53 protein-coding genes, 1 pseudogene and 1 riboswitch (2 of these 55 running past the window's edge) are annotated in these 57,671 nt (G+C 43.2%); of the genes and pseudogenes, 23 read left to right on the top strand and 31 right to left on the bottom strand.

From position 1 onward, the window contains the following. The 10 genes and pseudogenes from yegS to AACW75_RS10925 all read right to left on the bottom strand — a co-directional run. Nucleotides 1-226, bottom strand: a pseudogene (gene yegS, locus AACW75_RS10880) (lipid kinase YegS) (it extends 678 nt beyond the left edge of the window). A 19-nt stretch (nt 227-245) separates the two neighbouring features. Continuing rightward, a complete protein-coding gene (locus AACW75_RS10885; RefSeq protein ID WP_017073963.1) occupies nt 246-1,151 on the bottom strand; it encodes a LysR family transcriptional regulator in 906 nt (301 codons plus the stop codon). A gap of 164 nt (nt 1,152-1,315) precedes the next feature. Next, the gene (locus tag AACW75_RS10890; protein ID WP_145568734.1) at nt 1,316-2,683 is read right to left on the bottom strand and encodes a BatD family protein; all 1,368 of its coding nucleotides are present in this window, start codon (nt 2,681-2,683) and stop codon (nt 1,316-1,318) included. Beyond that, nucleotides 2,680-4,404, bottom strand: a complete 1,725-nt coding sequence (locus tag AACW75_RS10895; RefSeq protein ID WP_145565481.1) for a VWA domain-containing protein — start codon at nt 4,402-4,404, stop codon at nt 2,680-2,682. The genes AACW75_RS10890 and AACW75_RS10895 overlap by 4 nt, the downstream gene beginning before the upstream one ends. Beyond that, nucleotides 4,397-5,476, bottom strand: coding sequence for a vWA domain-containing protein (locus tag AACW75_RS10900; protein ID WP_145568732.1), 1,080 nt, complete (start codon nt 5,474-5,476; stop codon nt 4,397-4,399). The genes AACW75_RS10895 and AACW75_RS10900 overlap by 8 nt, the downstream gene beginning before the upstream one ends. Then, nucleotides 5,469-6,008 (bottom strand): DUF4381 domain-containing protein, encoded by a 540-nt coding sequence (locus tag AACW75_RS10905; protein WP_145568730.1) that lies wholly within the window; start codon nt 6,006-6,008, stop codon nt 5,469-5,471. The genes AACW75_RS10900 and AACW75_RS10905 overlap by 8 nt, the downstream gene beginning before the upstream one ends. Then, entirely contained in the window at nt 6,009-6,971 is a 963-nt protein-coding gene (locus AACW75_RS10910) for a DUF58 domain-containing protein (protein WP_017073968.1), read from the bottom strand. It abuts the gene before it with no gap. A 12-nt stretch (nt 6,972-6,983) separates the two neighbouring features. Beyond that, nucleotides 6,984-7,967, bottom strand: coding sequence for an AAA family ATPase (locus AACW75_RS10915; RefSeq protein ID WP_065100989.1), 984 nt, complete (start codon nt 7,965-7,967; stop codon nt 6,984-6,986). Between the two features lie 128 nt (nt 7,968-8,095). Next, a complete protein-coding gene (locus tag AACW75_RS10920; RefSeq protein WP_145568728.1) occupies nt 8,096-10,534 on the bottom strand; it encodes a tetratricopeptide repeat protein in 2,439 nt (812 codons plus the stop codon). A 193-nt stretch (nt 10,535-10,727) separates the two neighbouring features. Further along, a complete protein-coding gene (locus AACW75_RS10925; protein ID WP_029224912.1) occupies nt 10,728-12,275 on the bottom strand; it encodes an arylsulfatase in 1,548 nt (515 codons plus the stop codon). 347 nt (nt 12,276-12,622) lie between these two features. Here AACW75_RS10925 and AACW75_RS10930 point away from each other — a divergent pair, with 347 nt between their 5' ends. From AACW75_RS10930 to AACW75_RS10950, 5 genes are all read left to right on the top strand, one after another. After that, on the top strand, nt 12,623-14,185 hold the full coding sequence (locus AACW75_RS10930; RefSeq protein WP_145568726.1) for an arylsulfatase: 1,563 nt from the start codon (nt 12,623-12,625) through the stop codon (nt 14,183-14,185). Between the two features lie 416 nt (nt 14,186-14,601). Then, the gene (locus AACW75_RS10935; RefSeq protein WP_145568724.1) at nt 14,602-15,696 is read left to right on the top strand and encodes a cytochrome-c peroxidase; all 1,095 of its coding nucleotides are present in this window, start codon (nt 14,602-14,604) and stop codon (nt 15,694-15,696) included. Next, a complete protein-coding gene (locus tag AACW75_RS10940; protein WP_145568722.1) occupies nt 15,689-18,142 on the top strand; it encodes a hybrid sensor histidine kinase/response regulator in 2,454 nt (817 codons plus the stop codon). The genes AACW75_RS10935 and AACW75_RS10940 overlap by 8 nt, the downstream gene beginning before the upstream one ends. Nucleotides 18,143-18,150: 8 nt before the next feature. Beyond that, entirely contained in the window at nt 18,151-18,579 is a 429-nt protein-coding gene (locus AACW75_RS10945; protein WP_135456861.1) for a hypothetical protein, read from the top strand. A 107-nt stretch (nt 18,580-18,686) separates the two neighbouring features. After that, entirely contained in the window at nt 18,687-19,352 is a 666-nt protein-coding gene (locus AACW75_RS10950) for a DUF2057 family protein (protein WP_135456859.1), read from the top strand. Nucleotides 19,353-19,465: 113 nt separating this feature from the next. Here AACW75_RS10950 and AACW75_RS10955 read toward each other — a convergent pair whose 3' ends face one another. The 5 genes from AACW75_RS10955 to AACW75_RS10975 form a co-directional block, all read right to left on the bottom strand. Beyond that, complete coding sequence (locus tag AACW75_RS10955; RefSeq protein ID WP_017073978.1) at nt 19,466-19,609, bottom strand: hypothetical protein; 144 nt, start codon at nt 19,607-19,609, stop codon at nt 19,466-19,468. 153 nt (nt 19,610-19,762) lie between these two features. After that, nucleotides 19,763-20,482: a Crp/Fnr family transcriptional regulator gene (locus AACW75_RS10960; RefSeq protein ID WP_135456857.1), complete on the bottom strand. Its 720-nt coding sequence runs from the start codon at nt 20,480-20,482 to the stop codon at nt 19,763-19,765. A gap of 384 nt (nt 20,483-20,866) precedes the next feature. Next, nucleotides 20,867-21,880 (bottom strand): adenosine deaminase, encoded by a 1,014-nt coding sequence (locus AACW75_RS10965; protein WP_145568721.1) that lies wholly within the window; start codon nt 21,878-21,880, stop codon nt 20,867-20,869. An 89-nt stretch (nt 21,881-21,969) separates the two neighbouring features. After that, a riboswitch (purine riboswitch) is annotated at nt 21,970-22,069 on the bottom strand. Nucleotides 22,070-22,152: 83 nt separating this feature from the next. Beyond that, nucleotides 22,153-22,593 carry a GNAT family N-acetyltransferase gene (locus AACW75_RS10970; protein ID WP_145568719.1) on the bottom strand — a complete coding sequence of 147 codons (441 nt, stop codon included), beginning with the start codon at nt 22,591-22,593 and terminating at the stop codon, nt 22,153-22,155. Between the two features lie 152 nt (nt 22,594-22,745). Beyond that, on the bottom strand, nt 22,746-23,729 hold the full coding sequence (locus tag AACW75_RS10975; protein ID WP_145568717.1) for a DUF2860 family protein: 984 nt from the start codon (nt 23,727-23,729) through the stop codon (nt 22,746-22,748). A 202-nt stretch (nt 23,730-23,931) separates the two neighbouring features. Here AACW75_RS10975 and AACW75_RS10980 point away from each other — a divergent pair, with 202 nt between their 5' ends. Next, entirely contained in the window at nt 23,932-24,429 is a 498-nt protein-coding gene (locus AACW75_RS10980) for a fasciclin domain-containing protein (protein WP_135456849.1), read from the top strand. A gap of 129 nt (nt 24,430-24,558) precedes the next feature. Here the strand turns inward: AACW75_RS10980 and AACW75_RS10985 are convergent, their stop codons facing one another. The 7 genes from AACW75_RS10985 to AACW75_RS11015 all read right to left on the bottom strand — a co-directional run bounded on the left by AACW75_RS10985 (nt 24,559) and on the right by AACW75_RS11015 (nt 28,734). Continuing rightward, a complete protein-coding gene (locus AACW75_RS10985) occupies nt 24,559-24,858 on the bottom strand; it encodes a hypothetical protein (RefSeq protein ID WP_017073984.1) in 300 nt (99 codons plus the stop codon). A gap of 130 nt (nt 24,859-24,988) precedes the next feature. Continuing rightward, the gene (locus tag AACW75_RS10990; RefSeq protein ID WP_017073985.1) at nt 24,989-25,246 is read right to left on the bottom strand and encodes a hypothetical protein; all 258 of its coding nucleotides are present in this window, start codon (nt 25,244-25,246) and stop codon (nt 24,989-24,991) included. A gap of 161 nt (nt 25,247-25,407) precedes the next feature. Beyond that, nucleotides 25,408-25,875 carry a GNAT family N-acetyltransferase gene (locus tag AACW75_RS10995; protein ID WP_145568715.1) on the bottom strand — a complete coding sequence of 156 codons (468 nt, stop codon included), beginning with the start codon at nt 25,873-25,875 and terminating at the stop codon, nt 25,408-25,410. Nucleotides 25,876-25,975: 100 nt separating this feature from the next. Then, a complete protein-coding gene (locus AACW75_RS11000; protein WP_145568713.1) occupies nt 25,976-26,290 on the bottom strand; it encodes a cupin domain-containing protein in 315 nt (104 codons plus the stop codon). Nucleotides 26,291-26,380: 90 nt separating this feature from the next. After that, nucleotides 26,381-26,884: a YgjV family protein gene (locus AACW75_RS11005; protein ID WP_017073988.1), complete on the bottom strand. Its 504-nt coding sequence runs from the start codon at nt 26,882-26,884 to the stop codon at nt 26,381-26,383. A 120-nt stretch (nt 26,885-27,004) separates the two neighbouring features. Beyond that, nucleotides 27,005-27,805: a PhzF family phenazine biosynthesis protein gene (locus AACW75_RS11010; protein ID WP_102551774.1), complete on the bottom strand. Its 801-nt coding sequence runs from the start codon at nt 27,803-27,805 to the stop codon at nt 27,005-27,007. 278 nt (nt 27,806-28,083) lie between these two features. After that, complete coding sequence (locus AACW75_RS11015) at nt 28,084-28,734, bottom strand: LysE family translocator (protein WP_017073990.1); 651 nt, start codon at nt 28,732-28,734, stop codon at nt 28,084-28,086. Nucleotides 28,735-29,094: 360 nt separating this feature from the next. Here AACW75_RS11015 and AACW75_RS11020 point away from each other — a divergent pair, with 360 nt between their 5' ends. Both AACW75_RS11020 and AACW75_RS11025 read left to right on the top strand, forming a co-directional pair. Beyond that, complete coding sequence (locus tag AACW75_RS11020) at nt 29,095-30,126, top strand: ABC transporter substrate-binding protein (RefSeq protein ID WP_145568711.1); 1,032 nt, start codon at nt 29,095-29,097, stop codon at nt 30,124-30,126. A 3-nt stretch (nt 30,127-30,129) separates the two neighbouring features. Further along, nucleotides 30,130-32,562, top strand: coding sequence for a putative bifunctional diguanylate cyclase/phosphodiesterase (locus tag AACW75_RS11025; protein WP_135456839.1), 2,433 nt, complete (start codon nt 30,130-30,132; stop codon nt 32,560-32,562). Nucleotides 32,563-32,981: 419 nt separating this feature from the next. Here the strand turns inward: AACW75_RS11025 and AACW75_RS11030 are convergent, their stop codons facing one another. Both AACW75_RS11030 and AACW75_RS11035 read right to left on the bottom strand, forming a co-directional pair. After that, nucleotides 32,982-34,007, bottom strand: a complete 1,026-nt coding sequence (locus AACW75_RS11030) for a diguanylate cyclase domain-containing protein (RefSeq protein WP_135456837.1) — start codon at nt 34,005-34,007, stop codon at nt 32,982-32,984. A gap of 10 nt (nt 34,008-34,017) precedes the next feature. After that, nucleotides 34,018-34,473 carry a hypothetical protein gene (locus tag AACW75_RS11035; RefSeq protein WP_145568708.1) on the bottom strand — a complete coding sequence of 152 codons (456 nt, stop codon included), beginning with the start codon at nt 34,471-34,473 and terminating at the stop codon, nt 34,018-34,020. A 507-nt stretch (nt 34,474-34,980) separates the two neighbouring features. Between AACW75_RS11035 and AACW75_RS11040 the strand changes: the two genes are divergently transcribed. The 6 genes from AACW75_RS11040 to AACW75_RS11065 all read left to right on the top strand — a co-directional run bounded on the left by AACW75_RS11040 (nt 34,981) and on the right by AACW75_RS11065 (nt 40,458). After that, nucleotides 34,981-35,373: a c-type cytochrome gene (locus AACW75_RS11040; RefSeq protein WP_145568706.1), complete on the top strand. Its 393-nt coding sequence runs from the start codon at nt 34,981-34,983 to the stop codon at nt 35,371-35,373. 67 nt (nt 35,374-35,440) lie between these two features. Continuing rightward, nucleotides 35,441-36,865, top strand: coding sequence for a cytochrome-c oxidase, cbb3-type subunit I (gene ccoN / locus AACW75_RS11045; protein WP_145568705.1), 1,425 nt, complete (start codon nt 35,441-35,443; stop codon nt 36,863-36,865). Continuing rightward, the gene (locus AACW75_RS11050) at nt 36,866-37,480 is read left to right on the top strand and encodes a cbb3-type cytochrome c oxidase subunit II (protein WP_054546987.1); all 615 of its coding nucleotides are present in this window, start codon (nt 36,866-36,868) and stop codon (nt 37,478-37,480) included. Continuing rightward, nucleotides 37,477-39,633 carry a cytochrome c gene (locus AACW75_RS11055; RefSeq protein WP_145568703.1) on the top strand — a complete coding sequence of 719 codons (2,157 nt, stop codon included), beginning with the start codon at nt 37,477-37,479 and terminating at the stop codon, nt 39,631-39,633. Before AACW75_RS11050 ends, AACW75_RS11055 begins: the two co-directional genes overlap by 4 nt. Before the next feature lie 207 nt (nt 39,634-39,840). Beyond that, nucleotides 39,841-40,068 (top strand): PAS factor family protein, encoded by a 228-nt coding sequence (locus tag AACW75_RS11060; protein WP_004730426.1) that lies wholly within the window; start codon nt 39,841-39,843, stop codon nt 40,066-40,068. Nucleotides 40,069-40,275: 207 nt separating this feature from the next. Continuing rightward, the gene (locus tag AACW75_RS11065; protein ID WP_017073999.1) at nt 40,276-40,458 is read left to right on the top strand and encodes a hypothetical protein; all 183 of its coding nucleotides are present in this window, start codon (nt 40,276-40,278) and stop codon (nt 40,456-40,458) included. Between the two features lie 249 nt (nt 40,459-40,707). Here the strand turns inward: AACW75_RS11065 and AACW75_RS11070 are convergent, their stop codons facing one another. From AACW75_RS11070 to AACW75_RS11100, 7 genes are all read right to left on the bottom strand, one after another. Next, nucleotides 40,708-42,000, bottom strand: a complete 1,293-nt coding sequence (locus AACW75_RS11070) for an alpha/beta fold hydrolase (RefSeq protein WP_145568701.1) — start codon at nt 41,998-42,000, stop codon at nt 40,708-40,710. A 396-nt stretch (nt 42,001-42,396) separates the two neighbouring features. Then, a complete protein-coding gene (locus AACW75_RS11075; protein ID WP_145568700.1) occupies nt 42,397-43,134 on the bottom strand; it encodes a DUF3726 domain-containing protein in 738 nt (245 codons plus the stop codon). Further along, entirely contained in the window at nt 43,131-44,933 is a 1,803-nt protein-coding gene (locus AACW75_RS11080; protein ID WP_145568698.1) for a hypothetical protein, read from the bottom strand. Before AACW75_RS11080 ends, AACW75_RS11075 begins: the two co-directional genes overlap by 4 nt. A 212-nt stretch (nt 44,934-45,145) precedes the next feature. After that, nucleotides 45,146-46,753 (bottom strand): BCCT family transporter, encoded by a 1,608-nt coding sequence (locus tag AACW75_RS11085; protein WP_017074003.1) that lies wholly within the window; start codon nt 46,751-46,753, stop codon nt 45,146-45,148. 185 nt (nt 46,754-46,938) lie between these two features. Next, nucleotides 46,939-47,934: a membrane dipeptidase gene (locus tag AACW75_RS11090; RefSeq protein WP_029224917.1), complete on the bottom strand. Its 996-nt coding sequence runs from the start codon at nt 47,932-47,934 to the stop codon at nt 46,939-46,941. A gap of 258 nt (nt 47,935-48,192) precedes the next feature. Beyond that, nucleotides 48,193-49,653 (bottom strand): aldehyde dehydrogenase family protein, encoded by a 1,461-nt coding sequence (locus tag AACW75_RS11095; RefSeq protein WP_029224918.1) that lies wholly within the window; start codon nt 49,651-49,653, stop codon nt 48,193-48,195. A gap of 199 nt (nt 49,654-49,852) precedes the next feature. After that, the gene (locus AACW75_RS11100; RefSeq protein ID WP_004730412.1) at nt 49,853-50,251 is read right to left on the bottom strand and encodes a RidA family protein; all 399 of its coding nucleotides are present in this window, start codon (nt 50,249-50,251) and stop codon (nt 49,853-49,855) included. A 157-nt stretch (nt 50,252-50,408) separates the two neighbouring features. Here AACW75_RS11100 and AACW75_RS11105 point away from each other — a divergent pair, with 157 nt between their 5' ends. From AACW75_RS11105 to atpD, 9 genes are all read left to right on the top strand, one after another. Continuing rightward, complete coding sequence (locus AACW75_RS11105; RefSeq protein ID WP_017074007.1) at nt 50,409-51,290, top strand: LysR family transcriptional regulator; 882 nt, start codon at nt 50,409-50,411, stop codon at nt 51,288-51,290. Between the two features lie 842 nt (nt 51,291-52,132). Continuing rightward, the gene (locus AACW75_RS11110; protein ID WP_135456817.1) at nt 52,133-52,534 is read left to right on the top strand and encodes an ATP synthase subunit I; all 402 of its coding nucleotides are present in this window, start codon (nt 52,133-52,135) and stop codon (nt 52,532-52,534) included. A gap of 1 nt (nt 52,535) precedes the next feature. After that, nucleotides 52,536-53,306 carry a F0F1 ATP synthase subunit A gene (gene atpB / locus AACW75_RS11115; RefSeq protein WP_145568696.1) on the top strand — a complete coding sequence of 257 codons (771 nt, stop codon included), beginning with the start codon at nt 52,536-52,538 and terminating at the stop codon, nt 53,304-53,306. Nucleotides 53,307-53,352: 46 nt separating this feature from the next. Beyond that, the gene (gene atpE, locus AACW75_RS11120) at nt 53,353-53,589 is read left to right on the top strand and encodes a F0F1 ATP synthase subunit C (RefSeq protein WP_004730405.1); all 237 of its coding nucleotides are present in this window, start codon (nt 53,353-53,355) and stop codon (nt 53,587-53,589) included. Nucleotides 53,590-53,643: 54 nt separating this feature from the next. Further along, the gene (locus AACW75_RS11125) at nt 53,644-54,114 is read left to right on the top strand and encodes a F0F1 ATP synthase subunit B (RefSeq protein WP_145568694.1); all 471 of its coding nucleotides are present in this window, start codon (nt 53,644-53,646) and stop codon (nt 54,112-54,114) included. Between the two features lie 11 nt (nt 54,115-54,125). Beyond that, complete coding sequence (locus tag AACW75_RS11130) at nt 54,126-54,677, top strand: F0F1 ATP synthase subunit delta (RefSeq protein ID WP_135456816.1); 552 nt, start codon at nt 54,126-54,128, stop codon at nt 54,675-54,677. A gap of 9 nt (nt 54,678-54,686) precedes the next feature. Next, the gene (gene atpA / locus AACW75_RS11135; protein WP_145568692.1) at nt 54,687-56,228 is read left to right on the top strand and encodes a F0F1 ATP synthase subunit alpha; all 1,542 of its coding nucleotides are present in this window, start codon (nt 54,687-54,689) and stop codon (nt 56,226-56,228) included. 47 nt (nt 56,229-56,275) lie between these two features. Next, nucleotides 56,276-57,145: a F0F1 ATP synthase subunit gamma gene (gene atpG, locus AACW75_RS11140; RefSeq protein ID WP_145568690.1), complete on the top strand. Its 870-nt coding sequence runs from the start codon at nt 56,276-56,278 to the stop codon at nt 57,143-57,145. 44 nt (nt 57,146-57,189) lie between these two features. Next, nucleotides 57,190-57,671: the 5' portion of a F0F1 ATP synthase subunit beta gene (atpD, locus tag AACW75_RS11145; RefSeq protein WP_145568688.1), read on the top strand. It continues 904 nt past the right edge of the window; only the first 482 of its 1,386 coding nucleotides appear in the window; it begins with the start codon at nt 57,190-57,192; its stop codon lies off the right edge, out of view.

Raw genomic sequence — 57,671 nt, forward strand, 5'->3', positions numbered from 1 at the left:
GGTTGAGCGCGTTAACCGCTTCATTAATCGTCCCATCACCACCAGCAATAATCAGTCGTTTTACACCATCGCATATCGCTTCACTTACAAGGCGAAACATATCCGAAGACTCCCAAGTAACTCTAACTTGCAAGTCGATATCTTCCTCTCTAGCAGCAAAGACCGCTTGTCTTAGCTCCGGAATATTGGCTTTCTTTCCATTTAAAATCGCACGAACGCTTTCCATGTCTATATTCCCTATTGTGCTAGCTTGATATCTCTTTCGCAGCCGCTTTGATCTTACCTCTTAACCATTTATGGTTAGGTTCATTGGTTCTACTCGGATGCCAGATCATACACATATCTAGATCATCGATATGGAACGGCAGAGGCAATGTTTTTACCTTGTATTTATCAGCAAAACAACGAACTGACGACATAGGCAGCATACCGATGTAATCTGAGCTCTCTATGACAGGAAGCATTTCAACTACACCCGCAGCACGGTAAACCACTCTTCGCTTCTCTAGGTCACTAAAATGCTCTGAGCTTAAAAGGCTTTTACGAGCGTGCCAACGAGATACAACCACATGGTCCAAAGATAAGAATTGTTCCATATCGATCGTATCACCTATTGTTGGGTGATCAGCACGACACACGACAACGAGCTCTTCTGTCGAAATCACCTCATGCTTCAGCATAGTTCTTCCTTTTGGCGTCATATCGACAATCACATCGTGCCTTTGTAACCTTAAATCGGACTCGTAGTCTTCGGTAAACAATGGATGAATTTCTAACGCGATACCAGGCGCAACCTGGCTAATTAACTGCATAACTCTTGGCATCATTTCGTAGCTTGCCGCAGAAACGCAGGCAACAGAAAAAATACGATTTGATGTTTTAGGGTCAAAGTCTCTCGAAGCCGACAGAGTAGAAGTGAAATTTTTTAAAGCTGCAGCCATTGCTGGATAAATATCAATAGCAAATGTCGTCGGTTCAACACCTGAAGTCGTTCGGTGAAACAGTGGCTCATCATAAATATCACGCAGCCTAGCGAGCGCTTTGCTTACCGCTGGTTGGCTGATGTCCATACGATTCGCAGCCCTAGACAAGTTCTGCTCTTCATAAATAGCGACAAAAATAGGAATTAAATTTAGTTCAGTACTTTTCATACAGTTCCATAGTAAAGAAGCAGGTTCCCCATATTAGAGAACCTGCCGATTATGTTCGATGCGAATTGCTAAAAGTTGTGCGTAATGCCGCGATTAGCCCACAATTTTTATAGATATTTCAATTTGACGGATTTCATCGCATACATGCACTTCTCATCGTAAAGCTACTCAGTTCTATCTTTTAAGTCTGGCAATGCTTTAGGAATTTTCAAGCGGCTAATAATCGTACGAGAAGCGCCTGATTTTGATTTTCCAGATGATAGGTTTCGTAACCCTAGCCATAAACGCGTAAAGACGGCTTGATCTTTACACCCTTGCTGGAGCGCTTCGCTATCTTCCACCCATCGTTTTTGTCCATTCAATTTACCAAGTTGCGCTTTACTCAGCTCGAGTTGGGCGGTTTCACTACGTAGTTGACGATAGACAAAAGTTCTTAATGCAGGCCAATTTCTTTGCTTAAGTAAACGACGCAATACCAGCCAATCTGGCGTTGGGTGGTTTCGGTAATAACGCTTAGTCGCGAAGATTAAACAAATAAGTGCTACCAAGCCAATAACGGAAAAAACAATGACATGCATGTAGGCCTTGAAGAAAGATTTAAGCGTGTGTCGCGCTTTGAAAGCCTGACCTTCAATAATAACACTTTCAAGGCGCTGATTCTTACTGTCCCACCACTGGAATGAGAATTCAGGCAAGGTAAACTCACCACCTTGTTGAATCACATAAACCGTTTCTTCAATACGACTTGAACGGTAATCACCTCGCTCTTGTGTATCATCTAAACGGTTAGGCTGCGGATACGCTTGATATTGCTGAGTGGCTTCATTAGTCAGTACATTTGGTAACAACACAGATAGGCTGTCTTTCGCCTTTATTGTCACGGTACGAGTAATGGCATCGCCAACTTTTAAGTCTTCGCTTGAACGCTGCCATTGCTGTTCAACATCCACGTCTGTCGCTGAAAACCAAGGCGATTCATCGTTCAATAAGCCAGAAGGTAATGATGCTTCAAACTTAATTGGCTGCGTGTACAGCGTGCCACCAACGTTTGATCCATCAGGAGCGGAAACTTGAACACGAACAGGTAACCTCGGAATCACAAATTTACCCGATGTCATCGGATAGAGCGTCACTTCCCAACGTTGACGTGACCATGTAGTACCATTAACTCGTTCCGTGTAGTTCGTCGCGAGTTGGTTCCGCTGCTTAGCAATCACGTTAGGGATTTCGATACTGCCGATTCGAGTCCCGCCCGTTAACCAGCGAGGCGTGGCAACCTCAATGTTCAAAATCACTTGCTCATTAACACTCACTTTAGCTGGCGTTATCTTGTCGCCCGATTTAGGTTTCTCTCCTATCCAAGCGACCAATTCAACGTCACCACTCTTTTGTAGATCATAGATATCGGTTGCACAAGCAAGACTAGGTAAAACACAACTCAACACAAGAGTAATCGACAGTAACCACGTACGGGCTCTGAATCGCACGCTCTTTGATTGAATGGCTTCAAGAGCTAAATCATATCGACTCATTGTGTTTGCTCCTGTTTTAACGCCTGTTCCTGTTTCGGCGTCTGTTCGATCGAAGGTGCTGGTTCTCGTAGTTGAATTTGGAATTTAGATTTTAAGAAAAACTTAGGGTCGGCTTCTACTCGTTTTAACCACTTGTCTGCCAGCTCTTGACTACCCAAAATTTCGTTAGCGTTAAGTGTTTCCTTAAGCATTAGTTCTGCGACCGTTTCTTCTTCCGCACCATCGCCAGTGCGCGGCTGGTCGTCATCTAACTCTAACGACTCCTCTGGGCCATCTGTAGTGCCTGATTGGCTTTCGCTGGTGCGATTGACCTCTTCGACAATACTGCCTATTACCGCTAAGTTATGCTCAACGTCAGGCCTTAGTTCTGGTGAAAGGTCTGGTTTTTCACTCAATGCTTTCAACAAATCTCGTGCGGCAAGGTATTCACGTTGACGAGCTAAAGCACTCGCAGCGTTATACAAACCAAAATCGGTTTTCGTTTGTAAGAACGCACTATGAGCTAATTTAAAATCACGAGCATAATAATAGGCAACACCTTTTCTCATTGGCTCTTTAAAGTGCTTGGCAGCTTCAAGGTATTCTTGTTGGTTCAACAAACGCTGCCCCTGTTGGTCTGGAGTGAGCCATAAATCCCACCACCATTGAGCCGTTTTGTCCCAAGCAGTCACGGACTCTTCAACTACCGGCTTGTCAGCCGTTAAACTGACCGTTTTCGCCAAAGTGTCTGGTGAATACATGCTGCTTGTGATCATCAAACCAACGACACACCACTGCACCAACCACCCTTTTCTGAACCACAACAACATGATGATCGCCATTGGAATGAGCAGACCATAACCCATGTCTTTCCAAGGCATCGAAGATTCACCATTAAGTTGCATGTTTCTCTCAACAGCCCGGTTTAGTTGTTGGATATCGGAGTCATCAACGGTTACCTCAATCACTCGACCACCCGTCTTGCTCGCCAAATTACGCAATGAATCTAGGTCTACTGGGTTATCGCTCACCACATTACTGTTTCCTGCAGCTAGGATGAGCAACTGATACGGGTTGTCGTTAAAGAAGGTTTCGAAAGCTTTAATAGTACTTGGGTTGACACCATCTGATACCAACAACACTGACGAGCCTAACTCACCAGACAATTGCTGATTAATAAGTGGCAGCGCTTCTTCTGCTGACTTACCAGAAATAGGCATGATATCAGGCGTTATTGCCGCAAGAAACGGTTCAAACACCTTGCTATCTTGAGTTACGGGCATCGCGACGTGCGCACTGCCTGCATAAACAACCAAACCTGTGTTACCACCTTTGCGAGCTGCGAGTAAGTCTCTAATTTTCTGCTTAGATCGTTCCAAGCGACTCGGAGGTAAATCTTTGGCAAGCATGGATTCACTGTTATCAAGTACCACTAACATTGAAGCTTTATCTTCACCGAAAGGCGAAGCTTCACGTTGCCATGTTGGCCCAGAACAAATAATGATGGCGACCGTCACAATGACCATCAATAGCTTCAATGGTAATTGCTTACGCCAACCGGTTTCCCCAATGGTCAACGCATCACGTAAGTGATCAGGTAGAATGTCTTTCCACGTTGGCTTAGTTTCTTCTCTCCAACGAATCCATAATAGGAAGAACATCGGTATAAAGGCCAATAACCACAATGGCCGAATAAAATGAAATTGGGTAAAGAACTGCTGTAGCATGAGAGAATCAGGCATCGTCCTCTCCTTTCAAAGTTCTAGTTGAAGAAGCCAAAAGCGATCTTCGACGTATCGTCGCCAAGCTGAACGCGGTCAAATACATCACAACAACCATCGCCATCAAATAATGATGTAGACCTTGCTTAGGACGATAAGTGGTACTTTCATATAGCTGAGGCTCTAGCTCACCAATCTGAGCGTAAGCTTTGGTCAGTTCATCACGGTTAAGTGCTTCAAAAGCCTCACCACCGGACTCTTGAGCCACGCGCTTAATCGTTTCCATATCCAGAGCCACTTCACCGACCGTTTGCGGATCACCCATAGCGATAACGTGTATACGAACACCTTTAGCTTTAGCAACTTTCGCAGCATCAATCGGCTCTACAAAACTTCCCGTATCATTGCCATCGGTTAACACAATCACGACCTTCTCTTTCGCGTTGGTATCGACGCTTGAGTCTTGAACCGCAGTATTCTGCTTCTCGCTTTGTTCAAACACCTTAATTGCCAAACCAATTGCATCACCTAAATGAGTACTTTGACCCGCCATCGCAACATCGGTTTGGTTGAGTAGCTCAAGCCATACCTCTTGGTCAGCCGTAAATGGGGTTTGTACAAACGCTGCATCACCAAACAGAATCAAACCGAGTCTGTCGCCTTTTCTGGTTGTCGCAAAATCAGCCAGCACTTCTTTGGTCGCATCTAAGCGAGAGATCTTATCCCCTTGTTTAGACGTGAAATCTTCTTCTGCCATTGAACCCGATAAATCGACAACTACCATCACGTCGCGGCCCAATTGTTCACGAACTTGTGGCTCCCCGAGAATGGTTGGTTTAGCTAACGCACAGACCACCAATACCCAAGTAATAATGAGCGTGGTTCGTTGCCACCAACTAGGGGATAACTGACTTGCCCCTTCAGATGGCGCTTCACCAATCGCCTCAACCAACTCTCGGAAGAATGGCACTTTAATAGCCATTTGCTTGGTGCGATAAGCTGGCACGGCAAAGTAGACCAACAAAGGTAAAGGTAATGCGATAAACCACAGTGGATGCACGAATTCAAAGCTGGCGGATAAAATATCAAACATTATCTTGTCCTCCAGTCGTCATTTGTATCTCCAGCTTATGAAGTTTTAACCATGTCATTGCGGTTTGAATTACCTCTAAACGCTGCTCAAAGGTTAAACGCACGTTTGGGTCTATCAGGCTTTGCATCCATAATCCCGAAACTTCATCAGCAAAAAAAGCACTGCTTGTATCGGTGTTAGCGCCAACTGGCAGATAAGCATTCAATCGATTCACATAGGCTTGACCGAACAATTTTGCATTGCTGCTGTCTAGGTAGCGAAGTACCACTTTGAGCACTTTAAATGTTCGCTCGGTAGAATTTTTGTCTCTCGCGTCCAATAAAATCAGTTCATTGAGTGCTTCTTTTCGATAACGGTTATTCCACCACTTTAACGCTATGCGATAAGCCAGATAAAAAGCGACCAATAATAAGGCCACACCAAGGATCTTCCAACCGATGGTTTGAGGAACCCAACTCACGCTTTCAGGAATGGTTACATCATGTAATTCACGAAGAATATAAGTACTAGGAGCAGTATGTTCAACAGCCATTTAGCGTCCTCCCACTAGCTTTTGAAGCTGCGATATGTGAGCGCCAGATGTATCTAGTTCGATATAAGGGAGACTTTTCATCGCCATTAATTTGGCCAGTGATTGCTTTTGGAGTGCTGCTTTTTGGGATAGGCTTTCACTCGCTAGATTAACCTTAGATTGGCTATCTAGGTTGAGTTGAAAGTGACCATCACCCACCACCCAATTTGCGCTAGCAAGGTCTTGAGGCAGTGATTGTTCTAATGGATCGGTCACCATAATGGCTAAGATGTCGTTGTGTTGCTGAAGTTGTTTCAGCCGATCAAGGTGCTGTTCTTGGCAGTCTCGCCAGTCACTAATAAATATTAGAGTCGACTGCTTTAGTCTCATTCTCTTGATCAGTTCAATCCATTGACTAAACCCAACACCATCATTGTCACTGACACTCACCCCTAAGCTTTGATTGGCTTTTGCTAGGTGCTTGAGCTGCGCCAGTAAATCAGACTGAGAACGCTGTGCTTTGCTGTGAAATAGCTTTTGGTGTGAAGCTAAAACAAAGCCGACACGGTCGCCGTCTTTAAGCACTCGCCATCCACACAATGCCGCCACTTCGGCAGCCACAACAGATTTCATGGTATTTTGAGAAGCGAAAAACATCGAACTGCGCTGATCAACACAGATCATCACATTTCGGTCTTTCTCTTCGGTGTAACTACGAACATGCGGCTTGCCTGTTCGCATTGTCACTTTCCAATCAAGGTTGCGGATATCATCACCCAATTGATAATGACGCAGTTCCTCGAAATTCAAACCTCGACCGCGAAACAAAGAATTATGTCGGCCTGACAATACGCTGCCTGCCTTTAAATGAGGTAACAGAGAAAACGACTCCGCTTGAGCCTGTATTCGCACTAGCCTGGAATAGTCACAATACAGTCGTGGATCAAGGCCTTGCGATTCGGGAGCTTGTGTTGGCTTCGCCATAACGCCCCCTAGTTATCCGATCTCAACATTATCAAGCAGCTCTTCAACTACTCGTTGATGGTTCACACCATCAGCCAATGCGTCATAAGATAGCGAAAATCGATGGCCTAATACGGTCGGTAGCATTGCTCGCACATCGTCTAACGTGACGTGGTCACGCCCTTGTAGCCACGCATAAGCGCGTGCACATTTATCCAAGGAGATTGACGCTCGTGGGCTTGAACCTATCTCAATCCATTTAGACAAGTTTGATTCTGGGTAACGCTCTGGCTTACGAGTCGCCATCACCAAGGCCACAATGTAGTTTTCGACTAAATCAGAAACCGCAATATCAGGAAGTTGGCGACGAGCTTCAAGTACCAATTCAGGTTCAATATGCTGTGGGGTGACTAATTCTGAACTGGTCTCGCTGCCCAACTCTTCGCTGCGCACCAGTCGAATAATGTCACGCTCCGCTTCGTCTTCTGGGTAGTCGACCGTCACTTTCATAATGAAACGGTCCATTTGCGCCTCAGGCAGTGGATACGTGCCTTCTTGTTCAACAGGGTTTTGAGTCGCTAACACCATGAACAAGTCTGGAAGGATATGAGTTTGACCACCTACGGTTATCGTGCCTTCCGCCATCGCTTCAAGCAGAGCCGCTTGCACCTTCGCAGGGGCACGGTTCACTTCATCGGCCAGAACAATGCTATTGAAAATAGGCCCCGGTTGGAAATGCAGTTGAGGCTTACCATCCAGCTCTTGATACACTTCAGTACCCGTAACATCTGATGGCAAGAGATCGGGCGTAAACTGAATACGGCCAAAGCTTGTATTCAGTAAATTCGCCAACGACTTCACCGAGCGCGTTTTCGCAGTACCAGGGAGCCCTTCTAGAAGCACATGGCCATTGGTCAATAACCCTATCACCAGAGCCCGAACGACGTGGCTCTGACCGATAACACTTTTCTCTGTCTGTTCAATCAGTTGGTTTATTGCTTGTTGCGCATGGTTCATAGGTCTTCCCTTAATTCAATCTGGCTGTGAACATCCTACTCATAAGCCCCATAACTATTAGTTATAAGCACCATAAATTATAAGCGCATAGCCACGTCAATGTTGGCGCTTTATTTCAGCTTAGCTTTCTACTGACTAATTGCTTTCAATTGGTTAATGGCTTCCGGTGGTGCCACCTTACTCAATGATGAAATACATTGCTCAAATGCTTTTGGTACACCCGGTTTCTGGTAATTTCGAGCCAAAATCTCACACTGTGCATACAAGTGTTGTGGGTTACGGCTAAATTGGTAAGCCTTGTTCAGTGATTTACTTGCAGCAAGCACATCAGACTTCTCTAAAGCCAAGCCGTACACATACCAATATTGTGGGTCAGTTTGCGCTGTTTCAGCTGCTTGTTTTAGGTAGTCGGTTGCTTGGTCGTAATCTTTGACACGAAGCAAAGATAAGCCTGCGCTGTATGGCAACACACTCGATTTTGGTTGCGCTTGAATACCTTGTTTCAATGTCGAAAATGCCTTTGGTTCATCACCAAGTGCACGATACAAGTCGGCCAAGTTGGCGTAGCTGTTTTCGAAGTAAGGTTCAATTTTGATAGCGCCTTGATAGAACTCTATCGCTTTCTGATGCTGCCCTAAATCTCGATAAACGTTACCTAAATTAGTACGACCAAACCCTCTGTCAGCATTGAAGCGTTGTATCTCGATGTACTCTTCTAATGTTGGCTTGATTTGATCTTTCTGTAGAGGATTCATTTCCCCCCAATAACGCACTAATGCACCTGCGGTTTCTGAACGAATCGATAATACAGGGTCAGTTAATAGTGGTTCGAGAATTTGCCAGCGGTCGCTAAATGAGAATCCAGAGGAACCTGCCACGGCCCCTAAACGAATCATCTCATTATCGTGTTTAACTGCTCTGGCAAGTGAGATAAGTGTGTTCTTGCCCGTGTTACCACCTAAGCGTTCTAAGCTCGATGCACGAATAATATTGCTCAGACTCGAATCCTGAGCAGAATAAGCCAATGCATCTTCGGCCCCTCTGTGCCCTATTGAATCGGCATAAAAGGCGACGGCAAAATGCTGTTGATTACGATACCTAGAATCCGGGAACCATTCGCTAATCTGCTTATCGGCCCACTGGTCGGTTTGATCTTCATGACAACTGGTACACACGTTCGGTGTTTTTATATGTTGGCTAACATCAGGACGCGGGATGTGCCAACTGTGGTCACGCCTTGGGTCAACTTCCATATACGTCGTTTCAGGCATATGGCAAGTCGTACATTGTGAAGCCTCGGTATTCGCTTCATGGAATGTATGCTTTTCAGGCGTGTATTCAGAGGCAATGTGACATTGGCTACACACCGCTTCTTCTGCAATTTTCAGTTCTGCAGTATGGGGATCGTGGCAATTTGTACAAGTGACGCCTTTCTCTGCCATCACCGATTGAAGAAAAGAGCCGTAAACGTAATCTTCATCGTAGATTTGGCCATCGTTGTGGTAAAGCTCAGGGGTAATCAAGCTAAGGCGATATTTATCGAAGAACGAACCATTTACGTGATCGCCGCTTTCATTCAATTGAGTTCGTCGGCTATGGCATTGAGCACAAGTTTGAACTTGATTGGTATGGACGATGTCTTTCGGTTGAAGGGTTGAGTTGCCCTCTTGGTAGATCCACTCTTTCACTGACTTAGACAGATCACGATCGAAACCATAATGCGCCGAAATTTGAACATCCTTACCGCCGTTAGCTTTGGCTAGCTTGTTTCTGGTTAACTGATCTTTGGCTAAATGAGCCTGCTCAACGTGCTCACTCGCAGGACCATGACATGCCTCACAGCCAACATTAATTTCAGACCAAGTAGTGTTGTAGGTATTGCTTACGCTGTCGTAGTTCTTTTCTAGGTTCGTTGAATGGCAATCGGCACACATGAAGTTCCAGTTCTGGCCACTGTTGGTCCAGTAGAATTCATCGGTGTTGGTGGTATCAGGATAGAGATGAAACCAGCGTTGACCGCCTTCGTCCTCAGTGCGAGAATCCCAAGCGAAAGGAATCAACTGTACGCGTCCGTCTCCAAACTCAACCATGTATTGTTGTAGAGGCTCAAAAGCAAAGGTATAGCTAATTTTATACTCTTTGAATTGCCCGTCTGGCCCTTCGATATTGACCCAGAACTCTTCACCCTTGCGAAAAAATCGGTTGGGTTTACCGTCATGAATGACCGTTTGATCGTTGAAATCGCCTAATACAGATTCATCTGTAGCGTGTTTCATCGCCATGTCATGATGAGAGCCCTGCCACGCTTCGACTTCTTCGCTGTGACAATCAATACAAGCTTCCGAACCGACATACGTGGCTTTAGAGTCGGTAGGTAAAACATCAGAGCTAGCGTGTGAAGCTACAGAGCTGAGCTTTGAAGTCTCAGTGTTGCTATTAGGAGCTTGCTCGTTGGCATAGGTGCTCAAACTGAACAGCGACAACATAAGTGGAGATAAGATTACGGATAATACTGCGACTCTCTGGTGTTTCAATCCGTTCACTAGCGAGCACAACCATGCAGACATAACATTCCTTGTTTTTATACATCCTTATGCTTACTAAGGTAGACGTAAAAAAGACCAAAATACAATTATTTAGTGGCAATAAGCACGATAGTTGTGATTCATATTCACGACCGGGGTTTACTCATCGATATGCGCATAAAAAAAAGAGCTCCTAGGAGCTCTTTCGTGTTATCAGTTTAGCTAGGGCAATAGTTTACTTATTATGGTTCTCTTGAAGTTTCTCCATAACCTGATCCAAGCTAAAGCTTGCCGCTTTTTGGCGTGGTGGGTATTCAGCAAACGTTTCTAAGAACTCGCCTACATACGCTTGCGCAGGAACGAACATATAAGCATGGTCTAACAACCAGTCATAATAGGTATTCGACGTAATATCTGCATTTTCATATGGGTCCATACGGAGGTTAAACAGCTTAGGAAGACGTAACGTCACGAACGGTTCTGACCAAATTTGCATGGTACCCGTTGCGCGTTGCTCCATGAACACCGCTTTCCATTGGTTGTAACGAAGCGCGGCTAAATCACCATCATCGGTAAAGTAGAAGATTTCAGAACGGCGACCTTTTTCTTCTTCACCTGTTAGGTAAGGAAGGAAGTTGTAACCATCTAAGTGAACCTTAAATGTTTTATCACCCGCAGTATGACCTTTCAGTAGTTTCTCTTTGATCTGATCATCGCCGGCGGCGGCAACAAACGTTGGCATCCAGTCCATGTGGTGCATGATTTCGTTAGACACACTGCCCGGTTCAATCTTACCTGGCCAACGAACCATTGCTGGAACACGGTATGCGCCTTCCCAGTTGGTGTTTTTCTCACCACGGAACGGGGTTGTACCCGCATCAGGCCAAGAGTTCATGTGTGGGCCATTGTCCGTTGAGTAGAAAACAATGGTGTTATCTTTGATACCTAACTCATCAACTTGTTTTAATAGTTGCCCAACGTGTCTGTCGTGTTCAACCATACCGTCAGCGTAGTTACCGACACCGGTCACACCTTTACTATCGGCTTTCACGTGCGTTCTAAAGTGCATACGTGTTGCGTTCCACCAAACGAAGAATGGCTTGTCAGCTTTCACTGCACGGTCCATGAAATCAAGCGCCGCATCAAGTGTTTCTTCATCGACAGTTTCCATACGCTTACGCGTTAATGGACCCGTATCTTCAATCTTGCCGTCAGCGAAAGATTTGATGACACCACGCGGACCGAACTTCTTACGAAACTCAGGATCGGTTGGGTAATCTTCATTTTCTGGTTCTTCTTCAGCATTTAGGTGGTAAAGGTTGCCAAAAAATTCGTCAAACCCATGTGCTGTTGGAAGGAATTCATCTTTATCGCCAAGGTGGTTTTTACCAAATTGACCAGTCATGTAACCCATCGGTTTTAACATCTCGGCAATTGTGGCGTCTTCTGCCTGTAAGCCGATGTCTGCGCCTGGTAAACCTACTTTACTCAAACCCGTTCGTAATACACTTTGACCGGTAATGAACGTAGAGCGACCTGCGGTACAAGATTGCTCTGCGTAGTAATCTGTAAACATCATGCCTTCTTTGGCGATACTATCGATGTTCGGGGTTTGGTAACCCATTAAGCCAAAGGTATATGCACTGACATTAGATTGCCCAATATCATCACCCCAAATTACGAGAATATTCGGTTTTTCTGCCGCGAATGTGGTGGTGGAAGCCGCCATCATCGCTGTACCCAAAATCGCTAATCGACGTTTGACGCCATATTTCGCTGTCATAGAAACCTCTTCATTAGTTATTTGCATCCTGCCCTACAACATATAGTTCATTTTTTTAACTCTCGCGACATTAGCTAAACTATTAATATTTTTGTCATTTTTCATTCAAATACAAATGCACAGATCATCGATAAGGTTTACGACAATAAACATGATAAGGATCACACATGCTCTCTAAGGATTTCTTCTAACCAACAAACTAAATCCAATTTAATCAACAAGTTAATATAACATTATAACAATTGGTTATAAGCACTATAAAAGGACGTAACGGAATTTTGAGAATAACATTTGTTTATCGATGTGTTGTTCTAACGCATTAATCTTAAAAGTAAATCGGAGTCCTTATGGGTACTAAAATTAATAAACTGGCATTAGGTGTTGGCTTATTAGCAGCTTCTTCAGCGGCAACAGCAGCAGAAAAACCAAACATTCTTGCTATCTGGGGTGATGACATTGGTGTATTCAACATCAGTGCATACAACAACGGTATGATGGGTTACGAAACACCTAACATCGACCGTATTGCTAACGAAGGCGCACTATTTACTGACCACTACGGTCAACAATCGTGTACTGCTGGTCGTGCTGCATTCCTAACCGGTCAAGAACCTTTCCGTACTGGTCTATTGACTATCGGCATGCCAGGTTCGGACCACGGTATCCCTGATTGGGCTCCAACGATCGCAGACCTTCTTAAAGAACAAGGCTACATGACAGCTCAGTTCGGTAAGAACCACATGGGTGACCAAGACAAACACCTTCCAACAAACCACGGTTTTGACCAGTTCTTCGGTAACCTGTACCACCTAAACGCGGAAGAAGAGCCAGAGACATACTACTACCCTAAAGACCCTGAGTTCCGTAAGAACTTTGGCCCTCGTGGTGTAATCAAATCGACTTCAGACGGTAAGATTGAAGATACAGGCCCTATGACGCGTAAGCGTATGGAGCATGCGGATGAAGAGTTCCTAGAAGAATCTCTAGCATTCATGGAAAAAGCAGTGAAAGCTGACAAACCATTCTTCATTTGGCACAACACGACTCGTATGCACGTGTGGACTCGTCTACAAGAAAAATACCAAGGCGCATCTGGTATCAGCATCTACGCTGATGGCATGTTAGAGCACGATGACCAAGTGGGTATCCTTTTAGACAAGCTTGATGAGCTTAAAATCGCAGACAACACTATCGTCATCTACTCGACCGATAACGGTGCAGAAACCGTATCTTGGCCTGATGGTGGTGCTACTTACTTCCACGGTGAAAAAGGTACAACTTACGAAGGTGGCATGCGTGTTCCTCAGCTAGTTCGCTGGCCTGGTACTATCAAACCGGGAACTAAGATCAACGACATCATGGGCCACCAAGACTGGATCCCTACTCTACTAGCAGCCGCTGGTGATGATAAAGTGGTTGAAAAACTTGCGTCTGATAAAGGTGCAACTTACAACGGTAAAAACTGGCGTGTTCACCTAGATGGTTACAACTTCCTACCTTACTTCCAAGGCAAAGAAGATAAAGGCCCTCGTGACAGCATGCTTTACTTCTCTGCTAACGCTGAGCTAAACGCAGTTCGTTGGAATGACTTCAAGATTTCGTTCGCAGTAATGGACGGTAACATTGTTGATGCAGTTCGCTTCCAACCAAACTGGCCTCAAGTAGTTCACCTACGTGCTGACCCATTCGAAAAAGCACCACACGAATCGGGCATGTACCTACGCTGGATGGCAGACAACATGTGGCTATTCGTACCAGTAGGCGGCAAAGTACAAGAGTTCATGAACACGCTACCTGACTACCCAATGCAGCAAAGCCAAGTGTTGAACCCTGGTAACTTCAACCAAAATGCTTACATGCTTCAAGGTAAACTTAAGCAACTAGAAGCGGCAGCAGCTCAAGCTAAATAAGCCCCTCTAGACCATGTAATTCAAGCAGTTTAGAAAGTACATGATGTAATACCAAAGCCGTGGTCACTCTATGCAGTTACCACGGCTTTTCTACGTCTGGCACTTGTTTTCTGCATCTGCATCTGTATCTGTATCTTAAAAATCCGAGTTTTATACAACAAGGTCTTTTCGAATTGACCGTTAGGTCACTAACTTGCCCTACGTAACGCGTTGTTTCTAACGATCCCCGTTCCTTGCCATTCAACGATTCAATGACTTCATCTTGCTCCTCTCCTATTGTTACACCATCTTCTTGCAACATCACCACTATGAAACTAAGTTTATAAATGTACACCTCTCATCCACAGGGTGAATAAGGTTTAAATCAGAAGGATTCTGACTTGCCAAAATTATCTAAACTAGATGGTACTAATACTATGAAAACGCCATATTTAGCAGTAATAAGCATCACTGTCATTTGCGTTTCAATAGGCCTACTGGTTTATGACGCCGCTTCTTTAAAGATGCACGCCTCATTTGAGCACCAAGAAAATCACTCTCATGCAAACGACCATGATGATTCGTACTCTTCAGAACACGACTCAAATACAGACTCACAAGATGCCCAACAAGCGGCATTTCCAGATCAACAAATCTTCCCAATTCCAGATTCGACCGAGATTAACAATGAACTTGCCAAGATAGGTTGGGCGCTATTCAAAGACCCTAACTTATCGTCGAACCGAAGTGTCAGCTGTGAAAGTTGTCATAGCCTGCAAACCAATGGCGCTGAAGTGATTCCTGTTTCCATTGGCGTAAATGGAGCAGGAATGCGAAATTCACTCACCGTTTTTAACGCTGCCTTTAACTACCGATTTTTTTGGGATGGTCGGGTGAATAACCTTGGCGATCAAATCGATGGTCCAGTACACAACGTTGACGAAATGGATTCAAACTGGAAACACATTACGGACTATGTATCTCAATCGGAGACTTACATCAGCCTATTCAAAGAACAATCGACAACCATCAACGAAGCTTCGATTAAGGCTGCACTTATTGAGTTCATGCAAGGGCTAACCACACCTGATTCTCCTTTCGACCAGTACTTGCGAGGCGATCATTCAGCGCTGTCCGATAAGGCCAAGCGAGGCTGGGAAACCTTTCAGAAGGAAGGTTGTATTCGTTGCCACCAAGGTACCAATATTGGCGGAGGAATGGTCATGCGATTTGGTTATTTTGGGTTATCAAAAACGGGTTCAGAACGAAGTGAAGACCAAGGTCGATTTATGTTTACAGGACAACCACAAGACAAGCACCTCTTCCGTGTCGCCAGTTTAAGAAACGTGGCGATCACTGCACCCTATTTTCATGATGGTCAAACTGAAACGTTAGAGGAAGCCATCAAAATCATGGGTGAAAGCCAACTCGGCAAGACATTTGAAAAACAAACCATTAACGAGATTAAAGTGTTCCTCGAAACCCTAACAGGTAACCGTCCTAAAATGTTAGTGGAGTTTGAAAATGAATAAGATAAGACTCATATTTTTATTCTTTATTTCGCTATTTGTGGGGCTGGTTAGCTTAATCATACTGACCTACTCTGAGCACGAGAAAGTATCGGAATATGGAGAATCTGTTCGAGAACTGGGGCATGAAGTTTTAGAAATGCGTGATCAGATAACCAACGCTGCTCTCGCTGATATTTCGAACCCTTACCAAATTTCGGCTGAGTTAGTCAGACTAGAAATAGAACTGCAAGAGTTAAAGGGTAACTATCAGGGTGAAAGCATCCACTCAACGTTCTTTCAAGACTTACAAACCACTCAATTACTTGAACGTTTCCACAAAGCCTCGATATCCAATGTCGATACGCTCGACAAGCTCGTAGGGTTGAGTGTCGCTCGTCAGTTCATACTGCAATCCCTAACGCTACAACTCATAGAGAGTCATTCAGCAAACCATCGTGAAGCAGCAAGCGAGCTTAATTCAGAAGAGTTAAATGCTCTCTCTACGCCGGATATCAATATTCAAAGTGAGCTGCTCGCTAGCGTGTTATTTTCAGGAAGCCAAATTCAACATCAAGAGATTAGCTCAGAGTTGGCGGACCTGTCTAAAACGTTCGCTGAACTCAATCAGCAACAAAGCCAGCTGTTATCTCAAGTTCTTTCGGTGCATAGCATGGAGTACCTTGAGCAAATTGAACACCAATTCACCGACCTTCAAGACCAATTAGAAGGCATCATGGTTAAACTCACCATCACACTAGCACTACTAACCTTCGTGTTCTCGTTCGCCATCTTTATCTTCCGGGTCTTTGAATTAAAACGAAACAACCTTGCCTATCAAGAAGCAGCAGACAAAGCAGAAAAAGCCAACGAAGCGAAGTCCTTATTCCTTGCCACCATGAGTCATGAATTAAGAACGCCGATGAATGGCGTACTAGGTATTGCTCAAATTATCAAAGAGGAATCGCAAAACACAGACACTCGTAAGCAAGCACAGATCATCATCGACTCAGGTCAGCACCTCGTCACCATATTGAATGACATTCTTGACTTCTCTAAGGTTGAACAAGGAAAAATGGAACTTGAATACAGCCCATTCTCAGTCACAGACGTGGTTACACATCTTGATAAAACATTGGCACCACTTGCAGAGGACAAAGGGCTCACTTTTGCCATCAAGGACAACATACCTACCAATATTCAGTTGGTGGGAGACCCCGCGCGTACGCGTCAGATCTTGTTTAATTTGGTAGGCAATGCAGTTAAATTTACTGAATCAGGTAAAGTCGAAGTTGAATTTTTGATTGCACAGACAATCCCGCCAAGCGTTAATATTTTGGTGACGGATACTGGTATTGGCATTGCAGCAGACAAGATAGACCATATATTCACAGCCTTTGAACAAGCCGAGCTTTCCACGACCCGTAAGTTTGGTGGCACAGGATTAGGGCTTTCCATTGTTAAGCAGTTAGTCGAACTGATGGGTGGTACAATTACGGTTACCAGTGAACTTAATCTAGGCACTCGATTTACCATTTCGCTTCCGCTTGAAATGCACGAACTCGAAGAAAAAGTCGTCGTTAAAACACCAACAAAAACCAATCAGGCACTCGACAACTTCTCGGTATTGTTAGTAGAAGACAATAAGATCAACGCAATGGTGATTAGGAAGTTTTGTGAATCTATAAACTTAACCGTCGAGAACGCCTACGACGGTTTGCAAGCCTTAGATAAATTGGCTTCAAACCAATATGACCTAATCATAATGGACAACCACATGCCGAACATGAGCGGTGTTGAAGCGATTCAAAAAATCCGCAAGGAACTTAAGCTGACTACCGTAGTTTTCGCGTGTACAGCCGATGTGTTTAAAGAAGCGCATGACGAATTTATCATGTCCGGGGCTGATTTCGTGCTCACCAAACCATTACAGAAAAACAGCTTACAAAACGCCATCAATGAGTTTCATCACCAGTTTGAGAGCAACCGACATAACTTGGTTAACGTACATAACTTTCCAGACAAAGATGAAAGCAACATCACTATATTAACGCGCCCACCCAAGAACAAACTTCCACTGACGGAAGAAGAGCTTTCTCGAAGCCATTTATTAGCCACAGGTAAGCTTAAATTAGATGAAAAACTCAAATGCTTAACGTCTCTCGTTGATGACCTAGAAAACGAAATTGATGAATTGATAGAGCTGTTCTCGAGCGCCAGACCCGATGACTTAAATAAAACTTTAAACGCAGTAATAAGCATTGCGTCAAAGTTTGAAATGACGGAAGTACTGGAACTTGCCACTTTCGCTGAACAGATAGCAGAGCGTCAAATCATGCCAGAAGCCGAATTAATCCAACAACTGATCAACCGTTTAATGGTCAACAGCCACCAAGCAACACGCCTAATAAACAAACTCAATCAACAACGTAAAACAGGCTCAATCAACAACGTAAAACGGGCTAAGTGAGATATCACATGACATGGAACTTCAATTTACCCAATACGCGATCAAACGTGCTCTTAGCCCTTGGTGCGACCATTATTTTCGCCGTCGATTACCATGTTCCTTTAGGCGTTGCTATGGCAGTCCCTTACATTACGATTGTGATACTCGCATCGACAACAAGAGACCCATTTTCCACAATCATGTGGGCAATCATCTGCACTTTACTCACCCTCTTCGGTTACTACTTGTCTCAATCGGGTAGCGAGACATGGTTTGTCGCTTTCAATCGAGTGATTACTATTTATGCCATTTGGGTTGCTGCTATTGTTCCTATGTACGTCACTCTTCAGCCGCCTCGAAACTCCCCTGAGAGCAATTTAGAAAATCCAGTAGAGGAAACGTTAAGACCGCACCATCGCGCGAACGAAAAAAACACGATTAATACGTTCAAAAATTAGGCTTAGGTTAAGTTTCGGTGAATTTTACCAAATCGAGACAAGACGACTTGAAATACTTCGTTCTGCATGAGATTGTAAAAATATCTCATTAAAATAACTGTATGATTATGAAGACAATCCGAAGTGTTGCCCTACTTTCAGCTATCGTTGCTGCACCAACAGTATTAGCTGATGTAACCATTAAAGTCCCTTCTAGCGCAGATGCCTTAATTGACGTCGTAGCGGTTAATGAGGCTAAACCTGATCTTGACGGTGGTTTTTTCTCTTCAAGTAAAACGATAACCGTTCCTGACGGTGTGAACCAAATCGTATTCAAATATCAACTTGCTTTTAGTCAAGGTAACGACCGTGAGTTTATCGATAGCGACGCAATAATTGCAACTTTTGATGCAGCAGACACTACATTGACGTTTGAAATGCCTAAATTCCGTAATGTATCGGAAGCGAAAAAAGGCTTTAATAACCTTGATTGGAAACTGATTGATGAGAACCAAAATGTAATCAGTGTTAAACAAGATAAGCTAGTCAAAGATGGTATGCAGATTGGTCGTAAATACCCTCAAGAAGCGAAAGAATACAACCAGAAAGGTGGTATTGCTGCATTGACGATGGGGACAGCAGCAGTTGCAACAACAGCGATTGTGCAACCTGTTACTTTACCCGCAAAGATTGATTCTACCGCAGGAAACACCGCTGAAGAGATGCTTTATTTCTGGTACGAAAAAGCTGACACTGAAACCAAGCAGAAATTCAAAGACTACGTGAACAAGTAAATTTATTTGGCTCATTAAAAAAAAGAAGCTGACATTTAATCAGCTTCTTTTTATCTAAAGATTTACTTCGTGTGAACGGAAAACTCATCCCGTCTTAATGGGTTAAGCCGCGTCTATTGCGACTCTCCATTCACCTTAGCAGGCCAACCCAACCCTTTATACTCAGCAGCCAGTAGGTAAGCACAACGACTCGAAATCGTCGTTTTAATCCAGTCACCAATTCCACACACTTTATATTCCAACACGGCCATCTTCATAACAGTACTACTCACTCAAATTTAAATTTATAAATATTGAGCTAAAGTTATCGCTATCAGTGATTTGTGTATGTTCCGAAAAGAACAAAAGGTGGTAGTTACCTACAAATAGCTACCTGTTTAGGCCTTTTTATCGAGAAAAAGGTATTCAAGCTATAACGGCTTCATCGCAATTACAGGGTCTCGTATCATTAAATTCATCGGTGAGATACGCTCGTACAAACCTTCAAAATCTGAGATAAACACCTTACCTCTTTGTATCGTCACTAAACCTTGTTGTTCAATACCTTTTAAAACTTCATTTAACCTCGGTCTCGATATACCGGTGATGGTACTCAGTTGGGTTTGTGAAATATTGATACTGACCGTCGCCCCAGTAATATTTGTCTGACGAGCAGCAAGTTCTAGAAGTACATAAATTGTTTTTTGCTCTTTTTCATGGATGGAAGCCAAAAAAGCCTGCATCCAGATAGATTGCGATTTGACCCCGCAGTGGAGTAACCATTTAAATACCATGCACTTTTTCTCAGCCAACTCTAACACCTTATCTGCGGGGAAAAATGCCATTGTAATCGGCTCAACTTCTTCTGCGACTGCAAATAAATTGTAATTAGCGTGAATGGTTAAAGCGCCTACCCAATCACCCTTACCGATCACACCGCCCGACAAGCTTTTCATGTTTTCAGTTGAAAAGCAGATACCTGCTGAGCCCTTAAGAATATAAAAAACGCCCGGTAGGTTTTGAAATTTTTTCGTAATTTCTAGGCTATGTATGCCCGTCTTTAAAACAGCAATTTCGAGCAGGCTGTCTATAAAGTCTTGTGGTAAATCACAAGGCCATTGTATCTGTTCACCTATTTGGGGGTCTAACAACGATTAACTCCTCGTTTAGATATATCTACGTGAGTACAACGCTATCTCACCGCACCTTTCCTAAATGTAGTCCATTACAGCTAATACCCAGAGATTATTTATCAAAAAAACCATACACCTTAGTATCTTAAGGCCTTAACGCAACTTAAAATCATGGACAAACCACTTTATAGTGTTCAGAAGTGACTAACTATTGACCTATATAGCCGTAATAATTCGCTTGTTGCACTCTCGTTTTTGGGGACTCGTTTTGGGGCATTCAGATTATTGACATTAAATTTATTGAAGACTCAATCGGTTGTCCCCCCTGTTTACTGAACGTAAACAAAAAACGACCAGCAATTGCCAGTCGTTTAAGTATATCCAATAGTAGAACTTTAAATACTAGATAGCACCAACCTCGGCGATATACGCGAACACAACATCACGATATTGTTGTTTCAACGATTCTTCGATAAAGCTCGCGTCGATCGCGTTTAAGCTGAACTGTGCTAGCTCTTGACGCGTAAGCTGATGAGCATTGCTAACAGCATTAAAGTTATCCGACATATAACCACCGAAATACGCAGGATCGTCAGAGTTGATCGTTACGGCAACGCCCTTCCTTAGTAGCTCGACAATATTGTGGTCTTCCATTACATCAAACACTCGCAGTTTAATGTTAGATAGTGGACACACGGTCAGCGGCATTTTGGTCTCAATCAATTCCGATATCAACGCTTCGTCGGTCATGCATTGCACGCCATGGTCTACTCGGCTAACACTGAGCATTTCAATGGCATCGACAATGTTCTGTGCAGGCCCTTCTTCACCAGCATGAGCCACTGTTAGAAAACCCGCTTGTTTGGCTTGTTGGAATACGCGTTTGAACTTCTCTGGCGGATGCCCGAGTTCTGAGGAGTCTAATCCAACCCCAATAATTTTGCTTTGGTGCTTGAGAATATCGGCGAACGTTTGAATAGCGCTCTCTTCAGATAAATGACGTAAGAAGCAAGCGATGATTTGAGAAGTGATCCCTAACTCTTTTTGACCACACTCGAGTGCGCGATAAATGCCGTTAATCACAGTATCAAATGCAATCCCACGGTCGGTATGCGTTTGAGGATCAAAGAAAATTTCAGTATGAATAACATTGTCAGCTTTACAGCGTTCTAGATAAGCCCATGTTAAATCGTAGAAATCTTGTTCTGTGCGTAATGCATCAGCACCTTGATAGTAAATATCGAGAAACGACTGGAGATCATCAAATTCGTATGCAAGTCTTAACTGCTCTGGAGATAAATAAGGCAGATCGATACCATTACGTTGAGCGAGTTTAAAAAGTAACTCAGGTTCGAGTGAACCTTCAATGTGTAAATGCAGCTCTACTTTTGGAAGCCCTTGGATAAATGCGTTCATATTTCACCTACAATGGATTTTAGGTGTGCACTTACTCGGAATAATAGACAGGATGTTTTTCGAACGCCATTACAAAGAGTAAGAACACAATTGTGATCTAAACCCTTCGTAATCAGCACTTTTCGGGCACTGGTAGAAACCCCCAAACCATATCATTGGGGTTATACGAAGCAAACGGTTGCTACTATACCGAATTAAGCAACGATGAACAGGTTTAAAGCGTGACGAACAGAATTAAATAGCGATGAACAGAAGCAATAGACAGTTCATTATCAAAGGTACTCAGGTCTAATCCTCGACATCAAAAGCATATCAATATATTTCCCACCTTTGAATGTACTAAGTCTTTTGGTGCCTTCTAACTGAAAACCGACGCCTTCATATAAAGCAATCGCACCGTGATTATCAGCATGAACTTCTAATTCAAGTCGAACGAGGTTAAGCCAGTTATCGGCCTGATTGATCGCTATCGCAAGGCCAGCACAATGTCTGTCTCTCATCTTGGTGGTCATGAATAAAGTAATGTGGCCCACGACTTTTCCGGACAATTCAGCAACCAAAGTGAAATGGTCTGAATGACCAAACAATCGCTCCACTTGATCAGAACTAAGGAAAGGCTTTTGTGAGGTATTCTCTAGTACTGATGAGTGTCGATAAATATCAAAAATATCTTGGTTGTCAGTGGGTTCAAGATGTCTGATTTGTATTTCCAAAGCGCTTCCTTACTATCTAATCCTATATGTAAACTACTTTTCATATTACGGATAGCAACGAGCACCTACAACCTTAAAGGTTATAAGTGCTCGAAATAATGAAACTCAAACCGAGTTTTAGGTTTAGCTAGTGCTTCGGCTATATGTAATCGTTAGAATTTATAGTCGACACCCACGCTCGCCAACACTTGTTCGGAATTATAGAAATCGATATTAGAATCAATACTTCTTAAGCCTAGTAATGTAATAAACGACCAATCTTCATAGCCCATCAAACTACCAAACTCGTATGCTAAAAATGCACCGTACTCATTCTCTTCACGAGCTTTTCCGTAAATCGGATTCGCTTCATCGTACTGACGATCATTGGCATCTAGCGTGACAACGAAGCCATGACGACCAATTCTCTTGGCGTAGTTTAATTCTAGTCCGTAACTATCAAAGCTGAGAGCTCCACCTTCTGCGTCTGAATTGAAATACACCATAGATGGAACGAACACATCAGCTTGGTTAGGTAAGATGAAGGGGTACCCTACTTTGACGTACACATAACTTCTCTCCCTATCCAAGAGCGCAACGTCTTCTGCAGATAAGCTTTGAGTTCCTGATAATTCATCATCAACATCAGATTCACCAATCGCGAAATCCGTTCGAAAACCCGTCCCACCAATGTTAGTAAGTTGCAATCGCCCAACATTACCTTTTACATCCGTTTCGCTGCGATTAACGCCGACCGCATAAGGGTCTGACCAAGCCTTACCAGAAATGAGCGTTGGTAGCACAGAGAAGTCTAAAATGGTGCCACCTGAGAATTGGTGTCGATAACCAATCTCAAACGCAATGGTACCTGTTGCAATATCCTCTCGCGTTGTACCTGCATAAACTTGGTGAGTCAGAGATTCACCAAAGGTGTATTGAACGGTTCCAAGAAAACCGAGTAACCCTTGGTTTTCGCTATCACCTTCCATGACATTACTTGTTTGGTTCGAATTTTGTTCGGTACTCAAATTACTACTATCCGAGTAGAAACCTGCCAAAACACTAAAGTTACCGCTGAAACCTTCATTAGGGGCAAGGCCACTATAAGCAGGCATTGAAGCAAATGCCGAAAATACAACCGGTAAAACAAACCTCATATTCACATCCACTATTTGAATAATTTCACGTTAACTATAAGTATAAAAATAGAATTATAACAAGTAATTAACTGTGAAAATTTATTCCCCCGGTGACTTTGACTGTCGAAGTAAACGGCTTGAGACGTCAATAAGTTGATCTATCGCTTTTAAGCTTTCGTAATACATCTCGGAAATAACAAACAAACTCAAGGACTACAATATGTTTAATAAATTAAGCAAGACTCTGTCAGTACTAGTAGCAACACTTCTTTTCACTACATTTGCTCACGCTAACCATCACGAAATGAAGAAAGACATCGTAGATGTGGCTGCAGAAAACGGTTCGTTCAACACGCTAGTCGCCGCAGTTAAAGCAGGTGGCCTTGTAGAAACATTAAAAGGCGAAGGACCATTTACTGTATTTGCCCCAACAGATGAAGCATTTGCTAAATTACCGGACGGTACCATTGAGATGCTTTTGAAACCAGAGAACAAAGACAAGTTGGTTGCAGTGCTGACTTACCACGTAGTAGCAGGCAAAGTAATGGCCGCAGATGTGATGAAAATAGACAGCGCTGATACAGTGCAAGGGCAAGCGGTAATGGTTAGCATAGATAATGGTGCCGTGATGATTAACAACGCAAAGGTAATATCAGCGGACGTAGAGGCTAGCAATGGTGTAATCCACGTGATAGATACTGTATTGCTACCTAAATAGAGCAGTCGAGAATAATCTATCAAGTAAAAATCGAAATTCGTTAAGGGTGTGACAAATTCACACCCTTTTAATTTATCTATAACAAGTCAATGTCGACATCAAAGCAACGATGTCTGTTAACAGTAGTTGTTATTGGATAAACAAACGCCCAAATATTAGAAATGCCGCCATCGACACAACCTTAGTAAATACTACAACCCAAATGCAGTCACCAATACTCGAATGGGTCGCCTTCCCAAGTAGAAAGACAAACAGGATCAATCCTAGAACCCAACCAACGGTCGGAATCAATGACACCAAAGCAACGATTACAGCAATAGTAAGAAGGGATTTAAAGTCTGCGACCACGAAAGACATTTTGGAGGCGATATACATACAGCATGCGGTTATTAATGCGTCCATCACAAACGCTAAAGCTTCGATTCCCACGTTACTTCCTTCACTCAAATTAGTTGTAGTGAATATTATCGCTAAAGTGATGATTTTTCTTTAAGAAGAGAACAAAAAGCAGGTGAAAACTGTAACAAAAATGAGATTACCATTCGGCTGAATGCACCGTTTATTTGTTCGAGTCTTCTAAGCCTTTCACCAACGCACTTGACCGAGCCTGATTTGCTTTTTGATAGGCATCAAAACCATCTTCGTGTTTAACTCCAAACAAACAAAGAAAAGAATTGATGACGAATGAAAAGAATGAGATGACGACGACAAAGAGAGGAAACAGCCCCGACACCCCAGCATCTAAGGCTAGAACGCCAACAGCGAAGGACAACATCGACACTAATGTATATAGTTTAGATCTACTCACATGACTCATGAACAACACTCCTTGTATTCACTCAATGTTTAGATTAGACAAATTACCTTGCACACAATTTGAACTCATCGACAATATCAATAGATCAGAAAAAGTTATCCTTAAAAAGGTTCATTAATATTTCAAAGTAGGTATCTATACTCTAAAGAACGATAGCCCACTTATTCGACTATCTTCTCCATCACGTAATTGGTGAGTTTTACGCCACGCATTTCAACTTCCTGCTCATTAACGACTTTAAAACCAAGGTGTTCATAGAAAGGCCTTGCGGTAATACTTACTTCAGAGAAATACCGCGATACACCACGAACACGACCAACAGCAAGAATATGTTCCATTAGCGCTCTTCCAACGCCTTTACCCTGGCATTCATGATGACAGAAGAAATGATCAATCAAGCCATTGGGTTGCAGGTCAGTATAACCAACAACGCAACCATCTAGCTCAGCCACAAAAGGTAGTAACTCATTCATGCGCTTTTGCCAAAGCTCAGAGTCAAAACCGTTTGGAGCCCAAGCCTCTACTTGCTGCTGAGAATAATCTCGAACATTAATGTTACGAACGGTATGAAAGTAAATCTCCCACAACGCCTTAGCATCACTGGTTTGGTAATTTCGGATTCTAACCACGACATAGTCCTTTCGTGTATTTAGGGTATTTAGGGTATTGGACAGGTAACGTATTGTCCCTATGTGCTCTCTAAATGAGTCGACTCTAGAACAAAGAGTTTCAACGATAAAACACAGCCAACCAAATCGTCACCATGTCTTTGTCCGTACCAATAACCTTGTGCTTTTCTCTTGCAGCAATGTTGATGTAATCCCCTTTAGACAAGGTAACAACACGTCCATCTTCAAACTCGATGATACCTTGACCTTCTATCACCATTACCCACTCATTCTCCTCTTGGTCATACCAACCCTCTTCTGGGGAACTGTGACCATGAGACAATATTCTTTCGATTCGAACACTGTCGTTCGCAAGCAGGTCATTGAATATTTCATTGGGCATCGACGAAGGAAAATCAGCGTAAATATTAGACATCGAACTATCCTAATCCTTGTTAACTGTAATCTGGTGCTGCGCTTTGAAGCTTGTGGTTCTTTAACTTAATAAACCGTAGAAAGCCGAAACCTAGGCAGCAACACTCTTTTTGAAGTAAAAACGGTAATAGCCCACTAAGTTACTGCATATAAACAGCGCTTCCATCAGTACGGCTGTTGGAGAGCCAACTAAGTAGTTGTGAACCAACCAAAAACTGGTTCCGATGATCATCAACTCTCTTAATCGACGGTCATCTTTATTGAAGGCTGCAAAGGTTTGAAATACGGAAGCAAAGCAACTCAAAATGCTTGTCAGCCCCGAGTAAGTCACGGCCGTTGCGACCACCGACATGGAACAGAACAAATATTTAAACTTAGACGATGTAGAAAACACGCTCGTTAAATAGCGAACAGTGGCAATCGTCATTAAGCTCGCCGCTGTCCATTGTTCGAGAAGAATAAAGTGACTCGAAATAAGCACACCAGCAAAGAACAGACAGGTAACGATTTTCTTCCTTTCCTTAAACTGAAATGACAAAAGATCGAAACAGATCGCAATCGCGACTAATACTTGAGAAAGATAAAAGGCTGACACGGTGATTCCTTCAATAATAACATTACGCCCGAGCCGTTTTGTTCAACCATGAATAGCCTAAGAAACTCTCTTGGTTAATTCAAAAATACGGTAACAGTGATTCAAAGCTTCAACAGGGATCTAAAGTTTCAACACACCACTAATCACAGTGATAGCAGAACCGATTAACTTTATTCGCCCGTTAGCTAATAACTCTGTCGACATATAGCCACCACGACGAGACGCCTGATAAGCATTGAAACTACTTTTGTTTAGCTTTTCTGCCCAGTGCTGCGTCAATGCACAATGTGCCGAACCAGTGACAGGGTCTTCATTAACACCCACCCATGGCGCAAAGTAGCGAGAAACAAAATCAAGTTCAGGATTTGATGGAACTGCCGTTACCACAACACCTCTACCATCCATGCGTTTCAAGGAGTCAAAGTTTGGCGACAAATCCAATAGAACGCGCTCATCAACGACTTCGATTAACTGCTTTGAATCAAACTCTCTAAATGAAACAACTTGGTTGAACTCCAAGCCAAGGTGTTCGAGCAATTCTTGATCGGGTTCCAGACTCGGCGATAAATGAGTGCTAGGAAAATCCAGCTCGATAGACGATTCACGAACCGTGGCAGATAATTCACCAGACAAAGTATCAAATACTACCTTATCACCCGTTTTCACTAACCCTTGCTCTTTCAATACGTGGACGGTTGCCAAAGTACCATGTCCACATAGTTTCACTTCTACTTCTGGCGTGAACCATTTAAGCGTCATAGTGTTAAGCACAAGAAAAGCCGTTTCTGATACCGCCATCTCTTCCGCTATTGAAAACATTAATGCTTCATTCAAAGGCTCTTGAGAAATACAAACCCCAGCAGGATTTCCTTTAAAGGCTTGGGTTGTGAACGAATCTACTTGATATATATCTAAATCCACAATGGTTCCTAACTCTAATATTGGATAACTATTGTTGCCTACAATAAGCACAAACACCCTGTGCTACAAGTATTTAACAACAACTTCATTAATACCTTATTTAAGAAGTAAGGAATGATAAACAAAGAGTTATGAAAAGAATTGGTGGATTAAATAGAAGGTTGAATATAGGGCAGACAAAAGATAAAACTTATCAGCCTTGTAGGAAACAAGCACACGTTCGCAGCACATAGGCATTGTATCGTGCCACAAACGTAGGTTACTCAGTAATGATGACTCTACTGACGTACCAGAGCAGATTTCACAATGGTCAAGCCAAGCAGTCCCAACATTACTCCTGTCACTTTATCAATATAGTAAGCAACACGCGTAAACTCTCGACGAACTTTAGGTGCCGATAAAAGGAATATGATTGCTGCATCCCAGACAAATACAACCACCGTCATCCAAACTCCCAGTCCGAGCTTGAACATAAAGCTTACATCATTATTCAATACCACTGTGAATAAGCTTAAATAGAACAAGAGATTTTTGGGGTTGAGGGCTCCTGATAAGAAACCAGTGATGAACTCCTTTAGGAAAGTCGTTTGGCTCGATGCATTTTCTGGTACCACATCTATATTGTTGTAATTACATTTCTTCGCTCTTATTGCTTGAACAGCAAGATAGACAAGAAACAATCCACCAACAATTTTCAGAGCAATCATAACGGAAACGGATGCCGCTAGAATCGACCCTACTCCAACCAAGCACAAAGCAATATAAACCGCATTCGCACTGGCAATACCGAATGCAACACCTAATGCTTTTCTTCCCTTATTTCGAACGGCACTCTTCACCACTATCACAAAGTCAGGCCCGGGACTCAACAGCGCTAGAAAGTGAGCAATCGCCACGGTAACAAAAATTCCGACTAAACCTGCATCCATAAATCAATATCCTTATTGTAAAAATTAATGCATTATTATTGCATAATTATTAGAGTCTGGGTTTTATTGGTTAAGTGTTAATGTTTAGATACGAAGAGAATCAGACAGACAACACGTTTTCATCAGTCTTGTTAGGTGCGAGACTTCCTAATAATAAGCTTTTCAATATTTAGATTATCAAACCACGATTTAGCTTAGTGAGCTTTTGACCAAGGCTCAATAACTCGCTTATTTGGAGTCAGAAAATTGTTGTTCACGTGCAATGCATTAGGTTGTACTAAAATAAGAGGCCTAAATTTGAACTATGTCTCAAGAATTGGGCTACGATTTAATTAATCACAGTACGAAAGGAATCCGTCAGTGAAAACATTCTATGTTTCAATTGTTGCGTCATCATCCTTTTTAACTGGCTCTGCACTTAGCCAAACCCATGAAATTTATCTCTACAATTGGGATGAGTTTTTATCTGATCGTGTTATTACTCAGTTACGCGATACTTACGATATTTCGCTGAAACAACAGTACTTCTCTGATGAGTCAATAAGAGATGAAGTTTTGTTGAGCGAACGTCGAGGCGCTTTTGAACTAGTTATTGTAGAAAGTGTAAAACTTAAAGCGTTAGCCGAACAAAATCTATTCCACAACCTCCAAGACTTGCAACAATCCATTGCAGGAAACTTTGATTCTAGATGGGTTGATGGATGTGGAGATTACGGTATCCCTTATGCTTGGGGGACATCAGGTATCTTGTATCGAAGCGATAAAGTTGCTACTCCCGAATCTTGGAATGCCATTCTTGATCCCGACACAAAAGCCAGTGGCAAAATAAGTATGTATTACGAACCAACAGATTTAGTAAGTACTGCACTGTTGGCACATCAATTTGATCCATTCACGAACAACGAACAAGAACTGCGCGTTGCGTATAAAACCCTACAAACACAAAAGCCGCATCTTGAAAGCAACGAATACGTTATCGACTACATACACCAGCCTGAACGCCTCTTAAACATTGACCTCGCCTACGGTTATTCAGGCGATAGCTATGCACTCAATGATGCCGATCATGGTTCATCTTGGGCATATGTCGTGCCTCAAGAAGGAACAACTTTGTGGCTAGAGTGTATCGCAGCAATTAACAACGGAGCCTTATCTTCACAAGCCACCACAATAATGACATTCTTATCTCAACCCAATATCGCCGCTCAAAACGCGATGGATTCATGGTTTGCAACCCCTAGTACAAAAGCAAAAGAGCTGACCTCTCAAGAGTATCAAAATGACCCTGAACTTTTTCCTAGTAAAGAGATATTAGATCGCAGCTACCTCTATAAACAATTAGAACCTAATAGCATTCAAATTCGTAACCGTATTGTCGACAGCCTGAGATAATTGATGCCAGTATTGAACAAGCTGTATTTCGTACTCATACCAACACTGCTATTTGTCTTTACGATAGCGGGAATGGTCACCTATAATTTCGCATCAAACCATGCGAAACACATGTACCTCGACAAAGTACAATCTGACGTTAACACTGCGTTAGTTGCTGCTGAGTATGAACAACTCGGTTTGTCTTTGTTAGTTAAAGATATCGGGTCGTCGTTACAGTTTCTTCGCTACATTCAAAACCCTGGTGATTACACCACCCTGTCTCTCCTTGAAAAACGAGTACTGCGCGTAATAAACCAGAACCACGTTAGCCAATTTGGACAACGTAATATCTACATCATAGATCCCAAGTTTAAATTAACACTGTCTACATTAAGAGCCGACCCTTTCGAAGGGTTAAAAATTCCCGATAATATTTATGAAAAAATCTTCGACATATATACTTCATTGATAAATAAGAACGAACTATCAAACGAAGGTTTTTCTTATATCTCAGTCAGTGGTGAGCTTAGGTACGCTTATGTTGCTGCAATTGATCCTTATTTACTCCCTCAGGATAAACGTGCAAATAACAGTTTAAACCGGTACATATTGATTGCCGACGGGCCCTTAAAGCAACTCTCTAGCTTGTTAATCAAATACAACGATGATGACAATATGCAGCTATTGATTGAACCTTCATCAGACGTTGCCAACATCGAAAATACTCAGTTCGTCATCAAGTCCATTGAACAAACTAACGAAAGCATCAATGTACAGATGACAAGCCGTCATCTCATTGCTCAAGTTAACATTCGCGAGAAAAAGTTTAATCATGAGAAAGCCATCATCGCCAAACAGACCCTACTTGGCTGCTTAGTTACTCTCTTTATAATCATGTTAATTGTCCACCTGGTTGTGCGATACCAACTTGTACGGCCCCTCAAAGGCTTATTGCACGAGATATCTATCGGTGGGTTAAAGCTTCGTTATTTCAAGCGGTCGTCTGGGCAAAGTGAAATTGATGGCTTAAAGAACGCGTACATTGACTCGTTGACGGAATTAAAATTCGAAGCTGAGTTTGATCAACTCACTAAGTTAGCCAACCGACGTTCGTTCATACGTCACCTTGATGTGCGTTTAAAAAGTTCAATGAACTCACGTTGTTACCTGGTTTGTTGGGATATCATCGATTTCAGAAAGATCAATGACTTATACGGCGCAAAAGTAGGTGATAATGTGCTAATTAGCCTAGCTAAAGCATTGAGAGAAACGCTACAGAACCAACAATCGTCTTTGGGCTTTAGTTGTAGTGATTATTCTCTTGCAAGGCTCGGGGGAAACCAGTTTATTGCCATATTGGAAATCGATGAACATCAATCGATAAGCGAAGAAATTGAGAACATCAACAACACACTGACCGGAACCACTTTCCTTGATTACTATGGATTTAGGCTCTCGGTCGCAACAGGCGTATTGCCTGTCGACACACCAAAATTTGAAGAGATTTGGCATCGATGTATTGATGAGATGTTGATCAATGCTAAGTCTCACAGTGATGGCGAAAGTCGCGTTATTTACGGCGAAGAGTTATTGCACACATTAGAGCGACATGATGTCATCGAGAAAAGGCTTTTGGAATGTTGTGAAAGTGACAATTTTGAACTCCGTTTCATGCCTATTCTCAATGCCCAAACACTTCACATCGATGGCGCAGAGTGCCTTATCCGTTGCCCTGCTTTGTTTAATATTAATGCCGGACCCGATGAATTCATTCCTGTCGCTGAAAAAAGTAATCTAATTTCAAAACTCGACATGTGGGTGATTAGTACCGCAATCAAGAGCTATAAAGAGCTGTCAGAGGTTCACAAGTACGAAGGTACCTTATCCATCAACATTTCAGCAATGGAGTTATATAACCGCAATTTTGCAGATAACATTCGTAAAGTTCTTGAACGATATCAAGTGCCTCCGGCCAAGATTATTATCGAAATCACCGAGACCAGTTATGTCAAAAGTACGAAACTTACGGTTCAAACTATTGAAAGCCTCAGAAGCTTAGGACTAAAAGTGTCCCTCGACGATTTTGGTACTGGTTACACCGCATTTAATCAACTTCTCCACTACCCTGTGGATGAGTTAAAGGTGGATAAGAGTTTTATCGATAATATCGTAAACGACAAAGCCGGCCGCAAGATGGTCGAATCAATGATTAACTTAGGCCATTCTTGTGACACTTTAGTTGTCGGTGAAGGTGTGGAATCAATAGAGCAATACCGACATCTCAAAGAGGCGAACTGCGATTTGATACAAGGTTACTTATTCAGCCAACCATTAACATACCTTCAATTTATCGAGTTTGTTCGAGACCATAATCCTCAGGAAATCTTAGACCCTCAATCCACTGTAGATTCTAGTCCTGACGAAAGAATTGTTTCTCTAACTCAGAAAAAATAACCTCAATACATCGCTTCATATTTTCGAACTCGTATTGGTTGACACTATTATACGCAGCGCAGAGAGTTCGCCATCTCATCCATCTCATCCATCTCATCCATCTCATCCATCTCATCCATCTCATCCATCTCATCCAAGATAAGGTCTGAAGTGAACAAATCAAATCTGACGTGGCTCTTATGGTCAAAATTAGACGAATGAATAATCTAACGAACGAATAATCTAATTGAAGCGATATCAAGTAGTCGATAAAAACGTTAAGCGACTAAATAAAAGATTGGACACGAGCGATACATTGCTCAACCTAAACGCGACTTAACGAAGAGGAACCGAGCAAAGCGATTAATGAATGGAGCTGAATGGGGATAATGAACTAAACAGCTCAGGTAAACTCAATAATGCTCTCATATGAAAGAGCATTAACCTTGCATGGTGGTAACCAACTCCATCATGTCTTTAGAACTTATATTTTTCTTATGTCTTACTACAGCGTCAATCATCAATTCTAGATTACCTGCCGAAATATAATCACTGAGCACCTCGTTAAATTTCTCCTGTATTTCACCACTCGCATGTAAGTGATCAGGGATAAAGAACAAAAACTGACTACCACTACTACGAAACGAAATAGCACTTTCAGGGATCTTTGCCGTAAGAGACTTAGCGGCTGAACTCACGACTAAGTCGCCATATTCGAGCCCATACTTTTGATTAATCTCGCTAAGATTTCTGATTCGCACGAAGTACAGATCGAAGTTGTTGTCTCTCGAGTAATTATTTTTTACAAATTTCATTAGCGAGACTCTATTATGAAAGCCTGTAATGCAATCGGTCGAACGGAGTTTTCGTTTAGCGGAAAAATCGATATAAAAAATGGCTCCCGTCATCATCAATATTAAAACAAGAAACGCACTACTGATTTGATGAACCATGACCAATTTGTCGACCATGGAGGTGTTTTCCTCTATCACTGGGCTTTGTAGGCGAAATTTTTCATTAATAAAGCCCACCAACGTGTGATAACAAATATCGATTTTTTTCTGTAACGACTCTTTAGGAAGGACACCTTCGTTGACTAGCTTAATTGAAGACTCTAACGCCTTAAACTTTTCAAACTCTGTTGTAAAGTAAGGTCTAAAGTTGGCTGACTTAATGAAGTTAGACGATTCAGTGCTGTTTATTAAAATATCAAAACGACTCCAAGTGATGTCGTAAGCTAACCACAATTCATCGTAATCTATCTTGTTAGATTGGCTGACCATCAAGAAGTTGGCGTATTCTTTAACTAATTGAAAAACAAACCATGTTGCTTCGTTCTGCCTATTGGAGAAGCTTTTATTGATATCATTTATCCGAGTAACACTGTAAATATTAATAGTAAGAGCGGCCACCGATAAAAACAAAATAACGACTTTAATGGCCGCCAAAGACAACAGCTTTTTCATAGTCAAACCTCTACAGATGAATATCTCTTATCTGCCAAATCATCTTGGCATGGAAATCCGTATTGTTGATGCTTGGATTTGAAGAAAGTGGATAGATCAACCAATAAGGACCTTTATCTCTTACTGACATAAACTCACCATTTTGTTTGATAGCGATAATCGGATGGTAATCGTCAAAATCTTCTTTAGGTACGGCAATTTTATAATCGTTCAATGCCACAAACGTCACTTGCGACGATATTGGTAAATCAATGGTTTCAAGAATCGTTTGTAACGTCACACCACTGTAAACCGACTTACCATCAACCCAAGGTAGCGAAGTGGTGATTTCTTTTTGAGGCATTAAAAGAAGCTGATCCCTGCTTAACTCATGTTTTTGACCTAAGTGATCGAAAACCGTTAACTCTGAGGCGGCAAAATTGGAAAACGAAAAAAGAGAGAAGGCAAACAAAAGTACAGTTCTCATTCTAAACTCCATTTAAAAAGGTCACTAAATTCAGTCTAGCCTATATTGAGCATTTGACTTGCCTCGCTATTAGCTAATTTTTCAATCACATAGCTTTCACGCTAATCATATAGCTGTCACGTTAATCAAATAGCTTTAATGTTAATCGTATAGCTTTCACATTAATTAAAGACTCTCCTCAGCTTTTTCATCAACACCGTATTCAAATCCGCAGTGCGACGTTTCTTACCCTTCAAACACTCTCTGTTTAACGATGTTTATTATCAAAACACTACTTTTCGAACCCGGTAAGTAATCCAATTGACCAGGTAAATACGTATCAAGTTATAAATTTGATAATAAATATGGCTCAACAAGTAGCGGGAATACTCAACGCTGCATAACCTTTAATCGAACGAATCTATATTTTGAGCCTTTCCAATAGCTTTCGTTCAGGTTGTCACAGCCAAGCAACACCGTTCTTAAACCAAGAATCGCTTGTTAACTTTAGAACCAAGGGAACCAGTAATGAGTTTAAATACACACAAGTTTAACCCCATAACCGCACTTTCCGTCCTTTTAATGACGCTCGTAACGCATCCAGTTTATGCAGAAGTCGATAATGAAAAATTCGAATTAGGTAAACAAAAAGCCAAGGTATGCATGACCTGTCATGGCGAAGATGGTATCTCGACACAAGATCCCTACCCTAACCTTCGAGGTCAGAAGGTCGGTTATCTCATTTCTTCTTTAAAAGATTACCAAACCAGAGAAAGAACCAGCGGTTTGGCGATACTTATGCAGCAACAAGCCGACACGCTTTCCGATCAAGACATCCGAGATATTTCGTATTTCTACTCTCAATTAGGTCTCGAGGCACAGATGGATAAAGACTCTCAACTAGGCCACGAATCTCAATAAAGATGCACAGACCAGTATTAAAGAACAACTAGACGACGATTCAAAACTTTAGGCAAGGAGCCTTGTTATGGAACAAGTGACAACGCAGTACAACATTAAGGTCGTGAGATACTTTATCATCGCGTCTTTGATTTGGGCTATTGTAGGTATGATCATCGGCGTGATCCTCGCCGCCCAGTTGTATTGGCCAGTCCTCAATTTCGATTCTCAATACTTTCAATTTGGCCGTCTTCGTCCACTGCACACTTCAGGCGTAATTTACGGGTTCGTGGTCAATATTCTCATGGGAACGTCACTCTACATTGCCCAACGAACTGGTCATTGTGAGCTGTTCAATAAAAGCCTGTCGTGGATGGTATTTTGGGGTTGGCAATTCATTTTGTTGCTCGCGGTCGTCTCCTTACCCGCGGGCCACACCAGTTCAAAAGAGTATGCGGAGCTTGAATGGCCAATCGACTTAATGATTGTGTTGGTTTGGGTGCTGTATGCGGTGTTGTTTTTTGGCACCCTTGCCAAGCGGAAAGTGAGCCATATCTTCGTGGCTAACTGGTTCTTTGCTGCTTTCATCATCGTTGTTGCCATGATTTTCATTGTGAACAACCTCGCGATGCCGGTCTCGGCAATGAAGTCTTACTCTGTATTTGCGGGGGCTCAAGATGCGATTGTTCAGTGGTGGTGGGGACATAATGCCGTCGGTTTCTTGCTAACAGCTGGTGTGATTGGTATGAACTACTATTTCATACCTAAAGCGGCAGATCGACCTATCTATTCCTACCGCTTGTCTGTGATCCATTTCTGGGGCTTGGTCGGCTTTTACACGTGGGCCGGAACGCATCACTTAGTTTACTCTTCCGTTCCCATCTGGATTCAGAACATCGGAATCGTGATGTCATTGATATTGTGGCTCCCTTCCTGGGCAGGTGCGTTCAATAGCGCAATGACCCTGCTTCAAAACAAAGAAAAGCTGAAGTCCGACTACATTCTTTTATTCTTTTTCTCAGCGATTCTTTACTACTGCTTGGCGACATTCGAAGGTCCCCTACTCGCTATTCGCTGGTTCAACATGGTGGCACACAACACCGAATGGATCATCGGTCACGTGCATTCCGCAGCACTCGGATGGGTGGGAATGTCAGGGATAGCGGTTTTTTACTATTTCATTCCACGCTTATGGGGCCAAACCGATCTTTGGTCACGACGACTGATTAAATGGCACTTTTGGCTTGCTCATGCTGGTGTCGCTATTTATGCGATAGCACTTTGGGTCGCAGGCATCGGCGAGGGTTATATGTGGCTCGCTCAAAATGAAAATGGTGAACTGATTTACAGTTTTGTTGAAGCTATGGACTTTAAAGCACCTTGGTTGTTCTTACGATTCTTTGGCGGTGCATTGTTTGTTCTGGGCTTATTCCTTATGGCATTTAATTTGTTCAAAACGGTTCGTATGCCAGTCGTACATGACGCTAAACATGCCGTTAATCAGGGAGCTTAAATGATGAGTAAAGACTTTACACATTCAATCGTCATTTTAATTTTGACCACCGTTGTCGTTGCTTCTTTCTCTCTGTTGGTTTGGGTAGTGCCAAGCATTGTCCGTGGAGACGATATTGCCAAGGGCAGCTTAGCGATGCCACTCACACCTATTGAGTTGGCAGGACGAGACATCTACATCAGTGAAGGCTGTCATGTGTGTCATACACAAATGGTTCGCCCTCTAGAACCAGAAGTGAAACGTAATGGTCGTCCGAACAAAGAAGCAGACGATATCTATGAGTTTCCCAACTTGTGGGGTTCTAAACGTACGGGGCCTGACCTAACTAACCTTGGTAGAAAGTATTCTGACCAGTGGCATGTTATTCACCTAATTGACCCGCGAAAAGTCATACCTACATCGATCATGCCCTCTTACCCATGGCTGTTTGAGCAAACGCTTACAGGCGATGATATCAGCGCCAAAATGGAGGTTTTACGTACCTTAGGTGTGCCTTATACCGATCAAGAAATTGGTGACGCTAGATTACAGGTGAGAGGAAAAACCAAAGGTGAAGCTCTGATTCGCTACTTACAAAGCCTTGGTAAAGATACGTCACAGGAGGTATCACAATGAGTACATTCTGGAATCTATGGGCGGTAATTTTAACTCTAATTTTTTTCGTTCTTATGGTGTCCGTTGTCGTTAAATATTGGCGTAGCAATCACCAGGCCGATCAAGACCACACCCTTGGCACTTTTGATGGGATTGAAGAAAAGGATGCGCCACCGCCAAAACTACTCTTTGTTAGCTATGCCGTTGCCTTCTTAATGTCTGCAGGCTATTTAGTCCTTTACCCTGGGTTAGGGGAATGGGAAGGATTAGTCGATTGGAAACAAAGCGACGATAAGCTCAGCTCGCCGACCACCAGCCTGAATGAACAATTCTCTCAAACTAGTGAAACCACTTTAGAAGGATTAGCTGCAGTACCAGAGATCGTTAACAGCGGTAAAATCCTGTTCCAAACTCACTGTGCGGCCTGTCACCGAGATAATGCTCAGGGACAAAAGCACTTCCCTAACCTGATAGACCAGGAGTGGCTCTACGGTGGCAGTGATGAAGCGATCATTCATTCGATCGCCAAGGGTCGCAACGGCGCGATGCCGGGTTGGAGCGAGATAATGCGCCCCGATGAAGTGGCTAAGGTTTCTTATTATCTAGCCTCACTTAATCAACGTCATACCGATGTGCCAGAGGTGAAAGTTAAAGTCGGTAAAGAGCTGTTTGTAAAATACTGTTCGTCTTGTCACGCCGATGGTTCTATCGCGAATCCGGCGATTGGCGTCCCTGATCTTTCAGATGATATCTGGCTGCACGGAGGGAGTATTGAAGAGATACAACACACTATCAATAAAGGCTTGAACAACCTGATGCCTGCGTTTGATAAACAGCTTACGGAAAACGAGATACTCGCACTGGGTGCTTACATCCGACATGCGGGATCAGAGCAGCAGCAAAGACTCGCGAACCTAGAAGCTCAGTCTGTTGAACGTGGTGAATACCTCGCTTATGCCGGTGACTGTGTCGCGTGTCATAGTGCAGAAGGTGGCGAACCCTTTGCTGGCGGACTTCCTTTTGTGACACCTTTTGGCACCGTCTATTCAACCAATATTACGCCACACACAACGGAAGGTATTGGAACATATGACTTTGAGGACTTCCGAGCCGCGTTAGTCGCCGGCAAGGGTAAGAACGGCTATCTATACCCAGCTATGCCCTACACGTCATATCAGTATCTCACAGACCAAGACATGATCGACTTGTGGGAATACATGCAATCAATCACCGCGGTGCCTCGACGTAATGACGACAACAGCATGATGTTCCCATCGAACATTCGTCTAGGGTTGCTCGGGTGGAATATTGTGTTCATGGATACCGATCCGATTGACTACCAAGTGCCTGAAGATCTTAAAATGGAAATCGAAAACGTCGACAAATGGCAACAAGGGAAATACTGGGTTGCGGGACTTGGACATTGTTCTGAATGTCACACGCCGCGAAACATTGCCCAAGCGCTGATACCTGAACGCATTTTCCAAGGTAACTTGATCGACGGTTGGAACGCGCCTGATATCACGGCCAATGAGCTGTATATCGACGGTTGGGACGAAACAACACTCACCGACTTCTTACATACCGGTCACTCAGACAAAGGGACTGCTTTTGCGGGTATGGCAGACGTAGTGAAAAACAGCCTGAGCTTGATGACTCGTGAAGATGTCGAGTCGATGTCCTATTACCTACTCAGTGGTGACATCAACAACACCATCAGCAGTGACGCTGTTCCGTTGCAGCCTAAAGGGTTTGATGAAGACGCTTATGCGACTGACATTTACACCACTTACCGCCAAACGTGTGGTGCTTGTCATGGTGACGATGGTAAAGGGCGAGATCCCATCGCACCTACACTGCTGAATAATGGCATCATCATGCACAGCGACCCGTTCAACACCATCGCGGTAACCGTGCGCGGCCTACAACCCACTTATCTCGACAAAGACAGAAACTTCATGCCGATGGCAAGTTTTGAAGATGTCCTGTCGGATAAACGCTTGGCAGAGTTGATCACCTTCGTACGATTGCACCTTGGGGATAGAGAGGAGCCAGTAACCGCGGAACATGTTAGAGAGGTAAGAGAAACACTGGAAGCTGCAGGTTACGCTGGCGGCTTACATACCACACCAGACATGTATGACCGCAGAGATAACTCGATTAACATTAGATAACCGCTATCTATCACCCTTTAAAAGGAGGCCAATGAGCCTCCTTTTCTTTATGTTGATTTCATAGTTAACATCATCAAAACAACACAATTATAACCAACTGATTACACAATTAAGCAGAGCTGCACATAATGCGATCAATCTCGCAGAACAAAGATGACACCAAGTGCATAATATACAAAATTTTATAAAGGTGTACTAAGGACAGATATGGATACAACTACACTCATCTACGATACGTTGGAAGGCCTGTCGAGCGCAAAGCCACAGCAACACGCTCAAATCCGCCAAAATCTATATAACCAATTAGATTTATCATTTGAGAAGCAGTTGGCTTTGTATTCATCAGTTCTTGGTCCTGCGAGTGCTGGTAGATTGACCGATTTAGATAGTGCGGTGATGTCCGCGCGTAAGATCGTTGGTTTAGAAAACAGCTGATCGCTTTTCAACTTATCTCTATTTTAACGCTGCCACTGTGCAGCGTTTTTTTATATCCACTGTTTGTTATATGTGCAATTCCTTCTGTTTTTCAAGTTACACACATTCTCATTTGGTTAATCTTATGTTTCATATTTAACAGGTGTGCAACCAACACAAAGCCGCTAATGTTAGTAGCACGTTAACCACACACCGAATGGAAGAATCATGAGAGTACTTATTGAATATACACAAACAGGCAAATACCGTGACCATGCGTGGGAAGCATTAACGATTCGATCAAAAGGCGAAGTTCAAGCTGTGAGTCCTTCTTATGCGGCTCAACTTATCAAACAAAACCGCGCCAGCTTAACTACCACAGAAACTCAAGATATCGTCATCCAACCTTAATGAATTTAGGAACTATCCCTCCCGGTTCTTAAACTCTATCGTTTCAGTTAGCTGCAGTTCCTAACATCACGGCTAGTAAAACACAGTTCGATGACATAAAAAAAACGCTGCACGGATGCAGCGTTTTCTTGTTTCTGGCGTACCTTATTTCTAACATAGATAGCCTTTAACGCAGATGCCCTCTAACGTACATAGCTTTTTACGTAGACAACTTTTTAACGTAGATAGCTTCTAACGTAAATCGCCTAATTATTTTGGCAGGTTTTCTAACGCTTCAACCATCGTCATTAATCTATCTACAATTCTTTCGCCATCGACTCTCAAGCCATTGTGTTCATACTCGTTGGTAATCCACGCTTTTGAATTTGGAATATTCGCCAGTGTTTCACGGCTGTAATCCAGTTCTACGTACATATCATCAGCGTAAACCGCACATGCCATTGGCACCGTGTTCTTGCTCAACTGTTCTGCATTATACAACTTGCCCCAATCCGATTTCTCAGCCAAAAGATTCGCCGCTTCGCGCAATGGCTTCAACGTCTCTAGTTGATCAAACATCCATGGGTAGACCATCTCTCCGGTAAACCAGAACTCACTACCCGATTGATAGTTAAAGTGTGGGTACTGTTCACGAACTCTGTGAGCCGACCATTGTGATGCTGTACCTTGGCAGTAAATCGATTCATGCAAAATTGCGTAGATTGGATTCGTTAGGTAACCCTGCTCTTGCTGCATTTGATTTAAGAAACTGTAGCTCAACTGCGTGTTACCATTAACTTCAACAAACGCACTCTCTAGCGTGAAGTACATCGGAAGGTTTGCTTCGCCGCCACCAAGGTTAATGCCGATCAACTGGAACTGTTCAACTGTAAACACCTGACCGTTTGGCAGCCTCACATCATTGTTAAGCAAGTAATCAGAGATTTCACGACACATGGCTTGCGCTTGTGGGAACTGAGCAAAGAAAGCCCTATTTTTATCTTCTACACGCTTGTAAGTCGCACGATATACATCATCAGCTTCACGCTCAATAGACGGAATGCCGCCCGTTACATAGCAGCGCTGTAGGCTTTGTGGGAACAGTGACAAATAGCTCAATGTACAGAAGCCACCAAAGCTTTGGCCAATCGTCGACCATTGCTTAACACCGAATTGCTCACGAATCGCTTCGGCGTCACGAACAATGTTATCCGCTCTGAAATGCGTTAAATATTCGACTTGTTGCTCTGGGGACAGATGCGCCAAAGTTTCATGGCTAATCACTGTGCTGTTGCCTGTGCCGCGTTGGTCAAGAAGCAGAACACGATAGTTTTGCAATGCACGCTTTAGCCAGCCTGATTGACCGCTTACTCGTGGAGAAGGAAAGCCTGGCCCACCTTGAAAATAGATCAACCACGGCAGTTCTTGTGCATCTTTTGTAACATCAACCAGTTCACGTGCGAAGACTTGGATCTGTTGTCCATCTTTGGCTTGGTAATCGAGTGGCAGCTCAAAAGAGTGCTGACGATACAGGGTGGTTCCATCAATAAAGTTAGCTTGCACGCTTCATTCCTTTTTATCTGATTCTAAAGTCGTCGGTACGAATAAAAACGGCGCCCTTTGGCACCTTTAATTAGCAAGATACGCATAGTGGCTTGTAAATGAAACCGTTTGTTTAACATGAATGTGAAGGTGCTTCGTTTAATTGTTCAATTACCCCTCATCGGGTAACAACATGTGTCAAAACAGTCCGTTTAGAAGGGATTTATCTAACGAGAGATCGAAAGAATAAAGTGAAGCAAACCAAAAGCGAGAGGCAAATAAAAAGAGCTTAACGAAGTGAGGATACGTTAAGCTCTTGGTTTTATCTGTATTGATAAACTAACTGGGTTATTTGTCGTTAATCTATCGAGAATCTATTCTTTCTAATAAATCTATCAAATTTAGTGAATCTAGCGACTACGAAGCCGTTAATTCACCTGCACCTTGAGTCGAACGTTGGCTACTTTCAACAAGGATAGCCGTCGCAGTCTCTTTCAACGCGCCCCACTCTCCATCATCAACTTCAATGCCATCGTTCCACGCTTTCTCTTGAGTTTTAAAAAGCGCGTCCGATTCAATGTGTGTTTGGTAACCATCTGACAAACGTTCGATATCGAAATCCTGGACGGAAAGTTCGATGGTCATATTGTGGATATGTTCGTCCGATGCCAGTGGCAAATCTGATAAAAACAGTTCTGGAGCAACGCAACCACGGTTAAGAACATACAAAGTGCTCTTAGGGTTAGAGCCGTTATCCCAACGTGCCATGCACGCGATACCTTTCGCAGCCAGTTTTACAAGCTCGCTATACGCCAACCAACGGTTGTGGCAGTTATTTAGCTCAATTTTCAGCGTCTTCTTACCAACCATTTTTTCAATCGAATAGTCCATAATCACAGGAAGATGACAGGCTAAGCTCGCCTTGTGTAGGTCAACTTCAACGGTATTATCGCTGCTCACTTGAATGTCTACAGGGCAATCGTCTTCAAGACCCATAAAGTTGCTCGCATTGTTAAAATGACGAACTCCATCCAAACCGACCATTTGTAAATCTGCCACCATGTTCGCTATCACATCAGCTTCACCACATGTACGACGCATACCCAGAAAGGCTTTATTGACGGCCGCTACCAGTTCATTGTGAGAAACGATCATAACGATTTACCTCCATGTTGAGCGTTGATATGTGTAGTAGCTTTTTGTGAGTCAGCGAGCTCCGCTTCACTTGGTAATATTGGGAACACCCATTCACCCTGATGAATTTCATCAAGCAGTGGCGCACCTTGGAAAAACGTCACTCGCACCCAACGATCTGAACGAGGATCAAACTTAGTTGCACCAAACATCGCTAGCTTGCAACGCAGCAAGTGCATTGGCGGCGAATCTTGATGCAGCACATTCATTTGAATATCGCCCATCGCTTTGTTACCCAACGTCCATACACGGCGTGCAATCGCACGATGCTGCGGCTGTTTAACAAGGAATTCAGCCAATGAAAGCCCAGGCGCAAATTGTAATAAAGCATGGTACAAACGGTAAGCTTGACGGCCGATATCCAACGGCAGTTCACGCTCTTCACCCAGCTCTTCACCTCGAACACCGAGTCTTGGCTCTTCTTTGTCTTGAGATCGATACCAGAACCAGTAGTTGTTTTCTGCTTTCGTAAAGTCGGTCGTGATCGCCCAACGGTACTTTTCTTCTAGTACAACAAGAAGATCTTGAATCTTTTTGCCGCTAGGAAGCGACAGTGTTTCGCTGCAATTCATTTGCTCTTGATGGGCGTCCACTAATTCTGGGTACAATTCCATCAAGCATGAGATAAGGATTTCTTGGGCTTCCATACTCATTTGCTTAGATTGTTCGACTAGCTGCGCCCATGTATCGCACAGGCTGACAGAAGCTTCTAATGATTGTTCTGTGTACTTCAAATCATCAACAGCGGCTTTATTCAGCCCTTGCTGATTTTCATTGATGGTAACGACTTGTTCTAAATGACAAATCGCTTTTTTAACTAATGTACGCAGTGGCTCGATCAACGCCATATCAGTCTGACTAGCCAACACGTCCGCCAATGCATGTTCACGGGTTGTCATCCACTGATCGACAATACTAGGGTGGTTAATGAGGTATGGCGCCATACCTAAACCCGTCGCATTACCAACACCAAGGTAACGTTGTAATCCTCTATGCAAGGAAATCGCTTGTTCACCGCCCTGTTGTTCGGCTAAGTAATGAACCCAATCTAGGCTGAACTCACGCAGCATATAAACTGCACACATTTGCGCACTGAACGACTGGTTAAAATCTTCATTTTTCTCTAAGATTTTAAAGTCAGCAATACCAAATTTTCCATTACCATAAACGGCAGTGGTTCGTAGAATGTAGCCCACTTCAGCCAGTTCTTTGAGCGTTGGTTGAACACCTTTCGCCAAGTGACTCACGATGTGTTCAAACACACGTACACTTTTGTTAGCACGCGCTAAAACAAGTACGTTATTTGGATTACGGCCAGCCTCTTGAAGCGGTACATTCGCACGAAGTCTTTCAAGTAAGGTGACATCAACATCACCAAGAACAAGCGCAAACGTTACGTCCCACTTTTCAGCAATGACACGGTCATTTCGTTCGTCGTCTGCAATTTCATCGCAAAAAACAACCAAATGATAAACATGGTTTGGCGTCGCTAGCTTATAGATAACATGACCAAAACCTTGAGCGTCTAATTGCCACTCATGTTTCGTCACTTTCCATTCTTGCTGCGCCATTTTACGAATCAGAGTTCTCACGAAGCTGATGCGTGTTTGGTGCATCGCACCTAGCCTTTCCGGTGCCATGACGACGGTTGCGTCACGTAATGCTGATTCAGTGTAGGTAGAACGATGTGCATCCATTTTGCTCACCACCTTATAGTTATAGGATTTTGCTAGCCATTCAGAACCGATCGTTGCCATCATTTGAAGCATTCGTTGTAACAGTATGCTGGTTAGCTTTCACGTTTTTGATAGTTATTGAGGCAAGCGATCTCGCCCCTTATTATTTGTCCTGACTAGATCGATTGACCTAAATACTTTGCCGTCCGGTGTATCTTCACCGGTACAGGTTTTACTGACTTGCGGATTTCTTGCGGGCCTTAATTACAAGGCCCGCATTTGGTCGTTCTTGCTTTCTATAGACCTTGTTCTTTTGCCATCTTGATTGCGATTTGAGGCGCATTCCAAAGTGAAGGAAGTAAGATTAAGGAAACAGGTACCGCAGTGATAACAATGAACGATTGCAGCGCAGAAATTCCGCCTGAACCAAGGGAAATCAGAATTAAAGCTGTTACCCCCATCATCACACCCCAGAAAGTACGAATAATTGCATTGGGTTCTGTCTCACCACTCACAACAACACTGATGGTGTAAGTCATTGAGTCACCTGTCGTCACGATAAAGATCGTCGTCAGAATCAAGAACAAGATAGACGTAAGCATTGGCATTGGTAGCTGTTGAGTTACCGCCAGTAGAGCGCCTGGTAAGTTAAAACCTTCAAATGCTTTACTTACACTGCCCGGATCTGCGATTTCAAATGCCAGACCTGAACCACCAACAATCGTGAACCAAAAACAAGTAACAAACGGAGCAACAATACTAATGGTTGTCACCAACTGACGAATACTACGACCGCGTGAAATTCGAGCAATGAAGATTGCCATCATTGGTCCGTAACCTAGGAACCAGCCCCAGAAGAACACTGTCCACCAGCTCAACCAACCTTCGTCACCACGGTAAGTCGCCATTGGGATGAAGTTGTCAATCATGCTGCCTACACCTTGGATGTAGCCATTGAAGATGAAGTTCGTTGGACCAAAGATCAGAATGTAGACCATCAATGCCATTGCTAAAATTACGTTGTAACGGCTTAGCATTTGCATTCCGCGGTTAAGACCACTTAATGCAGACAATGTGTAAAGAACGATAGCGAACAAGATGATGATCAGCTGTGTCGTGAAGCCATCTGGGATACCAAACAGTTCGTTCAATGCGTAACTCACTTGCAAGCCCAAGAAACCGATCGGACCGATGGTGCCCGCTGCTACTGCAACAATACAACATGCATCAATCAGTGCGCCAGTATGACCTTTCAGCGCTCTTTCGCCTAAAACTGGGTATAGCAAAATACGAGGCTTAAGAGGCAAGCCTTTGTCGTAGTGAAGGTGCATAACCACAATAGACGTTAAGCTACCAACGATTGCCCATGCAAGAAAACCCCAGTGCATAAACGATTGTGATAATGCATTTACTGCGCCTTGTTGTGCGTTTTCTTGTGCGCCATACAACGGTGGAGGACTCACATAGTGTGCGATAGGCTCTGCTGCCGCCCAAAACACACCGCCACCCGCCAGTAACGTACAAAAGATGATCGCCATCCAGCGGAAGCCATCCATCTCAGGCTTATCGATGCCACCTAGGATAACCTTGCCTGTTCGCCCTGCCGCTAGGCCAAGACCAATAAGAAAAGTCAGAAGAAGAAGCATTTGCCAATATGGGCCGAACACTTTTACAGACCATGCAAAGCCGGTATTTACTAGGGTAGACAACAGCTCGCCATCAAACAAAGCAAGTGCTACAAACAGAGCAATAAAGCCGCCGCTGTACCAAAGCGCTGGGTTAGTTAGTCCTAATTTATCTGAGGCAGACTCAGACTGTGTATTTTTACTTGTTTTATTACTTGCTGTGTTTGCTTGACCCGCATTTACATTTGAAGATTTCACGCTATTGGTTAAATCAGACATACTCTGACTCCAGAGGTTTCTTTGCAGCCGTCATTAAAATGATGACCACAAGAGGTGTATTTAACACCTGCCCTATTGTTTTTGTGTTGGGCAGGCTAATCCATGTTTGGGTTACCGCGTTGCGAAATAGACCATTGTTCCTTTTGTATAATTGATATTCTTTTCAATGCTGTTCAAAAAAGCGGTTACTTTTTGCTTTGAGGCTCTAAGCCGTCTTTCAAAAAGTTAAACCAGTTATCGCCTAATACTTGCCCGGCTTCAGACTCACTGAAACCGTGACGCATCAATCCGTTATAGATATTTTCCATACCAGAACTCCCACAGAACCAAGGCAGTGAATCTGGCCAACCTGAGTTATTCGCAGAGCCTTCACCGTAGTCCATAGCCTTCGACCAGCGACCATTTCGCATCCACTCAAGAACGGCTTGAGGTTGGTTTAAGCATAGGTCACTGCCAATACCTAGGTGTTCTACGCCGACCATGTCAGCCGTAGTTGCAACCATTTGGCAGAAATCTTCCAAGGTACATTGGCTGCCGTTTGGTAGGTGGAATGGGTATAAGCTGAATCCGATTAAGCCACCGCGTGCGGTTAGAGCCTTAATCACATCGTTTGATTTATTACGCAGTGCATCATGTGCAAACGTCGGATTCGCGTGGCTGATACAAATAGGGCGAGAAGATAGGTCTATCGCCTCAAGTGTTGAACGTTCAGCACTATGAGACATATCGATGATCATACCTACTCGGTTCATCTCTTCGATAGCTTGCTTACCAAAGCGCGTGATACCTGTGTCGTTCTGCTCATAACAACCCGTCGCCAATAAGCTCTGGTTGTTGTACGTCAGCTGCATGATCAAAAGACCCTGCTGACGCATCACTTCGATAAGACCAATCTCATCATCGATTGGCGAACAGTTTTGAGCACCTAGAAAAATGCCGACTTTGCCTGTCGCTTTTGCAGTTTCAACATCAGCCATTGAATGTATCGGCATAATAATGTCTGCATTCTGCTCGAATCTTAAGTTCCACTCAGCAAAACGAGATAAGGTTTCACGAGCTGTCTCGTGGTAAACCGCGGTAGCGTGAACTGCTGTAATGCCGCTCGCCTTTAGTGTTTGGAAATATTCTCTGTTCCAATTGCAGTATTGCAATCCATCTATAACAATCCGTTGCTGGTACATAACCACTCCTATTGAAAGCTCAGTGTTCTAGCTCGGTTTTGAAAACACGCTCAAATAACATGTTTTCAAAAATGGGTTAAATCACTTACTGGGCGCTCAGTCTTTGAAATCTATATTTGATTGAGCTTGATTGAGTTTTGATGTTGGCCTGACTCGATGAATCAGGCCAATTCGATAGCTGGATAGTTAGGGTCTGTTTAACTAATGACTCCAACTATCCCGTTCTAGTTAATAGAAATCTAATTAACAGAAAGCTGCTTAGTAAGGGCGCTGATAAGCTGTCTTAACCACGGTATAGAACTCTTTCGCGTATTGACCTTGCTCACGAGGACCGAAGCTAGACTCTTTACGACCACCAAACGGTACATGGTAATCCGTACCTGCAGTTGGTAGGTTCACCATCACACAACCTGTTTGTGCTTGTTGTTTGAACATCGCACTACTGCGTAGGCTTTGAGTAATGATGCCGCCTGTTAGGCCGAAACGTGTGTCGTTTGTTGTCGCGATAGCTTCTTCTAAGTCAGCAACTCGAATCACACTTGCCATAGGAGCAAACACTTCTTCTTGGTTCACTTCCCAATCGTTCTTAGTATTCAAGAACAAGGTTGGAGACATGTAGAAACCTTCGTGTTTCATGCTCAAGCGTTCGCCACCAAATGCTAGCTCACCGCCGCTTTGACGTGCTTTCTCAACCCAACCAAGGTTTGCTTCAAGTTGGTTTCCATCGACTACAGGGCCCATGAACACGCCCTCTTCTAGTGCATGACCGACTTTAAGCTCACTCATGCGTTTGATAAGTGCTTCAACGTATTGGTCGTGAATGCCATCCATTACCACTAGACGAGAAGATGCAGTACATTTTTGACCGGCACCCGAGAACGAACCCGCGATAGTTGCATCTACTGCAGTTTGGATATCTGCATCGTCAGCAATCACTAATGCGTTCTTACTGCCCATTTCTAGTTGGCAACGAACGAAGTTTGGCGCTGTTGCTGCTGCGACTTTACGACCCGTATCAACAGAACCAGTAAAGCTCACACCATTCACGTCTTTAGAGTTGATCAGTGCATCACCTACTTTCGAACCGCTACCCAGTACAAGGTTGAACGTGCCTGCTGGCATGCCTTGGCGGTGGATAATCTCGGTTAATGCAACCGCACTTGCTGGTGTTAGGTTTGCAGGTTTCCAGATAACGCTGTTACCGAAAGCCAATGCTGGAGCGATTTTCCAAGCTGCTGTTGCTGTTGGGAAGTTCCAAGGAGAGATGATGCCGATAACACCAACGGCCTCACGAGTCACTTCTACAGAAACGCCTGGGCGTACTGATTCTGCGTTGTCGCCAATTTGACGAAGCACTTCAGCTGCAAAGTATTGGAAGAACTGGCCTGCACGGTAAATTTCACCACGACCTTCAGCAAAAGGCTTACCTTCTTCACGAGAAAGTAATGTACCTAGCTCATCACAACGTGCAATCAATTCATCACCAATCGCTTGAAGCACTGCTTGCTTACGTTCAATCGGTGTTTTTTCCCACTCTGGTTGAGCGTGCTTCGCCGCTGAAATCGCTTGTTGAACTTGGTCAGTGCTTGCTTGTGCAAAGTTACCGATGTTTTCAGAAATATCTGATGGGTTAATGTTCGCAACGGTGCTTACACCCGCTTGCCATTCGCCGCCAATGTAAAGTGCGTTTTCTGCTTGAACATTCTGTAATTGAGTCATCATTCTGTCCTTGTAACGGTTAGGTTGCGGTTGAGTCTGGCAACCATCTGGTTAATTAATAAACTGTTAATATTCAGATAATTAATTGCTAAAATAAGATGTATATTTTGTTTCTAAAGTGAACCAAGTCGCTTGTATCAATAAACCACTTCAATTCAAAAGAGTTTTGATCCGCAAATAGCTTTAGTTCACAGTCTGATTATTCAGGTTGAGACGCCGATGCATAAACCACGAACTCGACCAGCATCTCTTCTCTTGCTAACCCTGCAACGACGACCGCAGCACGGTTTGGGTAAGGTGCATTAAAGTATTCTCCGTATACGCTGTTTACCGTTTTTAAGTATTCACGGTCTGTCACGTAAATCAGAACTTGCAGCACTGAATCCATAGATTCGCCTGCACACTCCAACGTATGAACAAGGTTGTTAAAAGTCTGACGCGTTTGCGCTTCAATACCGCCTTCTACTACTGCGCCAGTTTCATCAATTGGAATCTGCGCGGTGTATAGAGTGCCGTTATTAACGATTGCCCACTCTAGTGGTGCTTTTGAAGCAAAAAGCTCGGTTTTTACTGGGTGTTTTTTAGTTTGTGCGTTCACGATTCCATCCAACTTTGTAACAACTATGTTTCAAGATGGTTAAATACTGCACCTTGACGACTGATAAATCTAACGGTAAATTTTGTGCATTTGATAAATAAAATCTATCACCTTTCAAAAAGTAAGGTATAGCAAGGGCTAGAGAAGGATCAGCGCCATGAGTATTAAGCTACAACAGTTAAAACATTTCGTTTTAGTGGTCGAAGAAGGTGGATTTAGAGCGGCATCTCACCGAGCAAATCGATCGCAAGCGGCACTTTCCACCTCAATAAAAGAACTGGAAAAAATACTCGGTCAGCCACTGTTTGAAACAGGCAACAAATCAACGTTGACACCTTTCGGAGAAATATGCTTACCAAAAATCATTCAATTTCTGAATGTTTACAAAGCATTAGATAATGACTTGCGCGCAGCAGCGGCAGGACAACAAGGAAGAGTTCGAATAGCAAGCGTGCCATCGGTAGCAGCAAAATTAATCCCTAGCGTTTTAGGGGCTTTTTGTGAGCAGTACCCTAATGTAGAAGTCAGTTTGATTGATGATAATGCGGCGGGTGTGGAAGCGAGATTACTCTCTGGAGAGGTGGATGTTGCCCTCGGAAATAGCTCCCATTTAGAAGAAGAGAGCATCGATTTCACCCCTTTGCTTTCCGATCCTATTGGTGTGGTCTGCCTGAAAGACAACCCTATCGCCTCCCAAAGAGAGGGAATAGAGTGGCAAACTTTGTTAAAACAACCCTTCATTCGCAACGGTACTTGTACGCTACTTGACCCAACACCTGCACGAATGCTCAGCGAACAAGCTCTGTATTCAGTAGAGAACATTACTTCTTTGTTTTCGGTGTTAGAGCTCGGGATAGGCGTGACTACACTGCCTAAACTGGCTTTCCCAACCAATGAAACCCGTTTGGTGTGGATTCCATTGATTGACCCGCCCTTACAGCGTCAAATCGGTATTTTCAGGTTGGCTGACCGCACGATCTCGCCACAAGCACAGGCTTTTCATGACTTATGTATTCAATACCTAAGCTATAAAGAGTAATAGAGGGAAACGTGATTGACTTCGCTTACTTATAAGGACTATTAATAAAATAAGAACTCTAGCGCTAGATTGGGCAGTACTTAACTGCCTGTTACGTTCTCTAAATTCGGCGCTTTCTTTTTGTGCCATTCTGCCCAATTGTCCTAATCTTTGACCTTTAGCCCTAACTTCCAGCATTGTTGCTCTGATGATTGGGGGCTAGATTGTTCATTTAGTGTCGTCTTAAAACGGCAAACTAACCGTTTCAGCTCCTTACCAACACATGAATAACGACTTTGCGCCAACAATATTAAAAATAATTATTTATATATAAGGAGTTACGTACCGTTAAATCACTACGCAAATACTCCCTTCCACTATTGATTAAAACTTAGTTAGGCCCGCCCAGAATGACACTCCATAATTGGCTTCATAAGTAATTCTAAGTGTTTGAATATTATCAATTGATACGATAATAAGCTGATAGTTTTACTTTAAATATTGTGGAAATAAACCTTTCGTATCGTCAAAAATAAAGCATCTGAAATATTCATGAATGAGGTAATCAAGCTATTACTTTCATAAATGAAAAACACTTCTTTCAAAAATGGAATTATTGATGTCGATATTTGTCGTTTAGATCACATAATTTTAGGCGTAATTTATATTTTGTCGAAACGATAGCGAGTTAGTTTTTATCGTTTAATTTCGTCAGGAGATATAAAGCCAGAAAGATTATTTCTTTGTTAACAAGTAAAGGTTTATTAACAAGTCAAATTGCTATTAACAAGTAAGTGCTAGTAACAAAACATATTCAAACTGTGTTTTATATTGACTTACACTGTTAAATATAAGGTTTTATTATGAGGCTTAATGGGATAAGTAGCGACATCCTTGTTGCTGCTAAAAGAGTTGTTCTTTGCCAAATAGTATTAGCCGTCGGTGTAGTTTTATATGAAGTGTTTTTTGGTAATAAAGTAGATATGGAATCTTCAGCTTTGGGTGTTGTTATCGCGATGCTACCACCGCTGTTTGGATTTATATATGCAAGCTTAAAGGTTCGTAAGAATCCTAATTATAGTTTACGTGACTTAATGCAAATGAGTCGTGTCGTGAAAATAACTTATACGTTCTTAATGTTTATCCTGGCATTCCAATTTTTTAAATTGGATAACCCAGTAATATTATACGCGTACATTTTCACAATGATTGGGTACTTCTTAACACCATTTATTACTGCCTCTACAAGATCGGAGTACGTGTAGTATGGATCAAGTCACTACCGCTCACGAATACATAGAGCATCACTTAACCTTCTTAACTACAGGTGATGGTTTCTGGGCGTTCAACATTGACTCAATGTTGATATCTTGGATTACGGGTTTACTGTTTATTGGAGCGTTTCGATATGTAGTGACCAAGGGAACCAGCGGTGTTCCAGGTCGTTTTCAATGTTTTATCGAGCTTATCTTTGATTTCGTTAACAACCTAGTCAAAGAGATTTTTCAAGCGGAGGATAAATTAATAGGACCGCTGGCATTAACCACTTTTGTTTGGGTGTTGTTAATGAATGCAGTCGACCTATTACCTATAGATTTAATACCAGGGTTAACTCGTGTAATGGGTTTAGAACACTTTAGAGACCTACCGACAGCGGACGTAAATGTCCCAATGTCGATGGCACTCGGTGTGTTTATTCTACTGTTAACTTATACGTTTAAAAATAAAGGTTTGAAAGGCTTTATCAAAGAGCTCACTACTCAGCCATTTGATAACCCTCTTTTATATCCTGTTAACTTAGTTCTTGAATTAATAACATTAATTTCAAAGCCAATATCACTAGGCTTACGATTATTCGGAAATATGTATGCAGGCGAGATGATATTCATCCTTATCGCACTAATGCCTTGGTGGATGCAATGGGCACTAAGTGTTCCATGGGCCTTATTCCACATATTAATCGTATTCTTGCAAGCATTTATATTTATGGTACTGACCGTTGTTTATTTAGCGATGGCAACAGAAGAACACCATTAATTAATAACTAAAAAATTAACTAACACATTATTTATCGGAGATACAAATGGATATCGTAAGCGCAGTTTTATATGTAGCGGGTGCATTACTGATCGGTTTAGGTGCAGCAGGTGCAGCATCTGGTATTGGTAACTTAGCAGGTAAATACCTTGAAGGTGTAGCTCGTCAACCAGACCTTACTCCAATGCTTCGTACTCAATTCTTCATCATGATGGGTCTTGTGGATGCTGTACCGATGATTGGTGTTGGTATCGGTCTATACATCATCTTTGCCGTGGCTTAATGAAAAGCTTTGAAAAGATCGATTTATAAATAATCAAGATTTAGTGAGGAAGGTATGAACTTAAATGCCAGCATGTTTGGTCAAGCAATCTCATTCGTGATTTTTGTTTGGCTATGCATGAAATATGTATGGCCCCCTCTCACCGCGATGTTAGACGAGCGCCAAAAAGAAATCGCTGATGGTTTACGCCACTCAGAGAATGCAGCGAAAGAGCTAGAACTAGCAAAATCAAATGGCGCACAACTCGTCGCCGATGCGAAAAGAAATGTGACTGAACTGATTGAGCAAGGCAAAAAACGCCGCAACGAAATCATCACCTTAGCTCACCAAGAAGGTGAGCAGGAAAAAGCACGCATCTTAGAACAAGGTAGAGCTGAGCTAGAAGGCGAACGTCAAAAGTTACGCCGTGAACTTCAAGCGGGTATGGCAGATGCTGTTATTCAAAGTGCACAGAAATTGATCAGCAAAAACCTAGATTCCGAAACGAACCGAGCGTTAGTTGATCAAATGATAAGCGAACTCTAAGCGGAGGCAATATGTCAGATTACACCAATATTGCTCATCCCTACGCCAAAGCATCGTTCGACTTTGCCTTGGGTGAAAACAAGTTGCAAGAGTGGCACTCAATGTTGTCGATTCTTGTGACTGTGGCAGAAGAAGAAACGATCGCTAAGCAGATTTCCTCAGCAGAAGGTGTTCGCACACAACAATCTGAAGAACTGGTCAATCTTATTATTCATGTTTGCCAAGGACTCGTTGATGACCACGTCATTAATCTCATTCGAGTCTTGGCTGAGAATGGCCGTCTTTCAGTGATTAAAGAATTGTTTAACTTGTTCAGCGACCTAAAGGACGAACATGAACGTGTAATCCCTGTCACTGTCACCAGTTCAGAATTGCTTACACAAGATCAAGTTACATCACTCACTGCTGCACTTGAGAAGAAATTAGAGCGTCAGGTTGAAATGGAACAGGTTATTGATGACACGCTAGTTGGCGGGATTGTTATCAAGGCGGGTGAAACCGTCATCGATGGTTCATTAAACACATCGATTAACCGACTAGCTAATCAACTTCACGCGAGATAGGTATCAATTATGCAATTAAATTCAAATGAAATCAGCGATCTAATTAAAGATCGCATCGCGAAGTTTAATGTGAGCACCGAAGCTCGCAACGAAGGCACCATTGTATCGGTTCGTGACGGCATCATTACCATTAACGGCCTTGCGGATGTAATGCAAGGTGAAATGATCGAACTTCCAGGTGGCAAGTACGCCCTCGCGCTTAACCTAGATACCCACTCAGTAGGTGCGGTGGTTATGGGCCCCTACACTGACCTCTGTGAAGGTATGAAAGTGAAAGGTACAGGTCGTATCTTGGAAGTACCGGTAGGTAACGGACTTCTTGGTCGTGTAGTGAACACATTAGGCGAACCCATCGATGGCAAAGGCCCTGTGAGTTGTGACCGACTAGACCCTGTAGAAGTGATTGCACCAGGCGTAATCGAACGTAAGTCCGTCGATCAGCCAATCCAGACGGGCTACAAAGCGGTAGACACCATGGTGCCTATTGGTCGTGGTCAACGTGAACTTATCATCGGTGACCGTCAAACAGGTAAAACAGCGTTAGCTATCGATGCGATCATCAATCAAAAAGATTCTGGCATCAAATGTGTGTATGTAGCTATCGGTCAGAAAGCATCCACTATCGCAAACGTTGTTCGTAAACTCGAAGACCACGACGCACTTAAAAATACCATCGTCGTTGTGGCATCAGCATCAGAATCAGCAGCGCTTCAATACCTTGCTCCTTATGCTGGTTGCACTATGGGTGAATACTTCCGTGACCGCGGTGAAGATGCACTGATCATCTATGATGATCTATCAAAACAAGCTGTTGCTTACCGTCAAATCTCCTTGCTACTTAAACGCCCACCAGGTCGTGAAGCCTTCCCTGGCGACGTATTCTACCTCCACTCACGTCTACTAGAACGTGCAGCAAGAGTGAATGCGGAATATGTAGAGAAGTTCACTAACGGTGAAGTGAAAGGCCAAACAGGCTCACTGACGGCACTTCCTATCATTGAAACTCAAGCGGGTGACGTATCTGCGTTTGTACCAACAAACGTCATCTCAATCACCGATGGTCAGGTTTTCCTACAAACTCAACTATTCAACTCAGGCCTACGCCCTGCGGTAGACCCGGGTATCTCGGTATCTCGTGTGGGTGGTGCAGCGCAGTGCAAGATCATCAAGAAACTGTCTGGTGGTATTCGTACATCGTTAGCGCAATACCGTGAGTTAGCCGCATTTGCTCAGTTCTCTTCTGACCTAGACGACATGACTCGCAAGCAGCTTGATCATGGTGAGCGTGTAACTGAATTAATGAAGCAAAAGCAATACTCGCCTATGTCTGTCGCTGAGCAAGCAACGGTCATTTACGCAGCAGAGAAAGGCTATTTGGTTGACGTAGAGTTGAACAAAATTGCACGTTTTGAAGAAGAGCTGATTGCTTACGCAAAAGGCCAAAACCCAGAGTTGTTCGACACCATCAACGCTAACGGTGACTACAACGATGAAATCGATGGCACCCTTGCAAAGCTTCTCGGTGACTTTGTAGCGTTGAAAGCTTGGTAAACGCTCCGGTTTGTTGGCTGGAAATCAAAACAAATTAGGAGCAGATAATGGCAAATACTAAAGAAATTCGCACCAAGATAGGCAGTGTTAGTAACACTCAGAAAATCACCAGTGCAATGGAGATGGTTGCGGCAAGTAAGATGCGTAAGGTTCAAGACAACATGACGCTAACGCGTCCATATGCCGAGAACATGCGCAAAGTTATCTCTCATGTCGCATCAGGGTCGCTGGAATACCAGCATCCCTATCTTCAACAGCGTGAACCAAAACGCGTTGCTTACATAATTATTTCGTCCGATCGGGGCTTATGTGGTGGCTTGAACTCGAACTTGTTCAAGAAAGTGTTAGAAGAAATGGAGATGTGGCGTAACAAAGGCGTTGAGGTAGAAACCACCTTAATTGGTTCTAAAGCTATCTCATTTTTCCAACGCAGCGGCAATGTTATCGCGCAAACGTCAGGCCTTGGTGACACGCCTAAATTAGAAGACATTTTAGGTACAGTTAACGCGATGCTAGGGCATTACGACGACGAAAAAATCGACAGTTTGTATCTCGTTTATAACCAGTTCATCAACACCATGGTTCAAGAACCGACAACCTTGCAGTTGCTACCCCACCCCTCAGATTCTGAGGCCGATGGAGGTACTAAAAAAGCACGTCGTTGGGATTACATCTATGAACAAGCACCAAGAGACATCCTCTCTGAGCTGTTACATCGATACATTGAATCGCAAGTGTATCAAGGCATCGTAGAGAGCATTGCCTGTGAGCAAGCAGCCCGAATGGTGGCCATGAAAGCGGCAACCGATAACGCAGGCCAACTCATCGATGACTTGCAATTGGTATACAACAAAGCACGACAAGCTGCCATTACCCAAGAACTGAGTGAAATAGTCTCAGGCGCTCAAGCTGTCTAAGGGCAGAAAAGAGTGGGTCAAGAATAGAATTTGAGGATTTAGAGATGAGTGTTGGAAAAATAGTTAAAGTTATCGGCGCGGTGGTAGACGTCGAGTTCAGCGGCGGCAACAGCCCACGCGTTTATGATGCGTTGAAAGTGACTAGCGCGGAAGCAAGTTCGCTCGTATTAGAAGTTCAGCAACAGCTGGGTGGCAGTATCGTTCGTTGTATTGCAATGGGTACGTCAGATGGCTTACGCCGTGGCCTCACTGTTGAAAACACCGGTTCTCCAATCACGGTTCCTGTGGGCGAAGAAACCTTAGGCCGTATCATGAACGTTCTTGGTCAGCCAATTGATGAATGTGGTGAAATCGGTCAAAAAGAAAGCTACGAAATTCACCGTGAAGCACCCTCTTATGAAGAACAAGCAAACAGCACTGAACTTCTTGAGACCGGCGTTAAGGTTATCGACCTTATCTGTCCGTTCGCTAAGGGTGGTAAAATAGGTCTGTTCGGTGGTGCTGGCGTAGGTAAAACTGTCAACAT

It is taken from the genome of Vibrio sp. L3-7, assembly GCF_963898195.1.
GTDB classification, from domain to species: domain Bacteria; phylum Pseudomonadota; class Gammaproteobacteria; order Enterobacterales; family Vibrionaceae; genus Vibrio; species Vibrio echinoideorum.

Coding starts and splice junctions, on each gene's coding strand:
- AACW75_RS10885 (WP_017073963.1), bottom strand. CDS start 1,151: ATGAAAAGTACTGAACTAAATTTAATTCCTATTTTTGTCGCTATTTAT.
- AACW75_RS10890 (WP_145568734.1), bottom strand. CDS start 2,683: ATGAGTCGATATGATTTAGCTCTTGAAGCCATTCAATCAAAGAGCGTG.
- AACW75_RS10895 (WP_145565481.1), bottom strand. CDS start 4,404: ATGCCTGATTCTCTCATGCTACAGCAGTTCTTTACCCAATTTCATTTT.
- AACW75_RS10900 (WP_145568732.1), bottom strand. CDS start 5,476: ATGTTTGATATTTTATCCGCCAGCTTTGAATTCGTGCATCCACTGTGG.
- AACW75_RS10905 (WP_145568730.1), bottom strand. CDS start 6,008: ATGGCTGTTGAACATACTGCTCCTAGTACTTATATTCTTCGTGAATTA.
- AACW75_RS10910 (WP_017073968.1), bottom strand. CDS start 6,971: ATGGCGAAGCCAACACAAGCTCCCGAATCGCAAGGCCTTGATCCACGA.
- AACW75_RS10915 (WP_065100989.1), bottom strand. CDS start 7,967: ATGAACCATGCGCAACAAGCAATAAACCAACTGATTGAACAGACAGAG.
- AACW75_RS10920 (WP_145568728.1), bottom strand. CDS start 10,534: ATGTCTGCATGGTTGTGCTCGCTAGTGAACGGATTGAAACACCAGAGA.
- AACW75_RS10925 (WP_029224912.1), bottom strand. CDS start 12,275: ATGACAGCGAAATATGGCGTCAAACGTCGATTAGCGATTTTGGGTACA.
- AACW75_RS10930 (WP_145568726.1), top strand. CDS start 12,623: ATGGGTACTAAAATTAATAAACTGGCATTAGGTGTTGGCTTATTAGCA.
- AACW75_RS10935 (WP_145568724.1), top strand. CDS start 14,602: ATGAAAACGCCATATTTAGCAGTAATAAGCATCACTGTCATTTGCGTT.
- AACW75_RS10940 (WP_145568722.1), top strand. CDS start 15,689: ATGAATAAGATAAGACTCATATTTTTATTCTTTATTTCGCTATTTGTG.
- AACW75_RS10945 (WP_135456861.1), top strand. CDS start 18,151: ATGACATGGAACTTCAATTTACCCAATACGCGATCAAACGTGCTCTTA.
- AACW75_RS10950 (WP_135456859.1), top strand. CDS start 18,687: ATGAAGACAATCCGAAGTGTTGCCCTACTTTCAGCTATCGTTGCTGCA.
- AACW75_RS10955 (WP_017073978.1), bottom strand. CDS start 19,609: ATGAAGATGGCCGTGTTGGAATATAAAGTGTGTGGAATTGGTGACTGG.
- AACW75_RS10965 (WP_145568721.1), bottom strand. CDS start 21,880: ATGAACGCATTTATCCAAGGGCTTCCAAAAGTAGAGCTGCATTTACAC.
- AACW75_RS10975 (WP_145568717.1), bottom strand. CDS start 23,729: ATGAGGTTTGTTTTACCGGTTGTATTTTCGGCATTTGCTTCAATGCCT.
- AACW75_RS10980 (WP_135456849.1), top strand. CDS start 23,932: ATGTTTAATAAATTAAGCAAGACTCTGTCAGTACTAGTAGCAACACTT.
- AACW75_RS10990 (WP_017073985.1), bottom strand. CDS start 25,246: ATGAGTCATGTGAGTAGATCTAAACTATATACATTAGTGTCGATGTTG.
- AACW75_RS11000 (WP_145568713.1), bottom strand. CDS start 26,290: ATGTCTAATATTTACGCTGATTTTCCTTCGTCGATGCCCAATGAAATA.
- AACW75_RS11015 (WP_017073990.1), bottom strand. CDS start 28,734: ATGGATGCAGGTTTAGTCGGAATTTTTGTTACCGTGGCGATTGCTCAC.
- AACW75_RS11025 (WP_135456839.1), top strand. CDS start 30,130: ATGCCAGTATTGAACAAGCTGTATTTCGTACTCATACCAACACTGCTA.
- AACW75_RS11030 (WP_135456837.1), bottom strand. CDS start 34,007: ATGAAAAAGCTGTTGTCTTTGGCGGCCATTAAAGTCGTTATTTTGTTT.
- AACW75_RS11035 (WP_145568708.1), bottom strand. CDS start 34,473: ATGAGAACTGTACTTTTGTTTGCCTTCTCTCTTTTTTCGTTTTCCAAT.
- AACW75_RS11040 (WP_145568706.1), top strand. CDS start 34,981: ATGAGTTTAAATACACACAAGTTTAACCCCATAACCGCACTTTCCGTC.
- ccoN (WP_145568705.1), top strand. CDS start 35,441: ATGGAACAAGTGACAACGCAGTACAACATTAAGGTCGTGAGATACTTT.
- AACW75_RS11050 (WP_054546987.1), top strand. CDS start 36,866: ATGATGAGTAAAGACTTTACACATTCAATCGTCATTTTAATTTTGACC.
- AACW75_RS11055 (WP_145568703.1), top strand. CDS start 37,477: ATGAGTACATTCTGGAATCTATGGGCGGTAATTTTAACTCTAATTTTT.
- AACW75_RS11060 (WP_004730426.1), top strand. CDS start 39,841: ATGGATACAACTACACTCATCTACGATACGTTGGAAGGCCTGTCGAGC.
- AACW75_RS11065 (WP_017073999.1), top strand. CDS start 40,276: ATGAGAGTACTTATTGAATATACACAAACAGGCAAATACCGTGACCAT.
- AACW75_RS11075 (WP_145568700.1), bottom strand. CDS start 43,134: ATGATCGTTTCTCACAATGAACTGGTAGCGGCCGTCAATAAAGCCTTT.
- AACW75_RS11080 (WP_145568698.1), bottom strand. CDS start 44,933: ATGATGGCAACGATCGGTTCTGAATGGCTAGCAAAATCCTATAACTAT.
- AACW75_RS11085 (WP_017074003.1), bottom strand. CDS start 46,753: ATGTCTGATTTAACCAATAGCGTGAAATCTTCAAATGTAAATGCGGGT.
- AACW75_RS11090 (WP_029224917.1), bottom strand. CDS start 47,934: ATGTACCAGCAACGGATTGTTATAGATGGATTGCAATACTGCAATTGG.
- AACW75_RS11095 (WP_029224918.1), bottom strand. CDS start 49,653: ATGACTCAATTACAGAATGTTCAAGCAGAAAACGCACTTTACATTGGC.
- AACW75_RS11105 (WP_017074007.1), top strand. CDS start 50,409: ATGAGTATTAAGCTACAACAGTTAAAACATTTCGTTTTAGTGGTCGAA.
- AACW75_RS11110 (WP_135456817.1), top strand. CDS start 52,133: ATGAGGCTTAATGGGATAAGTAGCGACATCCTTGTTGCTGCTAAAAGA.
- atpB (WP_145568696.1), top strand. CDS start 52,536: ATGGATCAAGTCACTACCGCTCACGAATACATAGAGCATCACTTAACC.
- atpE (WP_004730405.1), top strand. CDS start 53,353: ATGGATATCGTAAGCGCAGTTTTATATGTAGCGGGTGCATTACTGATC.
- AACW75_RS11125 (WP_145568694.1), top strand. CDS start 53,644: ATGAACTTAAATGCCAGCATGTTTGGTCAAGCAATCTCATTCGTGATT.
- AACW75_RS11130 (WP_135456816.1), top strand. CDS start 54,126: ATGTCAGATTACACCAATATTGCTCATCCCTACGCCAAAGCATCGTTC.
- atpA (WP_145568692.1), top strand. CDS start 54,687: ATGCAATTAAATTCAAATGAAATCAGCGATCTAATTAAAGATCGCATC.
- atpG (WP_145568690.1), top strand. CDS start 56,276: ATGGCAAATACTAAAGAAATTCGCACCAAGATAGGCAGTGTTAGTAAC.